Source organism: Verrucomicrobiota bacterium, assembly GCA_016871495.1.
Taxonomy (GTDB): domain Bacteria; phylum Verrucomicrobiota; class Verrucomicrobiia; order Limisphaerales; family VHDF01; genus VHDF01.
In genome coordinates, this window is the sequence record VHDF01000023.1 from 1 (window position 1) to 57,671 (window position 57,671).

37 protein-coding genes and 2 tRNA genes (1 of these 39 running past the window's edge) are annotated in these 57,671 nt (G+C 60.0%); 23 read left to right on the top strand and 16 right to left on the bottom strand.

The genetic code is table 11. From position 1 onward, the window contains the following. The first annotated feature begins 147 nt into the window (after window positions 1-147). Window positions 148-2,946 carry a tandem-95 repeat protein gene (locus FJ404_07230; GenBank protein MBM3822660.1) on the top strand — a complete coding sequence of 933 codons (2,799 nt, stop codon included), beginning with the start codon at window positions 148-150 and terminating at the stop codon, window positions 2,944-2,946. Window positions 2,947-2,953: 7 nt separating this feature from the next. On the opposite strand, the gene mutS is transcribed toward FJ404_07230, so the two are convergent. The 3 genes from mutS to fabD form a co-directional block, all read right to left on the bottom strand. Further along, complete coding sequence (gene mutS / locus FJ404_07235; GenBank protein MBM3822661.1) at window positions 2,954-5,509, bottom strand: DNA mismatch repair protein MutS; 2,556 nt, start codon at window positions 5,507-5,509, stop codon at window positions 2,954-2,956. Window positions 5,510-5,650: 141 nt separating this feature from the next. After that, window positions 5,651-6,727 (bottom strand): peptidase, encoded by a 1,077-nt coding sequence (locus tag FJ404_07240; protein MBM3822662.1) that lies wholly within the window; start codon window positions 6,725-6,727, stop codon window positions 5,651-5,653. Between the two features lie 261 nt (window positions 6,728-6,988). Beyond that, a complete protein-coding gene (fabD, locus tag FJ404_07245; protein MBM3822663.1) occupies window positions 6,989-7,834 on the bottom strand; it encodes an ACP S-malonyltransferase in 846 nt (281 codons plus the stop codon). 254 nt (window positions 7,835-8,088) lie between these two features. Between fabD and FJ404_07250 the strand changes: the two genes are divergently transcribed. The 9 genes from FJ404_07250 (at window position 8,089) to FJ404_07290 (ending at window position 16,736) form a co-directional block, all read left to right on the top strand. Further along, complete coding sequence (locus FJ404_07250) at window positions 8,089-8,793, top strand: zinc metallopeptidase (protein ID MBM3822664.1); 705 nt, start codon at window positions 8,089-8,091, stop codon at window positions 8,791-8,793. A gap of 126 nt (window positions 8,794-8,919) precedes the next feature. Then, window positions 8,920-10,386: an ABC transporter substrate-binding protein gene (locus tag FJ404_07255; GenBank protein ID MBM3822665.1), complete on the top strand. Its 1,467-nt coding sequence runs from the start codon at window positions 8,920-8,922 to the stop codon at window positions 10,384-10,386. 19 nt (window positions 10,387-10,405) lie between these two features. Next, window positions 10,406-11,458 carry an ABC transporter ATP-binding protein gene (locus FJ404_07260; protein MBM3822666.1) on the top strand — a complete coding sequence of 351 codons (1,053 nt, stop codon included), beginning with the start codon at window positions 10,406-10,408 and terminating at the stop codon, window positions 11,456-11,458. A gap of 291 nt (window positions 11,459-11,749) precedes the next feature. Then, on the top strand, window positions 11,750-12,556 hold the full coding sequence (locus FJ404_07265; GenBank protein MBM3822667.1) for a sigma-70 family RNA polymerase sigma factor: 807 nt from the start codon (window positions 11,750-11,752) through the stop codon (window positions 12,554-12,556). A gap of 23 nt (window positions 12,557-12,579) precedes the next feature. Continuing rightward, entirely contained in the window at window positions 12,580-13,128 is a 549-nt protein-coding gene (locus FJ404_07270; protein ID MBM3822668.1) for an adenine phosphoribosyltransferase, read from the top strand. After that, a complete protein-coding gene (locus FJ404_07275) occupies window positions 13,055-14,665 on the top strand; it encodes a glycosyltransferase family 39 protein (GenBank protein MBM3822669.1) in 1,611 nt (536 codons plus the stop codon). Before FJ404_07270 ends, FJ404_07275 begins: the two co-directional genes overlap by 74 nt. A 5-nt stretch (window positions 14,666-14,670) precedes the next feature. Continuing rightward, window positions 14,671-15,558, top strand: coding sequence for a hypothetical protein (locus FJ404_07280; protein MBM3822670.1), 888 nt, complete (start codon window positions 14,671-14,673; stop codon window positions 15,556-15,558). Further along, a complete protein-coding gene (locus tag FJ404_07285) occupies window positions 15,555-16,337 on the top strand; it encodes a 2-phosphosulfolactate phosphatase (GenBank protein ID MBM3822671.1) in 783 nt (260 codons plus the stop codon). The genes FJ404_07280 and FJ404_07285 overlap by 4 nt, the downstream gene beginning before the upstream one ends. A gap of 322 nt (window positions 16,338-16,659) precedes the next feature. Then, window positions 16,660-16,736, top strand: a tRNA-Pro gene (locus FJ404_07290). A 1,170-nt stretch (window positions 16,737-17,906) separates the two neighbouring features. Here the strand turns inward: FJ404_07290 and FJ404_07295 are convergent. Continuing rightward, window positions 17,907-17,980 (bottom strand) — tRNA-Gly (locus tag FJ404_07295). Between the two features lie 71 nt (window positions 17,981-18,051). Here FJ404_07295 and FJ404_07300 point away from each other — a divergent pair. Genes FJ404_07300 through FJ404_07310 form a run of 3 tightly spaced genes read left to right on the top strand, consistent with a single transcriptional unit; the run spans window position 18,052 to window position 20,464 of the window. Beyond that, the gene (locus FJ404_07300) at window positions 18,052-19,479 is read left to right on the top strand and encodes a dihydroorotase (GenBank protein MBM3822672.1); all 1,428 of its coding nucleotides are present in this window, start codon (window positions 18,052-18,054) and stop codon (window positions 19,477-19,479) included. Further along, entirely contained in the window at window positions 19,476-19,955 is a 480-nt protein-coding gene (locus tag FJ404_07305; protein ID MBM3822673.1) for a thioredoxin family protein, read from the top strand. The genes FJ404_07300 and FJ404_07305 overlap by 4 nt, the downstream gene beginning before the upstream one ends. Next, window positions 19,952-20,464 carry a tetratricopeptide repeat protein gene (locus FJ404_07310; GenBank protein MBM3822674.1) on the top strand — a complete coding sequence of 171 codons (513 nt, stop codon included), beginning with the start codon at window positions 19,952-19,954 and terminating at the stop codon, window positions 20,462-20,464. The genes FJ404_07305 and FJ404_07310 overlap by 4 nt, the downstream gene beginning before the upstream one ends. A gap of 33 nt (window positions 20,465-20,497) precedes the next feature. Here the strand turns inward: FJ404_07310 and FJ404_07315 are convergent, their stop codons facing one another. Together FJ404_07315 and FJ404_07320 are read right to left on the bottom strand one after the other, a co-directional pair. After that, complete coding sequence (locus FJ404_07315; protein MBM3822675.1) at window positions 20,498-21,472, bottom strand: endonuclease/exonuclease/phosphatase family protein; 975 nt, start codon at window positions 21,470-21,472, stop codon at window positions 20,498-20,500. A gap of 32 nt (window positions 21,473-21,504) precedes the next feature. Beyond that, window positions 21,505-21,942, bottom strand: coding sequence for a VOC family protein (locus FJ404_07320; GenBank protein ID MBM3822676.1), 438 nt, complete (start codon window positions 21,940-21,942; stop codon window positions 21,505-21,507). Between the two features lie 302 nt (window positions 21,943-22,244). Here FJ404_07320 and FJ404_07325 point away from each other — a divergent pair, with 302 nt between their 5' ends. The 6 genes from FJ404_07325 (at window position 22,245) to FJ404_07350 (ending at window position 28,363) form a co-directional block, all read left to right on the top strand. Further along, the gene (locus FJ404_07325) at window positions 22,245-23,120 is read left to right on the top strand and encodes a LysR family transcriptional regulator (GenBank protein MBM3822677.1); all 876 of its coding nucleotides are present in this window, start codon (window positions 22,245-22,247) and stop codon (window positions 23,118-23,120) included. A gap of 126 nt (window positions 23,121-23,246) precedes the next feature. Beyond that, on the top strand, window positions 23,247-23,960 hold the full coding sequence (locus FJ404_07330; GenBank protein MBM3822678.1) for a response regulator: 714 nt from the start codon (window positions 23,247-23,249) through the stop codon (window positions 23,958-23,960). A 44-nt stretch (window positions 23,961-24,004) separates the two neighbouring features. Further along, on the top strand, window positions 24,005-24,865 hold the full coding sequence (gene nadC / locus FJ404_07335; GenBank protein MBM3822679.1) for a carboxylating nicotinate-nucleotide diphosphorylase: 861 nt from the start codon (window positions 24,005-24,007) through the stop codon (window positions 24,863-24,865). Window positions 24,866-24,900: 35 nt separating this feature from the next. Then, window positions 24,901-25,875, top strand: a complete 975-nt coding sequence (locus tag FJ404_07340) for a biotin--[acetyl-CoA-carboxylase] ligase (protein ID MBM3822680.1) — start codon at window positions 24,901-24,903, stop codon at window positions 25,873-25,875. 15 nt (window positions 25,876-25,890) lie between these two features. After that, window positions 25,891-26,685: a type III pantothenate kinase gene (locus tag FJ404_07345; protein ID MBM3822681.1), complete on the top strand. Its 795-nt coding sequence runs from the start codon at window positions 25,891-25,893 to the stop codon at window positions 26,683-26,685. Window positions 26,686-26,851: 166 nt separating this feature from the next. Further along, window positions 26,852-28,363, top strand: a complete 1,512-nt coding sequence (locus FJ404_07350) for a DegQ family serine endoprotease (GenBank protein MBM3822682.1) — start codon at window positions 26,852-26,854, stop codon at window positions 28,361-28,363. 83 nt (window positions 28,364-28,446) lie between these two features. Here FJ404_07350 and FJ404_07355 read toward each other — a convergent pair whose 3' ends face one another. The 5 genes from FJ404_07355 to FJ404_07375 all read right to left on the bottom strand — a co-directional run bounded on the left by FJ404_07355 (window position 28,447) and on the right by FJ404_07375 (window position 37,513). Next, the gene (locus FJ404_07355) at window positions 28,447-31,899 is read right to left on the bottom strand and encodes a hypothetical protein (GenBank protein MBM3822683.1); all 3,453 of its coding nucleotides are present in this window, start codon (window positions 31,897-31,899) and stop codon (window positions 28,447-28,449) included. 107 nt (window positions 31,900-32,006) lie between these two features. Next, a complete protein-coding gene (locus FJ404_07360) occupies window positions 32,007-34,658 on the bottom strand; it encodes a hypothetical protein (GenBank protein ID MBM3822684.1) in 2,652 nt (883 codons plus the stop codon). 133 nt (window positions 34,659-34,791) lie between these two features. Then, the gene (locus FJ404_07365; GenBank protein MBM3822685.1) at window positions 34,792-36,183 is read right to left on the bottom strand and encodes an MFS transporter; all 1,392 of its coding nucleotides are present in this window, start codon (window positions 36,181-36,183) and stop codon (window positions 34,792-34,794) included. Next, entirely contained in the window at window positions 36,087-36,671 is a 585-nt protein-coding gene (locus tag FJ404_07370) for a peptidase (protein MBM3822686.1), read from the bottom strand. The genes FJ404_07365 and FJ404_07370 overlap by 97 nt, the downstream gene beginning before the upstream one ends. After that, window positions 36,668-37,513, bottom strand: coding sequence for a sugar phosphate isomerase/epimerase (locus FJ404_07375; protein MBM3822687.1), 846 nt, complete (start codon window positions 37,511-37,513; stop codon window positions 36,668-36,670). The genes FJ404_07370 and FJ404_07375 overlap by 4 nt, the downstream gene beginning before the upstream one ends. A gap of 80 nt (window positions 37,514-37,593) precedes the next feature. Between FJ404_07375 and FJ404_07380 the strand changes: the two genes are divergently transcribed. Then, entirely contained in the window at window positions 37,594-37,785 is a 192-nt protein-coding gene (locus tag FJ404_07380; protein ID MBM3822688.1) for a hypothetical protein, read from the top strand. A gap of 503 nt (window positions 37,786-38,288) precedes the next feature. Here FJ404_07380 and FJ404_07385 read toward each other — a convergent pair. Next, window positions 38,289-40,094, bottom strand: coding sequence for a CRTAC1 family protein (locus tag FJ404_07385; protein ID MBM3822689.1), 1,806 nt, complete (start codon window positions 40,092-40,094; stop codon window positions 38,289-38,291). Window positions 40,095-40,165: 71 nt separating this feature from the next. Further along, entirely contained in the window at window positions 40,166-43,024 is a 2,859-nt protein-coding gene (locus tag FJ404_07390; protein MBM3822690.1) for a hypothetical protein, read from the bottom strand. A gap of 389 nt (window positions 43,025-43,413) precedes the next feature. On the opposite strand from FJ404_07390, the gene FJ404_07395 reads away from it, so the two are divergent. Then, window positions 43,414-45,807 carry a DUF1592 domain-containing protein gene (locus tag FJ404_07395; GenBank protein ID MBM3822691.1) on the top strand — a complete coding sequence of 798 codons (2,394 nt, stop codon included), beginning with the start codon at window positions 43,414-43,416 and terminating at the stop codon, window positions 45,805-45,807. Window positions 45,808-46,873: 1,066 nt separating this feature from the next. Continuing rightward, window positions 46,874-49,372 carry a hypothetical protein gene (locus FJ404_07400; protein ID MBM3822692.1) on the top strand — a complete coding sequence of 833 codons (2,499 nt, stop codon included), beginning with the start codon at window positions 46,874-46,876 and terminating at the stop codon, window positions 49,370-49,372. 805 nt (window positions 49,373-50,177) lie between these two features. On the opposite strand, the gene FJ404_07405 is transcribed toward FJ404_07400, so the two are convergent. After that, window positions 50,178-50,843: a hypothetical protein gene (locus FJ404_07405; GenBank protein MBM3822693.1), complete on the bottom strand. Its 666-nt coding sequence runs from the start codon at window positions 50,841-50,843 to the stop codon at window positions 50,178-50,180. Window positions 50,844-51,507: 664 nt separating this feature from the next. Here FJ404_07405 and FJ404_07410 point away from each other — a divergent pair. Continuing rightward, window positions 51,508-54,789, top strand: coding sequence for a hypothetical protein (locus tag FJ404_07410; protein ID MBM3822694.1), 3,282 nt, complete (start codon window positions 51,508-51,510; stop codon window positions 54,787-54,789). 69 nt (window positions 54,790-54,858) lie between these two features. On the opposite strand, the gene FJ404_07415 is transcribed toward FJ404_07410, so the two are convergent. Continuing rightward, on the bottom strand, window positions 54,859-56,649 hold the full coding sequence (locus FJ404_07415) for an RluA family pseudouridine synthase (GenBank protein MBM3822695.1): 1,791 nt from the start codon (window positions 56,647-56,649) through the stop codon (window positions 54,859-54,861). Between the two features lie 484 nt (window positions 56,650-57,133). Further along, window positions 57,134-57,671: the 3' end of a tRNA guanosine(34) transglycosylase Tgt gene (gene tgt / locus FJ404_07420; GenBank protein ID MBM3822696.1), read on the bottom strand. Its footprint extends 608 nt past the window's final position; the window shows 538 of its 1,146 coding nt (coding positions 609-1,146); the start codon falls outside the window, past its right edge — the gene reads right to left on this strand; the stop codon is at window positions 57,134-57,136.

The following is a 57,671-nucleotide window of genomic DNA, read 5'->3' on the forward strand; positions in this document are numbered from 1 at the left end:
GGCGGCCTTTTGTCGTGAAGCGGTCCGACTGTGAGAACACGAAGCTTCTGCCCCGCGGGAGGACACTTCCGCGAGCTTGGGTGGCCGACCTAGCGTTTCCCTGGAGATTTCATGCAGTTTTCCTGACAGGAAAAATCAGAGATTTCCATGCACCCAGGCTTACCCGTGGATTTGGGGAGGGGAACGTTGACGGGCACAGCGCCCAATTACACGTATACGCCTTCCCTCAACACCAGTGGGGCGGATTCCTTCACCTTCAAAGTGACCAATGGCACCTTGGAATCCGATCCGGCCACCGTCTCGCTGACGGTGACTCCGGTCAACGATGCCCCCACGGTTACCGCCATTGGGCCGCAATCCGTACGGGTCGGCCAGTCGACCGCGGAGATCGCTTTCACCATCGGGGATGTGGATGATGCGGTATCGTCCCTCGACGTTCAGGTGCAATCCAGCAACGAAACCATTATGCCGCTCACTCAGATCACGCTGGGGGGCTCTGGAGCATCTCGTACCATTCGTCTGTCCGCCGCCGCGGCCAATCCCCTGGGGTCGGCCATCATCACCGTCCTTGCCGTCGACCCCCATCTGGCCGATTCCCCACAAACGTTCACCGTCACCGTGGTTCCCGATAATAACCCTCCCACCCTTTCGACCCCCGCGGCGCAAACGACTCCGGAGGATCAGGTGCTGGCAGTGCCGTTCAGTGTTGGAGATTCCGAGACACCCGTTGAGGCACTGACCACGGTGGCGCATGCTTCGGATACAACCCTGGTGGCCAATTCGGATCTGACCATTTCGGGAACCGGGGCAGATCGAACTCTGTCGATCAAGCCGCAACCGAACAAGAGCGGCACCCTCAGCATTACTTTGAGCGTGACTGACGGACAAGCCGCGACGGTCAGCGCGACTTTCTTGCTGACGATTACCCCTCAAAACGACCCGCCCATCCTGTTCGATCCTGGCGCACAGGCGGTCTTTGAGGACACGACCCTCACGGTTCCCCTGACGCTGCTGGACATCGATTCCCCCGAATCCAGTTTGACGTTGTCCGCAACCAGCCCGGTCGATTTTGGAATTCCTTCATTGGAGGTTTCAGTCCAAGGCTCCGGCCCCTTCCGCACGCTACAGATTACCCCGGCTCCAAACCGATTCGGGCACAATACGGTGACGCTCAAGGCCTCGGATGGCGCTGCGACCACGACGTTGATCATTCCGGTGCGGGTGGATGCGGTTTATGATCGCCCGGTCTTGCATCCGATTGGCGATCAACGCACACGTGAGAACACGCCGATCATTCTCCCGGTGAGCTTTTCCAGCTTGGACGCGCCCATCTCATCTTTGCGCATCGTTCCCACCACTTCGAACGAGGCATTGTTTCCCGCGGGCTCCATCACCGTTGCACCCCGCCTCGACCAAGCGGTGTTCACTCCCGCCGCCGGTCTCTCGGGTTCGGCTCTTGTCGATTTCACGCTGATGGACGAGGTGGGTGCGGCTTCCTCGGTTCATTTTACCGTCACCGTCTCGCCGATTAACGAGCCCCCGACCCTCACCAGTTTCGCGCCGCTCACGATTGCCGAGGGACAAGCCTCCGCGCCGATCCCCTTCACGGTCGGCGATACCGATCATCCTTTGGAAGTTCTGTTTGTTTCAGCAGGGACTGATAATTCCGCGCTCTTTCCGCCCGGATCGGTCAGGGTCGATGGTGCCGGGGCCAGTCGCAGCCTCACCTTGACGCCGGCGGTTCTGGGTGGAGGACGGGCTCGGGTGACCGTGGTGGTGGACGATGGTGTGGACCCGGTGAGTCAGTCTTTTGAGGTGGACGTGACCCGTGTCAATCAACCGCCTGAGGTATCTTCGCTGTCAGTCGGTCTGGTTCGTGTTTCTGGCCCGGCAGGGGGAGTGATCAGGCTCGACTCGACGTTCCTCATCTTCGACCGGGAGACTCCTTTGGATGACTTGTTCCTGCTTTCCTCCTCAGGCGACAGTTCGATTGTGAGCCAGGTGAGCGTTGCTCCCGGGCCGGATCCGTCTTCGCGCAAAATGGACCTGCGCTTGGGCAGTCGGAGCGGGCGGACCACGCTCTCGCTTCTGGTCCGCGACGAAGGGGGATTGACCGCGCGATTTTCCTTCGATGTGGAAGTGATTTTGAGCGGTGGCACAACCCTGGCGAATCCAGGTCGCGATTTCCAAGGCGACGGGAGTGCCAGTTTTTTGCTGCAAAGCGACACCGGCGAGCTCGCGGCTTGGTTTTTCCGCGGAGCGGTCCTGGCCGGGGGCGATTTCTTCCAACCTTCCCCTCTGGTGGATCCATCATGGAAACTGCTCAGCGCTGCGGGTTTCGATGCAGATGGCAAGCCGGACCTCCTTTTTCAACATCCTACCGGCAGTGGCGCGGTTTGGCACATGGAGGGCATGACGCTGCGGGAGGGGGGCGCTTCCCTGTTAACCCCGGCCTCGCCGCTGGCCGCGGAGTTTCGAGTTTCGGCCACGGGCGACTTTAATGGTGACGGTCACCCCGACTTGATCTTCCAGCATGCCGGGGATGGCTCGCTGCAAGTGGCTCACCTGAACGACACAACCTTGCTTTCCACCGCGGCGTTGGTGCCGGATCGCGCCGCCGAACCAGGCTGGTTGGTCAAGGGTGCGGCCGACTTTGATCGGGACGGAAAACCCGACTTGCTGCTCGCCCATCCTGACGGGCGGGCCGCGCTTTGGTACATGGACGGAAGGACGCTCGTGCGCGGTTCGTTGCTCTTTGCATCGCCGGGAACCTCACTCTTGCCGGTCGTCACGGATTATAATGGTGACGGAAGTCCCGATCTGGTTGAACAAGATGCCCTCGGCCAGCTCGCCGTGCGCCTCATGAACGGCGAATCCCTCCTGACCCGGCTTCCGGTGGCGGTCATGCTGCCTGGACCGTCCTGGTCAATCGTGGGGCCGCGCTGAGCGGCAATCAAAGACCGAAAAGATCCAATTGCGGAGGCGGGCTTAAATCCCTGAGCTTCTGCCGTTCGGCTCGGTGCTTGGCGGATTGACGCACGTTGCCTTCGGGTGTGAGTTCCGAGGCTTCGAGATTGGCCAGAATCTCCTTGGCTCTCTCGATCACCGGTTTCGGCACGCCCGCCAGGCGCGCCACATGAATGCCATAGCTCTTGTCCGCCCCTCCTTCGATGATCTTGCGTAAAAACACGATCTGATCATTCCATTCGCGCACCGCCACATTCAAGTTGCGGACCCTTGCCAGCTTTCCTGCCAATTCCGTGAGCTCGTGATAGTGCGTTGCGAACAAGCACTTCGCCCCCACTTGATTGTGAACGTGTTCGACAATCGACCAAGCCAGACTCAGTCCGTCGAAGGTGCTCGTTCCTCTCCCGATCTCGTCCAGGATGACCAGCGCGCTTGGAGATGCGCTGTTCAGGATCTGGGCGGTTTCGCTCATTTCCACCATGAACGTTGACTGACCTCGACCGAGGTCGTCGCTGGCACCGATGCGCGTGAAAATACGGTCCACCAGATCGATTCGCGCGGAGTCGGCCGGGACAAAGGACCCGGTGTGCGCCATGATCGCCAGCAGCGCCACTTGGCGGATGTAGGTGCTCTTGCCGGCCATGTTTGGACCGGTGATCAGCGCGATCTGGCGTTGCGCGGGATCGAGATCCGTGTCGTTCGGCACAAAACGATCCGCCACCACGGATTGCTCCAGAACCGGATGCCGCCCTTCTGCGATCAACAAGATGCCCTCCTCGCCCACCTTCGGACGGCAATACCGATGAAGTCTGGCATTCTCGGCGAAGGTCGCGAGCACGTCCAACTGCGCCAGGGAGGACGCGGTTCCTTGAATCGCCGAGAGCATTCCGAGCACTCGTTCCCGAAGCTGAAGGAAAAGCTCGTACTCCAGCTTGGTGGATCGCTCTTGAGCTCCCAGGATCTTTCCCTCCATCTCTTTCAGTTCCGGTGTGAAATAGCGCTCGCCGTTCGCGATGGTCTGCTTGCGAATATAGTGCGGAGGCACCTTGTCCAAGTGAGTTTTCGTCACTTCGAGGAAGTAGCCAAAAACGGAATTGAAGCGAATCTTCAGGGACGGAATCCCGGTCTTCTCGATTTCCTCCTGTTGCAAGCGGGCGATCCACTCCTTGCCGTCCCGTCCGGCCCGCCGCAATTCATCCAAATCGGAAGAGAAGCCATCCTTGATCATGCCGCCTTCTTTCACGGCCAGGGGGGGATCATCCACCAGGCCCCGGCGCAAGGCGTCCGCGAGTTCGGGCAAGTCGGCCACGCCTCCGGCGAGTTCCGCAAGAAGCGGTTCGAGCGGTTGGGGGGCGTCGGTGTCTTGGGGCGGGGGGAGGGGTAGCGCCAGGGCCCGGTTCGGGTCGGGCTGCGAGAGCAAGTCGCGGAGCAAGGCGGTCAACCGCGGCGCCTGCTCCAGCGCTCCCCGTAACGCCACCAGGTCGCGAGCGTTTCCGGTGCCCATGCTCAACCGATTGACCGTTCTTTCCAGATCCCGCACTTCCTTCAACGTCAGACGAAAATCTTCCAGAATGCGTGGTTGATTCATCCATGCCTCAACGGCGTCCTGACGGCGTTCGATGGGGATGCGGGATGACAACGGTTGCACGAGCCATTCCCGCAGTTTTCTGGCGCCCATCGGTGTCACGCACCGATTCATGGATTGAAACAACGAGGATCCGCGCGGGGAATCGGGATGGAGCGGATCGAGAATCTCCAGGTTCCGCAAGGAAACCGAATCCAGCACGAGGAAATCGCTGTTCACGTAAAACGTGAATCGCGTGAGATGCCGGATGTCCCGCCGCAGATGGTGGGTGAGGTAATGGAGCACCCCACCGGCGGCGCCGACGGCCGAAGGGCTGCTCCTCAAGCCAAAACCATCCAGGCTGCCCACTTTAAAATGATCCAGCATCGTGAACGATGCGTTCTCGGGGGCAAAAACCCAGTCGTCGTACGGCGTCAGACAGCGATACTCCGCCCGCAAGGTGTCGGCGAGTGAAGCGGCGGTCGATGGAACCACGATCTCCGAGGGTTTCAGCCTCTCCAGTTCCCCGAGCAAGGCTGGCGTGTCCGGGACGACCGTGGCGCGAAAATCGCCCGTGGTCAGATCCACCACCGCGAGGCCGATGCCTCCGCGCCCGGGGGAGACGGAGGCGAGAAAGTTGTTGCGCTCCGGTTGGAGCATTCTTTCGTCAAAATGAGTTCCCGGGCTCAGGATTTGAGTCACCTCACGCTTGACCAACTGGCCGGGCTTCGCCTCTTCCACTTGATCGCAGATCGCCACTTTGTGTCCCGCCTTGAGGATTTTGGCAATATAGCCTCCCGCGGCATGGTAGGGTATGCCGCACATGGGAGCGTCGCCCCGCTTGGTCAGGGCGACTCCCAAAATCGACGCGCCCAACACCGCGTCATCGAGGAACATCTCGTAAAAGTCTCCCAATCGAAAGAGCAGCAGGGCCTCTTTCGGCAGTTCCCCTTTGACCCGGCGGTACTGGGCCATCATGGGCGTGAGTTGAGGCTCGTCAGGCATGACCCTCCTTGACCGAATGCGTTTCTTCTCCCGTTCCCGGCAGGCAACTTTTGCGAAAGCGTCAGGCCGGTGCGCGGCTCGGACTTGCGCCGGGGAGCGGTGCTGGTTCAGGCATCAAGCCAGTTTCTTCAGCTTGGTCACCCGGCCCGTGGCCACCCACTCCACCACGAAAATGTTTCCTTGCGAGTCAAAACAAGCGTCGTGCGGGTGAATGAATTTGCCTGGCTGCCAGCGTCCGGGCTCCGAGCGGATTTTGAAACCATCGAGAACTTGCTTGCGCCACTCCGGGTCTTCGCCTAGGTGGGCGATCACCTGATTGTCTCGGTCGAACAAGGTCACCCGTGCGTGGAGATCGGGACACAGCAAAACGTCGCCCTTCGTGTCCAGATGAGCCGGAAAAAGCAGACCCTCAACCAGGCTGACGAACGTCCCATCCGGCTGAAAATACTGGAGCCGCGCGTTCGCCCGGTCGCACACGCAAAGCAGATTCTTGCGATCGTCCCACCACAATCCGTGAGGAGTCTTGAACTCGCCAGGCTTGGTGCCGGTTCCGCCCCAAGTCTGGAGCCATTTTCCTTTCGCGTCGAAACGATGGATGTAGTTCGAACCATAACCGTCACCGACGAAAAATCCACCATCCGGGGCGAATGCCACATTGGTGGGGACAAAATTCTTTCCTTCTTTATAAACTCCCGGCTCTCCCGGCGTGGCGCATGCCCAAACGATGTCGCCTTTCAGGGTTGTCTTGGTGACGAGCCGTTGGCGCGTCGAACACAGGTAGAGGAATTCCTCCGATCCCTCCTTGCGCAGATCGATACCATGCCCCCCGCCATGGTATTCCTCCCCAAAACTGCGCACGTATTGTCCTTCGGGATCGAACACGACGATCGAATCTTGCACGCGTTTGGTCGGACCCGTGTTGTGTTTGATGTACACGAAACCCTGCGAATCAACGGCGACTCCGTGCGTTTCGCCCCAGGTGAGATGAGAGGGAAGTTTGCCCCAGCCATGATGGCATTCGTAGGTGTGGGAGCCCGCTCCAATGACGACCGGACGACTTCCGGATTTGTCCGTGGCCCCGAAAAGGGAGGGGAACGTGATGGCGGCGCCCGCCGCACCGGCGGAAAGGCCAAGGAATCGGCGGCGAGACCACGAGGGCGAGGATGGAGAAATCGAGGATGGATGTTTCATACGATTGACCGCGTAGGATGAGTGCAAATCTGGCAGAATCTCCGCTCGCCAGCCAACGAATTCTGAGGCGAAGGACCTTCACCCGTGTATCCCGATGTTGTTGGTAGGGCGGGCCTGTCCCAGCCCTCCGCCCACTGGATGCAAAACATCATGCTCCGGCGGCGCGCCGGGTCGGGAGACCCGGCCTGCCTGCGTTGGGAACTGTCATGGACACCGCGTGCCCTCACGCGGCGCAGATTGACGACGCGGTCGACGCCTTGATCAGAGCTTGATCTTCCGGACCAATCCGGTCAGCACCTTGCCTGGCCCCATTTCGACGAATTCATTCACCCCGAGCTCGATCAAATGGCGGATGGATTCCACCCAGCGCACGGAATGAGTGAGTTGGTTGGCGAGCAGTTCCGCCGTGCGGTCTTCGTTGTAGGGCAGGGCCTCGACGTTGGAAATGACCGGCAGGGAAGGAGCCGCGAATGTGAATCCCGCCAAGAATTCCCGGAACTGCTCGCGGGAAGGCTGCATGTAACGAGAATGAAAAGCACCGCTGACCTTCAAGGGAACAAACATGGAAGCCCCGGACGTTTCGAAGATCGTTTGAGCGCGCGTGATGTCCGCCTGCGGGCCTGAAATGACGATTTGGGTTGGAGCATTCAAGTTGGCGAGGTCGATGGTGGTCAGGCCATGATCCTGGAGCAGAACCTTCACGCGATCCTGGTCAAGCCCCACCACCGCCGCCATGCCGCCGCCCGTGGCCTGGGACATCAATTCCCCGCGTCGCTGAACCAGTTTGAGTCCTGTGGCGAAATCGAACACCCCCGCGGCCAGGAGGGCGTTGTATTCGCCGAGACTGTGGCCAATGAGGCAATCGGGGCTCTTTCCCTGGATTTGCCTGGCCTGGTAGAAACTCAACGCGTTCACGGTGAAGAGTGCCGGCTGCGTAAATTGAGTCTGCCCGAGCTTTTGAGCCGGATCATGGAGGCAAAGGTCTTGAATGGAGTATCTAAGGATGGCGTCGGCCTCCCGGGTGAGTTCAGGGAATAATTCAAAAAGTCCGGATCCCATGCCTGGCTTTTGGGAGCCTTGACCGGGGAACATCCATGCCGTTTTCATGGAAACTATTCTTCAACAACCACCCCGCCTTGGCGATCAGGAATTCGCCCGGCGAAGGGACAATCTGGCACTGCTTGCGACTGGGTGACACTCGAGGTGGGAGGGTGAAGGGTTAGGTTCGCTGGATTTCCGGGCAATCCTCGAGTTGCGCAACGGTCCGGTTCATGGCATCTCTTAAGCTCATCGGGTATAGACTCCGGCTTGAGCCGGGGTTGAAATTGACAGCATTGGCAGACTCAAGTTCCAATACGACTATGACACTTGGCTTCTTATCCTTGGAATTCTGGTGGGTGATCATCCCCGGTGTGTTGCTGGGCATGTACGCTCAATTCAAGCTGATGCGTGTTTACGGTCGATACACCCAGGTAGGAAACGAGATGGGGTTGACCGGGGCCGAAGCCGCTCGCGAGATTCTCGATCGAGCGGGGATGAGGAGCATGCCTGTCCATGAGGTGGCGGGTCATTTGAGCGATCATTACGATCCGATGAAAAAGGCCCTGTTTCTGTCGTCGGAAAATTACCATGGACGCTCGCTTGCGGCCGTCGGGGTCGCCGCTCATGAAGCGGGGCACGCGTTGCAACACCAAGCGTCCTACTCCTTCTTGAATCTGCGCATGGCGATGGTTCCCATCACCAACTTCGCGTCGATGGCCTGGATGGGGATCACCGTGCTCGGATTGATTTTGGGCGGGGCGATGTTCCACAAGATGATTGGGATCGCCATCGGCATTTTCCTCGTGATCACGTTTTTTCAACTGATCACGCTTCCGGTGGAGTTCGATGCGAGCCGCCGGGCCAAAGAACAATTGATCCGGCTTGGGTTGATCTCGAATCGGGAGACCGCCGGAGTCAGCAAGGTGTTGAATGCGGCGGCCCTTACGTACGTTGCAGCTCTTGTCAGTTCCCTGCTTCAATTGCTGCAATTGGTCATGATTTCGCGGCGCAGTTCGGACCATTAATTTTTCTCGGCTGGCGGGATGGCAAGCGCCGGGGCATGATTGCCCCGGCGCTTTTCTCTTGGCACCGGTTTGGCCCAGCCTGCGGCCTGGCCCTGGAAGAATCCACGGTCTCAAGCGAGCGCGATCATGATCCGCTTCTCTCCCTTGCCATCTTCGAATCTGACTCCGGATCGGATGCGCCGGGTGTGGATCCTTCTCGGGCTGGAAATCTTGGGGGTTTTCTTGGGATGCCTGAGCAGCACGGCGGCAACGGGGGATCGCGTCTCGTTGCGTGTGCTTTCCCCCCATAATGAGGCGATTCGATGGGAATTCGGGCATGGGTTCGCACGTTGGCATGAGCAGCGGTTCGGATATGCGGTGGAGGTGGAATGGCGGGTCATGGGGGGATCCTCGGATTCCTTGCGTTTTGTCCTGTCCGAATTTGAAGGCAAGCCAAACGGAATCGGGATGGATGTTCTTTTCGGGGGAGGTTCGGAACCTTATCTCATTCTGGCCACCAGAGGGTTGTTGGAATCCGTGCGTCTGCCGGAGGCTGTGATGGCGGGGATTCCAAGGACGGCTCCTGGGCTCGAAGTGTATGATGCGGGTTTTCGGTGGTATGGGGCGGCGCTTTCGAGCTTTGGCATTCTGCAGAATCTGGAAGTGCAGCGATGGGCTAAACTCCCACCGGCCAGCCGCTGGCAGGACCTTGCCCACCCTCGATTGGAGGGTTGGGTGGCCGCGGGCGACCCTCGGAACAGTGGCACCATGAATAATATGTACGAGGCCTTTTTGCAGGCGGAGGGCTGGGATCAAGGATGGCGGACGCTGGCTCGGATTGCAGGCAATGTTCGTCAATTTGACCGGATTTCGACGATGACCGCGAAGGAGGTGACTTTAGGCGAGGTGGCCTATGGATTCGCGATCGACTTTTACGGGTTCACCCAGGTCGCGGCGGCGGGCAAAGACAAAGTCTCTTATGTTTTGCCGGCGGATTTTACGGCGGTCAGTCCTGACGGCATTGGGATCTTGAAAGGGACGACTCGCCGGGAATTGGCAGGGCGATTTCTCGAGTACGTCCTTGGCGAGGAAGGTCAGAAATTGTGGTTTCTCCCCAGGGGCCATCCGGAAGGCGCCCGGCGGTTTTCCATCGATCGGATGGTGGTTCGGCCCGATTTTTATGATCGTTATCGAGGGATGAGTTTGATTGAACACTCGCCGTTCAAATTAAAAGAGGGCTTCCGGTATGACACCCAGGTCGCCAAGGCAAGACGGGACGTCGTTGCCGCCTTGTTTGGATCAGTGTTTGTGGACGTGCACGACGAGTTGAAATCGGCCTGGCGCATCGTGATCCGAAAGGGGATGAAAGCGGAGGACCTTGAGGAATTTGGGCGGGTCCCGGTATCCGCATCGGAAGCCATGCGTTTGGCGCGGGAAGAATGGAAAGATGCGAGTTTGCGCAACCGATATCGCAATCAATGGCAGCGCTGGGCCTTGGACAAGTATCGCCGATTCACGGATCGAGGAGAAGGCCTGAAGCCGGGCGAAGTGGGCCGCCAGGGGCGGCAAGTCGGGCCGGATTCCCTCCCATCCACTCGTCCTGAGAACAAATGACCCAGGGGCTGCCACGGACATGGACATCACACTCGAGCGCATCACCAAACGATTCGGCGAACAACCCGTGGTCAAAGAAGTCACGTTGCATGTTCCTGCTGGATCGCTCTTTTTCCTGCTGGGTCCGTCGGGATGCGGCAAAACCACGCTCTTGCGCATGCTGGCAGGATTCGTGGAAGCCGATGAGGGGACGATTCGGTTTGGGGACCGAGAGATGTCGGGTGTTCCCGCGCATGAACGGAACACCGGCATGGTGTTTCAAAACTACGCCCTCTGGCCTCATCTCGACGTCCGAAGCAACGTGGGCTACGGGTTGGAGGTTCGAAAGGTTCCGCGCGAGGAGAAAGACCGCCGCGTTCAGGACGCGCTGAAACGGGTCCGGATGGAGGCGTACGGAGAGCGCCGGCCTACCCAACTTTCAGGAGGCCAGCAGCAACGCGTGGCCTTGGCGAGGGCGCTGGTGATTCAGCCTTCGCTTCTCTTGCTGGATGAACCTTTGTCCAATCTCGACGCGCGTCTGAGAGTGGAATTGAGGGAGGAAATCCGTCGCATTCATGCTGAAACCGGAATCACGACCGTGTACGTAACGCATGATCAGAAGGAGGCGCTCTCCTTGGCGACTTCGTTGGCGGTCATGAACCGTGGTGAAGTCGTGCAGGTGGGGCATCCCAAATCGATTTATCGAAGTCCCGCGACTCGTTTTGTCGCAGATTTTGTCGGTGAGACGAATTGGCTCGAGGGGCAGGTGGTGAAAGTTGAGGAGAGTCAGTTATGGGTGGCGACATCCTTGGGGGATTGGAGGACTACAGGGAAACGGCGGTGGGCGGTGGGGGAACGGGTTTGGCTTGGATTCAGGCCCGAGGCGGTTCGTTTTGGCCATGCGGAAGAGAATTGTTTCGAGGCGAAAGTTCAGCGCAGCTCGTATGGAGGCGAGATGGAGGAATACGTTCTCTTGGCAAAGGGAATGCTGAGTATCAGGGCCATTGAACAAAATCCAGACCACGCGCGTCAGATAGGCACGGCCACAGTGACGCACGTCCCGGCAGTGGATACGTTCGTGTTACCTTGTTAAGCCGCTCCGCTAAAGGAGCAGCGAAGATCTGATCTCAAGAATGACTTGGGTGGGCTCGTCTCCACTCCTCGACGCAGGCTGACCCCTTGCGCTTCCCGCACGGTCCGGACACGGGTGCCGATCCCCAAGATCCGCGCCAATTCCACGCATCTCGAGGCGTCCGCAACGGAATTGACGGTCACCGCGATTGATCCTCGGGTAGCGCTGGCGGCGCCCGCTCAGCCTTGTCCAGCACCAACCGCCGAGGTCAGTGTCAGAACCGAAAGGCACCCCTACGATGGAGAAACTTCGATGCGGCTCTACCTTCAGGAAATCGGCAAAGTGCCTTTGCTGACGCCCGAGGAAGAAATCGCGCTGGCCGCCCGCATCAAAAAAGGGGACAAGCAAGCGCGCGAACACATGATCCGAGCCAACCTGCGCTTGGTGGTGAAGATTGCGCATGACTACGAGGGGTTGGGCCTGCCGATGCTGAATCTCATCAATGAAGGCAACATCGGCTTGATGAAAGCCGTGGAGCGATTCGATCCCTCGAAGGGTGGCAAGCTTTCGACCTATGGCGCCTGGTGGATCAAGCAATCGATCAAGCGAGGCTTGGCCAATCAGTCGAAGACCATTCGTTTGCCCGTGCACTTGGTGGACAAGATTTCGCGCATGCGGAAAACGGCGATGAAGCTGCAGGAACTGACGGGCCGGGAACCGACGGATCATGAACTGGCGGAAGAAATGGGCATGACCGCATCCCGCGTGGCGCATTTGCGGTCGGCGGCGATTCGGCCGGCCTCTTTGGACGCCCCGATCGGGGACGATGAACAGAACACGTTTTCGGAAGTGGTTCCGGACGAGAACGCGGATACGCCTTATGAATCACTGGAGGAGAAGACGGTCCAGTTGATGCTGGCGGAGACGATGAAGACCTTGGACGCCCGGGAGGCAACCATCATTCGTTATCGGTTCGGTCTGGACGGAGGCCCGGAGCGGACGCTCGAGGAAGTGGGCGAGCGTTTTGGGGTCACCCGGGAGCGGGTTCGCCAGATTCAGAACATCGCGTTGCGGAAGATGCGCAAAGTGATTGAACGCGTCGAGGCGGTTCGAACATAGTCGGCGGCATTCGACCGCCGACCATGACCGCATCACCCGTTTCAACCGACGATCTGCGCAGCGCGATTCGGAACGTGCCTGACTTTCCGAAGCCCGGCATTCAGTTCAAGGACATCACGCCCTTGCTCCAGGATGCCCGGTTGCTGGCGGGCGCTGTGGAGATGCTGGCCGGCAGTCATGCCCGTGGGGGGGTGGACTTCGTGGCCGGGATCGACGCCCGGGGATTCATTTTTGCCTCCGCGGTCGCCACCCGGCTGCGTGCGGGTTTCGTGCCCATTCGTAAGAAAGGCAAACTGCCCTGGCGGACGCATGAGCAGAGCTATGCCCTCGAATACGGCGAGAATACCATCGCCTTGCACGAGGACGCAGTGCGCGCCGGTTCCCGCGTCTTCCTGGTGGATGATTTGCTTGCCACGGGGGGGACGGCGGGGGCGGCGGTGCAACTTCTGCAAAAGGTGGGCGCCTGCATCGTGGAGGTCGCATTCCTGATCGAGTTGGATTTTCTGGACGGACGCCAACGTCTTCCGGGAGTTCCTGTTCGTTCGATCCTTCACTACTCATCCCCGCACTGAGACCGGTGTGGATTCCTCGAAATCGGAACGTGAGCTAGGATATGGTCGGTGGGGCTACGCGTTGATTTGGGCAGTCTGTGTGGTGCGCTGGGTATATCTGGCGTCCGGGCGCATTGAGTTGAGTGAGGACGAGGCGTATCAATGGCTATGGTCCAAGCATTGGGCGCTTTCCTATTATAGCAAACCACCGTTGATCGCCTGGAGTCACGGGTTGGGAACCGCGCTTTGGGGAGACGTTGAATTCGGATTGCGATTCCTTTCCCCGTTGTTGACGGCTTTGGGGCTGACGGTCTTGTTGTGCTTTCTCTCGCGGGAGGCCTGTCCCAGAGCCGGATTCTGGCTGGTCATGGCGGCCACGGTCACGCCCTTGCTGGGGGTGGGTGCGATCCTGATGACGGTCGATCCACTGAATGTGTTTTTTTGGACCCTCGCGATGGTGGCCGGTTATTATGCGCTGCAGAGGGACTGCTGGAAGTGGTGGGGATTGGCCGGATTGGCGATGGGTTTTGGTTTCCTGAGCAAGTATACGGCCTTGTTCCAATGGCTTTCGTTTGCGATTTGTTTGGTTTCCTCGGCGGAAGCGAAGCGAGCCTGGCGGCGGCCGGGTTTGTATCTGGCTTTGGGCATTCAAGCATTGTTCTTTTTGCCCGTGCTCTGGTGGAACCATCACCATGGCTGGATCACCCTGACACATCTGCACGAGCGGGCGGGATTGGATCGCGCGTGGACGTTCACCACGCGTTTTCTGGTGGATTTCCTCGTGGTGGAGCCCCTGCTGCTCCATCCGCTCTTTTTTGCCGGCATGGTGGGCGCCGCCCTCTTCGTGATGCGCAAACCGCCGCGGAGAGCGCTCGAGACCTATCTCCTGATCATGGGAGCTCCGATTTTCTTGTTTTACCTGGTCTATACGCTTCGAGCACGGGTGCAGCCGAATTGGATTGCTCCCTCGATTCTCCCCTTGCTGGCATTGATGGCGGTTTATTGGGAGCGCCGGGATCGGGAAGGTGCGAAGTGGGTGGGCTTGGCGGGTAAGATTGGAGTAGCCGCGCTGATCCTTCCGCTCATGCTTGCCCACGATACGGACCTGATCGCAAAGTTCACGGGAATCGCATTGCCCGCGAAGGCGGATCCCTTGAGACGACTTCGTGGATGGTCGGAAATGGCGCGCCTGGTGGACACCGAGAAGCGCCGGCTTGAGGCGGACGGTGCTCCGTGGTTCGTCATCGGGGAACATTACGGTACGACGAGCCTGCTCTCATTCTACACGCCGGGAGCGCGCGGAAAAGAGTCATCGGAGCGCGGGATCTTTTTTCGGAGTTCGGATGTTCCACTGAACCAGTTCTATTTTTGGCCGGGCTATCGGGATCGGAAAGGCCAGAACGCCCTGTTTGTGCAGCAAGTCAAGGAACCGCATGAACCTCCGCCGAGTTTGGTGGCGGAATTTGAGGCCGTGACCGATCTAGGGGTGCGCGAGGTCTTGTATGGTGGAAGGGTTTTCCATCGGATCCAACTTTTTGCCTGCCGTCGGCTTCAGTAAGGAGGATGACCATGCGGCTTTGCCACGCCATCGTGCCGGTCCAGGACTATGACTTGGACGCCACGTTGGATTCAGGCCAGGTCTTTGGATTTCGGGCCACGCCTTCGGGATGGGAAGGTTCCGTGAGCTCCTGCTGGATGCGATTATGCGGACGCGACCAATCCATCGAAATCGAATGGATGGGAAACTCCACCGGGGAGGCGGTGCCGGCTGAGATTCTGGATTTTCTGGGTGCCGGCGTGTCCTTGGGTCCGATTCTTTCGAGTTTTCCGCAAGATGCGGTCATGCGCCGGGCGGTGGCGGCCTGCCGGGGATTGCGCCTCCTCAAGCAAGATCCATGGACGTGTTTGGCATCGTTCATCCTTTCCTCGACCAAGCAAATTACCCAGATCAAGCAGATCTACGCCGCCCTGTGCCTGCGCTTAGGAGACCGATTGAGAGCGCCGCCAGACGCGGAAGTGCGGCACGCGTTTCCGTTGCCCGAAGCGGTGGTGAGGGCGGGTGAGAAAGTGGTGCGCGAGTGCAAAGCCGGTTTCCGGGCGGCTTATTTGGTGGAGGCGGCAAGGCGCGTTTTGACGGGTGAGTTCCGGTTGGGCGAATTGGCGAATCTGCCGATCGCCGAAGCGCGGGCGGAATTGATGAACTTGCCTGGAGTGGGACCCAAAGTGGCGGACTGTGTCCTCCTGTTCACAGGAGCCCATGCGGAGGCCTTTCCGGTGGACGTTTGGATCGCCAGGGCGCTCCGAGAATTGTATTTCCAGGGAAAGCTCGTGTCCTTGGATCAACTGCGAGAATTTGCGGCCCGTCATTTCGGTCCGCACGGCGGTTATGCCCAGCAGTATCTGTTTCACTACGCCCGGGTGCATGGCATGCCGTGGGAGGCTCCGGCATGATGCCGGTGCCGCGTGAACCTATGAAATCGAAATGGGATGTTTTGTTCAGTCCGGCCGAGTTTCAGGCCCTTTCACCTGATGCTCTCGCAGGAGTTGTCTGCGTGGTGTTCGACGTGCTGAGGGCGACGTCGACGATGGTCACCGCCCTGGCTAACGGAGCGATGGAGGTTGTTCCGGTGCGGTCGATCGAGGAGGCCGTGGGCTGGCGGTTGCATGATCCGGAAGTTTTGCTGGGTGGGGAGCGGGGCGGCGTCAGGATTTCCGCCGCTCTGTCGGGCGGCGTCGAATTCGATTTAGGTAACTCTCCGCGTGAGTACACGCGGGAAAAGGTCGCGGACCGACGCGTCGTTATGACCACGACCAACGGGACCCGTGCGCTGCGTGCTTGCGCAGGCGCTCAGCGGACATTCGTAGGCGCCTTGCGGAACAGGGCGGCGCTGGCAGCGCGGTTGCGGGATCTGAAACCGGGTCGGCTCCTTCTGGTCTGCAGTGGGACGGGGGAGGAATCCGCAATGGAGGACGTTTTGAGTGCCGGGGCGTTGGCCGCGATGGTGGCCGACGTTGCGCGAGACGACGCCAGGTTGGGCGATGGCTGGCGGATGGCGCTGGCGTTGTACGAATCCGCGCGAAGCAACCTGGCGAAGGCTTTGGCGGAGACCAAGAACGGATTGCGTTTGGCGGCGATGGAGGAGTTGGCTCCGGATATCGAGGTGTGCGCGAGGCTGGACGACCTGGAGTTTGTGCCTTGGCTGGACGAAAGAGGACATGTTCGGATTTGACTGATCCGTGGGTGAGGGGAGGGATTTCGAGTATGCAGACTTGCTGCATGAAAGGGTTGGTTGGCGATTGAGCATGGGTGCGTGGTGGGCTTGCGGCCGTGCATCCCGATGTTGTTGGTAGGGCGGGCCTGTCCCAGCCCGCCGTCCACTGGATGCAAAACATCATGCTCCGGCGGCGCGCCGAGACGGACGCGCCCTACCTGCATCACCGGCAACATCGGGATGCATCGGGCTTGCGGGCGATTGTTGAAAAGGGGTTGAAATCGGGAGTGGGGTCCTTAGAATGAGCATTCCGCAGCCGGTTTACCGGAGGCGCAATGGCCGGGACGTAGCGTAGCTTGGTAGCGCGTCTGAATGGGGTTCAGAAGGTCGTGAGTTCAAATCTCACCGTCCCGACCATTTTCTTGCCGGGGAGGGCAGAAAGCTCACAAGGTCTGAACACTCCTTAAAACGTCAGAATCCCCCGGAAACCAACGACTTGCCCGCCTAGAATCCTGGAATGGAGGTTTGGGACGCCAACCGTCCACCAACCCCCAAACGGGCAAAGGTTTGGTACGATTGAGCCAAATGGGCAGAACGCTCGGTCCGGTCGAGGACCCTGGGGACAGAGCCATCATGTTTTCCTCGCGGGTTCATGATCCCAACCTTCGAATCGAATGATGAGACAGGAATGGAATGGTATCTCACGGAGTCACGAAAGCACGGAGATGGGGGAACATGCTTGAACCGGTGGCGGCGTGAGTGAGACAGGTCTCAGATGCTTTCTCTCGGTGCCTTCGTGAGAGCCGTCCGACCTCACGGTGCGACCCAGTAGAGTTTAACTTCATTTACAGGCCGCTGGCTCAGCACGGGCATCACACCGTTTTCCCTCTCGCCCCGCGAGGCACGAGTGGGGAGAGAGCCGGAGAGAGGGGCATTCTCAGCCTGCCCCTCTCCTCGGTCCTCTGCCCGCTCATGCTTCGCAGGAAGAGGAAGTAGTTCTTTGGGGACTGAGATCTCGAATCCTATCCCGAGATCACGATGGTGCCCATGGCGCCGTGTTACGGGTTGGGTGAGAGGATCTTGCTTTTCCTCACGCAAAGGACGCAAAGAAAACGTCGAGGGGAAAGTCCGATGGTGACAGCGATCTCGGAGATGATCCCAATCTTGCCCCATCTCCCTCGTCGCTGTCTTCATGAACTTCGGTGATTCCGCCGATGGTTTGAACCCGGCATGAAGCCGTGACCTTCGGAGCGCGCCGTTCACGGCGCCACATCGTGGACAGCGTGACGGCGTGGTTGGGCCGAGGAGTCTGGAACAGGGGAGGCGCTGGGGACAGGGGGCGAAGATCTCGGGTTCGATTCTTCGTGGCGGGCGTGCTGGACGGCGCGTCACTGTGTCGCGTCGTTCGGGCTAAACATTGATGAGCAACTCGCGCACCTCCGGCAGCTCGGTCGCGTGTTTCCTGGTCGAAACCGAGCGAGGGCGATTTCTTGATTCACATGGACGAAGCGGCGTGGCTGATGCCTTAGCGTTCGACGCGGTGTGGGCCACGAGCGCTGGGAAAGCGGTCTGAGAGGAGATGGAAAATGGAGCGGGTGGTGGGAATCGAACCCACGTAGCCAGCTTGGAAGGCTGGAACTCTACCATTGAGCTACACCCGCACCGTTAAGGTTTCGGCATGATACGTGCCGGACTTGAGTTGTCAATCAGGCTCCGTGTAGACTCGAGGCTCATGAAGTCCTGCCTCTTGGTCCAAGGAAGGTTGATCGATCCGAGCCAGAGCTTGGACACCACCGCTTCAATCCTCATTGAGGAGGGCAAGATCGCCGCGTTGGGAGGCGAGGCCGACGCGAGGGCCGAGGCCGACACCACGCGTTTGAACGCCGCCGGCTTGGTCATCACGCCGGGATTGATCGACTTGCACGTGCATTTGCGCGAGCCCGGCCAGAGTGCCAAGGAAACCATTGCCACAGGGACGGCTGCTGCGGCCCGGGGCGGGTTTACGACGGTCGTCTGCATGCCGAATACCAAGCCCGCGATTCACTCGGCTTCGGAAGTCGCGTTTGTTTTGGAACGTGCCGAGCGGCACGGCCATGTGCGAGTGCGGGTGGCCGGAGCGATCACCAAAGAAATCGCCGGGACGGAACTGGCGCCCATTGGATCTCTCAAGAGGGCCGGCGTCGTGGCGATCACCGACGATGGTCATTGTGTGCAGAACAACGAGCTGATGCGCCGGGCCTTGGAATACGCCGGCATGTTTGATCTGCCACTGATGGATCACTGCCAGGATTATTCCCTGGTTTCTGAAGGCAAGATGCATGAGGGCTACTGGAGCAGTGTGTTGGGGCTCCAAGGCTGGCCCTCCAGCGGGGAGGAGTTGATCGTGGCGCGGGACATCCTGCTGGCCGAGCTCACCGGCACACCCATTCACTGCCAGCATATCAGCGCCGCCGGCAGCGTTCGGCTGCTGCGCGAAGCCAAAGGCCGCGGGGTGCCGATTTCAGGTGAAGCTTGTCCGCATCATTTCGTGCTCACCGACGCGGCGGTTGCCGGAAGCGAGGCCTTTTGGAAAGCGGATGGCGATGGCGTCTGGGGAGCTGAGGCGATGCAACCCAAGCCTGCCTGGCCTGCCTACGACACGCGTTTCAAGATGAACCCCCCCCTTCGCTCCTCGGCGGATCGTCTCGCCATCCTGGAGGGACTGGTGGATGGCACTCTGGAAGTGCTGGCCAGCGACCACGCGCCGCACGTCGCCGACGAGAAGGACGTGGAATTCGATCATGCTCCTTTCGGGATCACGGGCCTCGAGACCGAACTGGCTCTTTCTTTGATGCAACTTTATCACGCGGGGCGACTTCCACTCGCTCGAGTGATTGAGAAGTTTACCTCCGTCCCGGCGAAGGTGCTGCGCTTGAGGGACAAGGGGACGCTGGCGGTGGGAGTGGAGGCGGACCTGACGGTGATGGATCCTGAGGCTTACTGGAGTTTGGGCGAGAATGAGACACTCAGCAAAGCCATCAATTGTCCGTTCTTCGACTGGAAGTTGCGCGGAAGAGCGCTGGCCACCATGGTGGGCGGTCGCTTCGTGTGGAACGACTGGCCCGAGTTGACTCGCGCTGGCGTGGCTGCCGGCTTGGCCCCCTTAACCGTGAACCCATGAGCCTCACCGGGTTTTCGCGAATGGGCGGTTTACTCTGCGCGGCCTGGCTGGCGGGTTGTGCGATGGACCCCCCCTTGCCTTGGATGACGGTGTTGGAACTGGCCCAAGCCCGAGAAAAGGCGATCGCCGAAAATCGCCGCGTGCTCATGCTTTTCACCGGATCGGACTGGTGTCCACCCTGCCAGCTATTGCAGCGGCGGGTTTTGCAAACCCCGGAGTTCAGGCGGTACGCCCAATCGAACTTGGTCTTGGTGGAAGTGGACTTTCCGCGACGCAAGGTACTCGCGCCGGAGCTTTCCGCCACCAATCATGCTCTGGCGAGGAATTACCAGGTAGAGGTTTTCCCCACTCTCGTCTTGCTCGACCGAGAGGGGAAGGAACTGCGCAAAGCTCAAGGTTATCTCGGGGGTGGGTGGGAGCGCCATCTTGCCTGGATTGAACCCCGTCCGGAACCGCCGGTTTCCCTCTCCCCATGAGCGTGACACCCTTCGAGCCCCCTGACAGCCACCACTTCAACTCGGCCAGTGGCTGGCTGGATTTGGGACTTCCTGCAGATGCGCTGCACGATTTGGAACGGTTGAGTCCGACGTATCGGGAGCATCCCGAGGCCCTCGAGTTGCGATGGTCGATTTATGCCAAGATGGAAAACTGGGACCTGGCTTTGCACGTCGCATTGGACCTGATGCGTATGGATCCCGGGCGGCCTTCGGGATATGTGCATCGATCCTATGCTCTGCGCCGAAGTCACGGGGGTGGATTGCATGCCGCTTGGTCCGCCCTCTGTCCCGCACGGGAACTTTTCCCGAAGGAACCGATCATCCCCTACAATCTCGCCTGCTACGCGGCTCAAATGGGCCGCTTGGAAGAATCCTGGGATCTCCTCCACGCGGCCATGGAAGCGGCTGGCGACATCAAATTCATCAAGGATCTCGCCCTCAAAGACCCGGATCTGGCGGCCTTGAAAGAGCGCGTGGCCGAACTTTGACGGCTGGGATCCGGTACTGGTTCCGGCGCCGGGTCAGGGCAAGACAAAGGTTCCCACCACGGCCCGATGATCCGAAGGATATGGAGTGACCACGATATCCGCGAATTTGCGATCCTCGCCGACAACCTCACATCGCCGCACGACGATGCCGGTCCCTCGATAGAAAACAAAATCGATGCGGTCATGACGGTCTTTGGGGTCATTCGGGAGGGTCGTGGGCGTCCATGTCCATCCCGTTCGCGCGGCTTCATCGGGCCAAACCACGCGGTAAGCGTCGCGGAAACCGGCCTTCTCAACAGCCAGAGTCGAAGGGTAGGGGACGGGCAGGGGGCAGAGTCCCGCGCGGTTGGCGCGGTCGGTCCAGTCTCGATGCGACGGTTCGTTGAAGTCCCCCGTCAAGAAAACGGGCCATCCGAGGCTCGCGGCGGTTCGGATATCCTCGAGTAATTCGCGGACTTGGTCTCCGCGCGACTTGATGGCTTCTTCCACCGCCTCGGCGCTCGTGCTGATGAATCGGCCATTCCCATAGGGAATTCTGAGGAGTTGATAAGGCTGATACGGGGCGGGTGCGAAATGCACGTTGAACATCCAGACTTCTTTGCCTGACGCGAGGCGGATTCGGGCGCCCCATTTTCGGGGTGAGCCTTCGACGATGGTATGGCGGGTGAGAAGGGCGCGGCCGTAGCCCTGTGCAAAATAATTCCATCCAAGCAGGGAAGCGATCTCACGTCCGCGGTCGGGCCGTTGCCCGCCGACTTCGGTGCCCAATGCCTCCTGAAGCCCTACGATGTCGGCCTTGGCTGCGGTGATCACTTTGGCGGATTGCGACAGCGGTTGCTTGCCGGATTCCCCTCCGACCCAAAGGTTGAAGGTCATGACTCGGAATTCCTCGGCCACGGTGGCGCAACCCCAGAAGGCCAGCGCGCACAGGCCAAACCCGATGGCGCGAAGGAACGATCGAGGGCCGAGGATTGTTGGTACTGGGAAGCGATCCGAAGCTGAATTCAAAGATTCGGGCCGGGAGGAGGGGATGAAAGGCTTCAAGGCCGGACCTCCTCCATGAGTCCGAAGGGATGGCCATCCGGATCGCGGAAGAAAGCCATCCACAATTCGTGGTCGGGCATTTGGGCCACGAGATGAGGAGGCTCCTCGAAGGTCGCACCGCGCTGGAGGAGTTCGGAATGGATTTTCTGCAACGGGGCCGCTTTGAAGTAAATCACCGTGGTTGACGGTGAGTTCGAACTTTGTTTTTCGCCCTCACTCAGCATGAGCCGGACCGAGTTGCAGCGAAAGAAGGCCAGCTTGGGTGGGGCTTCGAAGAGCAGAGGCAATCCAAGGCTGTCGCGATAAAAAGCAATCGAACGGGGCAGGCTCCGCACCACGAGAGCGATTTGGCCGATTTCTCCTGTGAGGAGGGGGGGGAGAGGGGGCGGGCATGGGAGGAGCCTAGGGTGGACGTTCTCCGAAGGCGATGGGATTTTTGTGTCCGGCGAGCGGAGCCGTGCATCCCGAAGTGGTCTGTCGTGTGGCGGAAGGCTGCCCAGCCTGCTGTATCGCCGAAGGCCCGTCGGTCCCGTGGGTGAAGAACGAGGCCCTTCCAGGCTCTCCACGCGCCGGGTTCCCTTCGTCGCCCCGCAGGCTGGGCAGCCTGCGTTACAGCAGACAGGGCTGTCGGCGTGACCACGACAACCCGGTCACTGACCCTCTCTGGATGCACCGCGTGCGGAGCGCGGGGTTCGTGGCATTTGACTCGGGTTATGTTTTCGCATGTAATTCGTGGATGCAAATCGAGAGTCTGAAAGTGTTCTGTGACCTGGCTGAAACCGAAAGTTTCACGAAGGCGGCCCAGATTAACCAGATCACGCAGTCGGCTGTCAGCCAGCAGATCAGCTCGCTGGAGCGCCAGTTTAAGTCCTTGCTCATCGAGCGGAGCAAAAAGAAGTTCAGGCTGACGCGGGAGGGCCAGGTGCTTTACGAGTATAGCAAGCAGATTATTCAGACTTACGACTCCCTTCACAGCAAACTTCAGGAGATCAAAGACATCATCTCCGGCACCATTAGGGTGGCGACGATTTACAGCATTGGGTTGCATGATCTGCCGCCTTACATGAAGAAGTTTCTAAGGTCGTATCCGACCGTGCACGTGCATGTCGAATACCGCCGTTCGAATCAGGTGTATGACGATGTCCTGAGCAACGTCGTGGATTTGGGTTTGGTGGCGTATCCGTCGCGGGACAGCAAGTTGGAGGTGGTGCCCTTGCGGAAGGATTCCATGGTTTTGATCTGCCATCCTCATCATCCTCTGGCCAAGCTGAAGTCGATCAAGTTGACGGCGATCGCGGGCCAGAAGTTCATCGGGTTCGAACCGGATATTCCGACGCGCAAAGCGATCGACAAGATCCTGAAGGATGCGAACGTGACGGTGAACCATGTCATGGAATTTGACAATATCGAGACGGTGAAGCGAGCGGTGGAGATTGAGGCGGGGATTGCGATCGTGCCTCAGGCCACGATTGCCCAAGAGGTGGCCAAGCAAACCCTGGCTCAGGTCCAATTCGAGGATGCCGAGTTCTTTCGCCCGCTGGCTGCAATTTACAAGAAAAACAAAGTGCTTTCCCCCGCGATGCGCCAGTTTCTCTCCATCATCAAAGAGTAAAGCGTGTTTTAACCTGCTCGGAGTCAAGGGTATGCGGAATGACCGGCGCACCGGGCGGGGGAAATTTCGGTTTGCAATGTGTTGCGGAAGGCGACAGGGTGCCGGGGCTCCGGTTCCTCGCCAGCCATGGTCGAACTGATTTCCAAACTCCAGGAACGCCTTCAGTCGGAGATGAAGGCGCTTTCATTCACCACCTTGACCCGGGTCGTCGTTCTTTCCGCCATCTACTTTTTGGGGGGAATCATCGGACGAGAAGCCTCGTTTGATTTGCGGCGGTTTGCCCCGCGGGTGAACGAAGTTGCCCCTCCTTCCGTGGTGACGCCGGTCTTCGAGCTGTACGAGGCCATCCATCCCCTGGCGGGCAGCGCTGGTGTTTCGGGTTTCGTCAAACTCGCGCATCTCGCGAGCGCGATGGAAGCGCTGCTGAAAGAGTTGATGGAGGATCCCTCCAACGTCAATTCCTCCACGCTCCGCACGATTACCGACGCGCTGAGTTTCATGATCCATCTCGTGCAGCAGGCCTCCGAATCGCCGCCTCTTCGCGAACTGCCTTCCCTGACCCTTGTGGTGGATGACGACGTGTTGTCGCTGCAAATGGTCACGTCGGCGCTGGAAACGGCCAATCTTCGTTCGGTCAATGTTTCAGAACCCGTCCTCGCATTGAAGATTGTGGAGCACAATCATTTCGATCTTATTTTCGCGGACGTGAACATGCCGGAGATGGATGGATTCGCATTCGCCACCCAAGTGAGGGCTTCGGTCCAGCACCGTTACACCCCCATTGTCATGGTGACGAGCCTCAAGTTGAGGGGTTGCTGGAGAAGCCTCCCAAGGGTGTGAGCGTCTTGCCGGAACCTCCGTGGCCTGCCCAAGCTGGAAACCAGATTGACCGCGTCGATGCCGAACTGATCCAGCGGGCGGTCCGGGAAGCGTTGCGAGAGGATGTGGGGCCGGGTGACGCCACGACCCTTGCCACCATTCCTTTCGATCGCATGGCCATCGGACGGATGGTTGCGCGGCAGGACTTGATCGTCTGCGGTTTGTTTTGGGCGTCGGAAGCATTTGGGCTCCTCGATCCCGATTGCCGGGTTTCCTTTCAGTCCCGGGATGGGGACCGGATCCAGTCCGGCGGCTGTGCCCTTGAGGTTCGAGGCCGGGCGGGCCCGATGCTGACAGCTGAGAGAACCGCCCTGAATTTTGTGCAGCGGCTTTCCGGCATCGCCACCTTCACCTCACGTTATGTTGAGGCGATTGCCGGGACGTCCTCACGTATTCTGGACACGCGAAAAACGACTCCGGGCTGGCGGGTCTTCGAAAAATATGCCGTGCGATGCGGAGGGGGAACGAATCATCGCCTCGGACTCTTTGACCGGATCCTGATCAAGGACAACCATCGGGTCGCGCTGGCGGATGAGGCGGGCGGATCGATTCGTGCGGCGGTGGAGCGAGCCCGGGCGGCCTATCCTCATCTGGAAATCGAGGTGGAAGCCGACACTCTTGCCGACGTTGAAGAAGCATTGTCGGCGGGAGCCCGGCTCATCCTGCTGGACAACATGTCTTTGGTCGACCTCCGTCGTGCGGTCGCGCTGTGCCGGGGGCGGGCGCGGACGGAAGCCAGCGGCGGCATCAACCTGCAAACCGTTCGTGAGGTGGCCTTGACTGGCGTCGATGAGATTTCGGTTGGGGCCTTGACCCATTCCGCTCCGGCGGCCGACTGGAGCCTGGATTTCGACGAACTGCGATGAAGCGTGTCGGGTCATTGCCTTCTCCTGCCTGGCCTATGGATGCGCGGATTCTGGCTGCGCTCAGAAATTCCGCGGAGGCTCCGCTGTCCGGCATGGATCTGGCTCAACTGCTGGGCATCAGCCGCGCCGCCGTGTGGGCTCGGATCGAGTCTTTACGTCAATCGGGGTTCGGCATCGAGGCGAGCCCGCACACGGGCTACCGGTTGGTTCAAACACCGGAAGCGCTCCATGCCGACGACTTGCGTTCGCGTCTCCCGGAATCCGCGGTGATCGGCGCCCGGATTCATGTGCTGGGCGAAACCTCCTCGACCAACGATATGCTTGAAGAACGGGCGCGCCAGGGCGCTCCCGAGGGAACCGTGGTATTCGCCGAGTCGCAGACGCGGGGTCGCGGAAGGCTCGGACGGGTTTGGCACAGCCCGCCGGGACAAGGCCTGTGGTTTTCGGTGTTGTTGCGCCCGAAGATTCAGCCCCAAGCGGTAACCCGCATCACCATCGCCACCGCCTCTGGCGCCGCCCGGGCGCTGACGCTCGAAGCCGGGATCCCAATCCGGATCAAGTGGCCCAACGATCTGATGATCGAGTCGCGCAAGGTCGGCGGCATCCTCACCGAATTGAGCGCCGAGACGGACGGGGTGAAGCATGTGATCGTGGGGATCGGCATCGATGTCAATCAATCCGCCGCGGACTTTCCCCCTGAGGTGCGAAAAATAGCGACTTCGCTGTCCTTGGCGACGGGCCAGAAAATTGACCGAGCCAGGCTCGCGTCCGTCCTCCTGCGCGAATTGGACGCGGATTACGCCCGGTTGCGAGAGGGGCGGTTTTCTGAAGTGGCTGAGGAATGGGAGGAGCAGTGCTCGACATTGGGAAGGTTGGTTCGGATTGAAACGGGCGGCCGCCGGCTGATCGGCGTCGCGGAATCCATCGACGCCGAAGGCGCGCTGCTTGTGCGGACGGAGCACGGCCATCTCGAGCGGGTGATCGGCGGGGATGTCGCCTTGGAGAAGTAAGCCGGGATCTGGACCATGCAGGCCTTGTTCGATATTGGCAACACTCACACCCACGTCGCGTTTGCGACGGGTGGACGGATTGGCAGGATGTTCGAGGTCCCGACGGCGGAATGGGAACTCGGGGGCGCGGCAGGACGGGTTTTGAAGCAAGCCGGAAGGCGGCGGGTCGAGTCTGCGGCGATCTGCAGCGTGGTGCCGATGGCGACCGGCAGTGTGGTCCGATTTCTCGAGGAAACATGGAAGGTGCGGCCCTTTCAACTCACGCATCGGGTGACGGGAGGCCTCAAGATCGATTATCCCCGGCCATCCTCGATTGGTCCTGACCGGCTTGCCAACGCCATCGCGGCGCTCTCCCTCCTGGCACCTCCGTTGGTGGTGGTGGACTTTGGAACGGCGGTGACCTTTGATGTGGTGGATCGCCGCGGGTGTTATGTCGGAGGCATCATCGCGCCTGGATTGGCCGCGATGACGGACTACTTGCATGAAAAGACTGCGTTGCTGCCGCGGATCCGCATTCGCCGGGAGCCTGCGGTGATTGGAAGGAGCACGCGGCAGGCCATGCGGATTGGTGCCATCCACGGCTACCGCGGTTTGGTGAGGGAATTGATTCGCGAGCTTGCTCGGGAGTTGGGCGTTCGCCGCCTGCCGGTGTTGGCGACGGGAGGGTATGCGTCGTTGATCGCGGATCAACTTTCAGAGATCGACCGGGTTGAGCCCAAGCTGACTTTGGCGGGATTGTTGAGAGCTTCCCGCTGCGGAACCATGGGGGCGTGGAGCGGCGCCGATCCGGGCGCTGGGCGCGATCCGTAGTCCCAAGGTGAAGAAATTAATTTTCTGTAATGATCGGGCAATTTACTGGCAATCGCTCTCGAGCTATTCTTGGGTCTATGAAACGGGGCGTTCTGGCTCAGATTCGCGCGCAGTGCCTGGGGAAGGCACCGCGTCGGAGGTCCGCGATCAAGTCGAAGGTTCCGGCATGCAAATCAACATTATGAAACCTCATCTCTTCAGTCGTTGGTATGGAGTTGTGGCGGCGGGTGCGGTCATGGCGGTTGGTGCCGTCGCCGGGTTCAGTTGGGCACGCGCGGCCGAGAATCGGCTGCCTCAGCTCAAATCAGACGATACGCCGATCTCGCGGGATATTCGCGCGGGTCACAGTTACAGCGCGGTGGTGAAGCGCGCGGCGCCCGGAGTCGTCAACATTTTCACAACCCGCAAGATCAAGCTGGACCGGCGGTCGTATCCGGGTATTCCGTTCTTCCCGTTTTTCGACAATCCGGAGGAGGAGGGCGGGCGCTCCACCCGGCCGCGAACCCATCGCGAACAGAGCCTGGGGTCCGGAGTCATCGTGTCTCGCGATGGCTATATTCTCAGCAACAATCACGTGATCGACGGGGCCGATGAAATCAGGATCGTTTTGAGCAAGGACAAGAAGGAATACATGGCCAAGGTCATCGGAAAAGATCCCAAGTCCGACCTGGCCGTGCTCAAAATGGACGCGGAAAGTCTGCCCTACGCCACGCTGGGGGACAGCGATAAACTCGAAGTGGGTGATGTGGTGTTGGCGATTGGCAATCCGTTCGGCCTTGGCCAGACAGTGACCAGCGGCATCATCAGCGCGCTCAACCGGGGTGACTTGCCCATCGACGTCGCCTATGAGGATTTCATCCAGACCGATGCCGCCATCAATCCCGGGAATTCGGGCGGCGCTCTGGTCGATGCCGAAGGACGCCTAATTGGCATCAACACGGCGATTTTGAGCCGGACCGGGGGAAATCAAGGGGTAGGATTTGCGATTCCCATCAACATGGCGAAGCATGTCATGATGCAGCTCATCGAGAAAGGCCGTGTTTCCCGAGGGTATTTGGGTCTGCTTCCGCAAGATCTCAGCTCTGATCTCGCGCGCGAGTTCAAAATTGAGGATGGCCAGGGAGCCTTGGTCGCGCAAATCACCGAGAACAGCGCGGCGGAAGAGGCCGGATTGAAGCCCGGCGATGTGATTACTCACCTGAACGGAAAGTCCGTCAAAGATGCCGGAGGATTCAGGCTCATGGTCAGCAAGAACGCGCCGGGAACCAAAGTGGAGCTGAAAGTCCTGCGCGATGGCCGGGAACGCACTTTGAAGGCGACGTTGCGTGAACTGCCCGAACAGCCGGAATCCGCTTCCGTGGACCGGGAGAAAAGCTCCGACAGCAGCGCGTTGGAGGGCGTGGAGGTGAGTGATGTCAACAGCCAGGCACGTAATCGCTTCCGCATACCCCAAGATGTCAAAGGCGCGGTCATTACGAACGTCGATCCTGAGTCCGCCTCTTACTTGGCGGGGTTGCGCGTCGGGGATGTGATCATGGAAATCAATCGCAAGAAGGTGCAGAACGCCGACGACGCGGTCGAGCTGAGCAAGAATGCCAAGGGCAGCCGTGTGCTGGTGTGGGTTTGGAGCCGCGGAGCGACCCGATTCATCACCGTGGACGAAGGCAAAGCGCGCTAGCCCGTGACCCGCACCCGCCTGACCATGGGTCCGGAGAAACGGGTCGATCTCGCACGAGCCCCGGCTTGGGCCGGGGCTCGTTGTTATTGCAGGATGGCCTCGGCAAGGTTGTATTTCAGGGTCAAGGTTTCCGCCGTCACCGTCGTGGACAGGATCTCCAGCCTGGCCTTGGGGCTGGAACCGCCGTAGCGCAGGCGGAAGAAGCGCCGCGAATCCCGTTTGGGAATGGAGATGGTCTGCGACGCGGTGTTCAACACGGCTGAAGCGTCCGCCGTAAAGGCCGCCCCCAACTCCGCCGCGCTTTCCAACACAACGGAAGGACTTGCCGCAACCTCCGTGTAAGCCTTGATCGCGCCCGGTCTGGAGTCGTTGATCAACACTCTTTCGCCGGAGGACGGATCGAGGGAGAACCACTCAACGTGGGCATTCCCGCCGCGTTCGTACCACACCATGCGGAACGGATAGAGCCCGGCCAACGGGACCACGATTTCGAACGTTTCGTTGGCCGGGCCGCCGTTGTGAAATTCCAAGGGCAAGGTCTGGCGGTCGGCGAAAGAGGAGCCGGAAACGATCTGATACCCATCGTCGCAGTGCGCCCCCATTCGGACGATGCCAGCGGGTAATTCCAGGTAAGTGAGAACCTCCATGGCGATGTCGTCGGTTCCATTCTCGTCGATGTTCACCCCAGGTATTGCTTGATCACCGGGGAAGGACCCGTCCGCGGTGTCCGGACCATTCTGGGAAAAGTTGATGGCAGGTGCCACGACGCTGGTGTCCAGGTGGGCGGCGATTTTGGAGCCCTGGACGAGTTGCTCCTCGGCTCGCAGCAGCGAATTCTCGAGCGAGGATCCTTGGGGCGCCTGAACGACGCGAACGCGGAATCCCGGATTCGAGCCACCGGACCGGACGTTCGCAGCACTCAGAGCGGCGTAGTGGACGAAGAAGCTCCAATCGTTGGTTTGCTCCACGCCCTCGGAATCGGCGAAGACCATGCGCACGCGAACGCGGCTGCCCGGCGCAGGCAGCGAGGTGAGGGTGTGAACGACATCGATGCCGCCGGCAACAGCATTGATCCGCGCGGAAACCGCAACGTCGTGGACAAACAGTCTCACCGAGTTGGCGCGGACTTGAGTGTCACGGTCTTTGAGGGACACCATGATCAAGGGCGCGGTGGTGTTGACCGTTGCACCGTCAGCCGGGCTGACTTGGGCGACCGCAGCGCGTTGCAGTCCGGCATCCGCGACCGGAACGAAGAGAAGGTAATTCTGAAAGATGTCGCCATCGGCGGGTTCCGAAGTTAACTGTCGCAACCGGAGCGTCACCTCACCGCTCAGCCGCACCACGACTTTCGATTGACCCAGGGCGTCCGTGAGCGGAACGGTGCGATGCTTGGTGCCTGAAGAGGTTCCCAGGAAGGATCCGAGGATGGTCGTGGCGGGATTTTCTTGGGAAGCGGGGCCCTGCACCCTTTCGAGGACAGCCTCGGCCAGAGAGACGTTAAACAGCGATTCGCGCAGATAGACTTCGTAGGTCCCCGTGGGGAATCTGCGGGTGTATTGGAGAAACTCGCCCCGCTCGATTTGGCCGATGTCGTAGTCAAAGACACCCGCGTCTGCGCCCCCCGCCGCGGCGAACTTGGCGCGGATCGCATCGAGGGAGACCTTGGTTCCCACCGGTTCCCCCTGGCGATAAGGAAAATTCCCGCTGGAGCGGGTGTCGAAGAAATCGATGTTCGGAACTCCGGTTGCGTCGCGGTAGCTGTTGGCCGCCCCGGGCACGACGCTGGGGTTGTCGTGATACTGGCCTCCGCCGAAGTTGTAATCCTCCACCTCGATCACCAGGTTCTCGGGGCTGAAGGTGTCGAAGTCGAGCGCCACGCGCTGCAACGCGCCATCGACATCCGTGGCGGCAATCTCTCCCCGGTAAAGTTGTCCGGGGCTGAGGCCCGAGAATTCAACCGTCCGGCTCGTGGCGGATCCAGAAAGAGTGAGCCCGTTGCCGACGGTGTGGCGGACGCCGTTCAACACCAAGGCGAATCCGCTTTCCGGCAGCGGCTTATCATCCGAAACACGGAAGCGGACTTTCCCTGCCGCCGAGACAAAGTTGGCAAACTCCTCGGGTTGAACGTCCGTGATGGTCGGCGGCGTGTTGCCCGAGGCGGGCGCGGTCCATGCCACGGCATTGTCGAACACCACGGAATAGGGATTGGGTCCGCCCGCAGCGAAGTCCGCGTATCCGATCAGGACAAAGCTGCCGGAGCCGAAGTAGGGTGCGGAAGGTGAATCCGTGCCGTTGGCGAAGACGTCCGCCGCCGGGGTGTCCGTGAAGGATTGCTCAAAAATCACCGCGTTGGCCGCGTCTTTGTCCAGAACGCGGGCGCGGAGATGGACGTTCTTGCCAGCGCCGATGAGGGAGAGTTCCAAGGTGACATTCTCGTTCTTCAGCGGCGGCAAAGGATTGACGTTGTAGAAGTATTTATTGAGACCCTTCACTACGAGGATGTCGGTTTCTGACTTCGCGAGGGAATAGCCCGCGAGGCTGGAAACGGGGTTCGCGGAGGGGATCCAGCTGAGCACCGCGAACGAATCCTTGCCGAGGCCGCTGACCATATCGACTTGAACCGTTAATCGTTCTCCGTCCACGACGTCGAAGGAGCGAGCGGTTTTGGTGCTGGCGGCGAAGAGCGGTTGCCCGATGGCCGGAACGTCGATGGTGAAACGGCCCTGGGCCTCGGTGACCATGCCGGCCCCCGGTTGGAACGTGAAATCCTTCCAGTCCGATTTGCGATTGTCGTCGAAGTCATCGACCAGGACACGGTCGTTGACGAAGGCCTCGAGATTGTCGAAGGTCACAGAATAGACGGAGGGGCCGCCGGCGGCATAATCGGCGTAGCCGATGAGCACCGCATGCCCTGTCCCGAGAAAGGGCGCGGCCGGCGAGTCTGTTCCGTTGGCGAAGACATCCGCAGCCGGTGTATCGATGAAGGACTTCTCAAAAATCACCGCTTCATTCCGATCCTTGTCGAGGACTCGGGCGGTGATGAGCACGTTGGCGCCCGCTCCGGTGAGCGTCAGCGACAACACCACGTTCTCGTTCTTCAGGGGCGGCGTGGGGTTGACGTTGTAGAAGTATTTGTTGAGTCCCTTGACGACCAGGATATCGGTTTCGGACTTGGCGATGGAGTATCCCGCGAGGCTGGAGACCGGATGGGTGTCCGGGATCCAGGACAGGACGGCAAAGGAGTCTTTGCCGTTGCCGGAGACCATGTCGGCCCGCAGCTCGATGGTGCGCGCGTCCTTGAGTTCCAGGGGGTTTTTCGTGAGCGTGCTGGCGGCAAATAAGGGCTGGCCGATGGCCGGCACGTCAATGCGGAATTGGCCGCCGGTTTCCGTGATCGTTCCCGCACCGGGCTGAAAGGTGAAATCTTTCCAGGCGGTCTTGGTATTGTCGTTGAAATCATCGAGGATGCGGCTGTGGACCGGCAGCGCGGCAAGGATCGCGGCGGTGAGAAGGCTCCAGGTCTGGGATGTTTTCATGCGGAATAAGGCGGTTGAAGCGGAGGAGCGTACTGCTGCATCCGCGGGTTGCTGGGCATCCCTTCTTGAACTGAAGCATCAAGGGAGGTCAACGGAAAAGCGCGTCATCAGGGCACAAGAATCTTCATGCGGAAGAAGACGCCTGAATAACTTGCGGGTAATTCTACCTCGACTCGTTCCGCCACGGCTCCGACGAATGGACGGTTGGCGGGATGCTCCACCGGGCGCCAGGTTTCCGGAGTGAGCGACGTGGAACTTTCGAGCACGAAACGCAGGCCGGGCAGCCGGTCGTAGCGGATGCGCACTCCGGCGGGTCCGGGGATGATCTCCATCCGCCACGACGAGTGGCCGTCGAAGGGATCGGTGCCCAATAGGAATTCGTGCTCGTTGATCCATCCATCTTGATCAAGGTCCCCGTCCCAATCCGTTTGGGGGGCGACGATCCCTCCAAATTGCTCTGTATGCCATGCGTCGTAGGAAGGGCGGGAGGGCAAGTCCTCGAGGATCCACTCCTCCAACAGCCGGATCGCCTCGCTGTTGAAGCGAAAGTGGCCAAGAGGTGGCATGTGGAATCCGTCCCATTCCGCGACCCGTCGATAGAGCACGGAGTGTTGCAGGCTGCCGGGAGCGACGATGCGGGTTTCTTCGGAGGCAATGCTTGCCACTGGAACGGCATTGATGAGGCCGGCGGTGGAGAGGGGGATATGAATGCGTGCGTCCCAACGGCTTCGACTCGGGGCACCAGGCTGGTGGCAGGAGGAGCAATTGGCGGCGAAATACGATCGCACGCGATGCTCCAAGCTCCAGGAGAGGTTGTTCGCGGCGGCCAGTTGCCACCAAGCATGCGGAGTGCCAGGATGAGCATCGAGATAACCGGATTCGGCCAGTTCGGTGATTTGGTTTTTCGCAACCCCATCGAAGGTTTGCCAAAGATTGAGTTGAGGAGTGTTGAAGCCAAGGGCGAATCCGCCCGCCCGGGTGTGGCATTGCTGGCATTCCAGCCGGGAGGGAAAGCGCCATCGCTCAAGGGCGCGGCGGGGCTGTCCTGGAGAGTAGAGGTTCTCCTCCAGACCTTCTTCAGCAACCAAGTAGGCTTCGCTACCTTCCAGGTTCCAGCGATAACTCGCCCCAGCCACGCCCTCGGCTTGTCGGATCAAAACCCGGGTTTCGAGCCTTCGTGAACGATTGGCGGCTGCCCAGTCCAAAGGCAGATCGAAATGTTTGACCCAAAGCGTGCCCACGGGGAAACTCCAGGATCCCTCGGTGGAGAACCCGAATCTTGAGGCGAGGTTGGTCAAAGCAAACCATCGTTGCTTCAAAGCTCCATCGGACCAGAAAGGCACGTTGATCTCGTAAGGAACGATTCCGGGCTGCGGTTGAAGTTCCTTCAGATCCATGAAGATCCCGGTCTCGGACAAGCGGGCAGGCAAGGGCGGACCCGATTCCACTTTGCGTTTGAGCACCATCAACTGGCCCTGCGTGCCGTCGAGCGCGAGGATTTCCCCGGTCGCTGGGTGACGCGCCAAGGAGAAGATTAATCCCGAGTGGAGAGCGATCCAGCGGATGTCAGGAGAGTTGGGATCGGCAACGCCCACGGCCCCATTGAGATCGCTGAACAGGATTCGGCCTTCGAATTCGGGGTAAGCGCCATCCCATAATTTCAATCCACCCGTGATCGCCATGCGACCGTTCTGATGCGTGTATTCGAGCAGGGGATCCATCATGCCATGCTCAGGGACGTTCCAAGGCCAATCCAACGTGCCTTCACGAAACGGCCAGCCGTAAAATCCGCCCGGCACGATGCGATTGAACTCCTCCCGGTCGTTTTCCCCCACGTCCAGACAGAACAGCGAACCGCTTCGCGAGTCGAAATGCATGCGCCAGGGATTCCTCAAACCGACCGCGAAAAACTCGGTTCGAAGTTTCTCGGGGTCCATCTGATCACGCAACACCAGGCCTCCGATTTCCAGTCGCGAGAGGCCGACGAACGGATTGTCTTTGGGAATGGAATAGGAGCCAGGATGAATCGCCGGGTGCGGCGAGGGATCCAAGTTGCCGGGACGGCGGTCCACGTCGATTCGGAGAATGCCACTAAAGAAATCGCCGTCGAGGACGGCGGCATTGCGAAAGGAATCGCGCGCACCGCCTTCGTCTCCCAAGGCCACGTACAGATAGCCGTCCGGGCCGAAGGCCAGATCTCCGCCATTGTGATTGGGATCTTCGTCGAATTGGGAAATCAGAATGAATTCGGATTCCGGAAGCGCCCGGCGGGGATTCCCCGGGTCCAATTGAAATCGCGAGAGCCGGTCATAGATTCCCGGTCCCTCGGAGCCATCCGCGAAAGTCGTGTAAAACACAAAGAACCAACCGTTCGTTCTGAAATCGGGATGGAAGGCCAGCCCGAGCAGTCCGCTTTCTTGGTGATGGTAAGTCTTGGCCGAGAGATCGAGGAATACCTCATGCCTGGGTTGGGTAAGGTTGGTTACGGAGAGGATCCATCCCGCCTGGTTGAGAAAGAACATCCGCTCGGTCTCCCCGGGAATGGAAGTGGCGGCAACACACCATAAGGGTGGCAGTCCCACCACGGGCTCGAAGACGTAATTCGTCGCTGCAAATCGAGAAGGGAAGTGGAGGGCCGAGGTTTCCTGGCGCGGACCTGACCCGATTCGGGCGGGGCTCGAAAATGCGATCAGGAAATAGCCAAACAGTGTGGTCCATCGAATGGCCGCATGTACAAGCCGATCATTCCGGTGTGCCACGAGCGAAGGGTCAGCAAGTTTGCTGCCGAATCCACGCGCGATGCCTCGGGAGTGAGTGGAGGGTCGGTTCCTTACACTTCGCCCTCGATTGTCCGAGATTGCGAGATCTCAACGCAACGGATTCAGCCTTGGCTCAAGGCTTCGAGGGACGGGCGTCCGCGTCGCCGCGTGGAATCCACCAAGCAAGTGAGATTCCCGCCAAATAGATCACGCTGGTCGCCGCCCCCATTTTCCCGACGTCTCCTTCGAACCAGGCGGCCAGAAAGGCCGAGGTGAACAAAACGATCGCTGAAAAGATGCGGCCTGAGTTGTAACAGACACCCATCCCGGTGGCGCGAATCGAAGTGGGGAACAGTCCCGGCAGGAAATAGGGCAGCCATCCGTAGAAACTCGTGGCCACGAAACCCAGACAAAAAACCGAAGGCAGAAATCCGCTCTGGCCGGGAGTGGCGTGGAAGAAAATCCACATGCTCAGCAAGAACGAACCTAAACTGATGAAAAAGTAACATCGACGGGGGCCAAGTTTCGCCGCCAGCCAGCCTCCGCTCAAGGAGCCGAGCACCGCGCCCATGGCTTGCACGATTTGGGTTTGGGCTTTGAGATCGGGGAGATTCATGGCTTCGCCCATTTGTGCCGCCCAAGGAATGAGGCGCTGGCCGGACGCCCAGCCTCCCAGGAGCGGAACAGTTCCAAGTCCGATGCCCAGAAGCGTTCGTTTCAGCCAGGGCGGCCCCAGAACGACTTTGACCGGGACGGTTTCCTGGCTGGTTTGGGCGCGACGCAATTCGAACCATTCCGGGGACTCCGGCACCCATCGCCACGCGATCCAGGCCAGGGGAAGCGCGGCGGCTCCCAGGGCGAGCACCCATCTCCACGAGGTGGCGGTGGCGGGGTATTTCAACATGATCAAACCCAGGAGCAGGAATCCCACATTGGCCGCGGATCCCATGATGCCGGACACGAAGCTTCGGCTGGACTGGGGCCAGTGCTCCGACAGCAAGGCCACACCGCACGGCCACATCCCCCCGACGCCGAGACAAGCAACAAAGCGAAGTGCCAGAAGGGCCATGGGTGTCGGTGCCCAGTAACTCAACGCCGTGACCAGGGAATAGCAGGCGATGCTGGCCGCCATGGCGGGGCCCCGTCCCCAACGGTCCGCCATCCATCCGAACAACCAACCGCCCGCCGCGGCGCCGAGCAGGAAGGCCGCCATCAAGTAGGAAAACCATTGATCCGTAAGAATATTCCGGATTTCCAGTTCTGTTGAGCCCGGGGCGACTGGGATGGGGATGGCGCCGGAATCGAGGAAGTCCTGAATGGCTGGACGGGCGGTGGGCACCATCAAGGCCATCACCACTCCGGCTCCCATCCAGCCCAGCGCCACCACCGTCAGGGTCACGCGACGGCGTGAGATGGAGGAGGTCCGATTCAACGTTCGGGTGTTTCTCCAGCTTGCTTCAGGAGCAACAGAAAACGTTTGAGAAGTTCGGTGTTGTCTTGATAACCGCGGGCGGTGACGAGCCATCCGTCCGACACCACGGGCTCATCCACGTAGCGGCCTCCCCCTTGTTTCACATCGAGCGCGCATTTGGGGACGGTCGTCGCGCGTTTGCCGCGCAGGCAGCCCGCCGCCGACAAGATTTCGATGCCATGGCACAAGCAGGCCACCGGTTTGCCGGCTTCCGCGATGCCCTGGACCAGACGAAGCAGATCCCCGTCGTACCGCAAGTATTCGGGCGCGCGTCCGCCGGAGATGAACATGCCCGCGAAGTCGGCGGCGTTCAGATCACGAAATGCCGCCGTGGCCCGCAGATGATAGCCCGGACGTTCTTGCGTGATGTCCCAGGGCACTTCGGGGTTGGGTGGCACTTCGTGCAAAACCGTGTGGTAAAGGCGGCATTCCTTCCCCGCCACCACCACCTCGTATCCATCTTCCGGCAATCGGTAGTAGGCGTAATAAGTGTCGAGGGTTTCCGAGGCATCCCCAACCGGCATGAAGATCTTTCCGCTCATTTCCAATGCACTCCGCTTTCTTCTCCCAGCCGGCGCAAAAAGCTCGCCGTTCGTTGCGCCGTTTTCGCGGGGGCCGTCCAGGCCTCTCCGGCTTGATGAACCGTGACGGGTCCGTGGTAACCTGCGTGAACCAGAGCCCGAAACACCCTTGCGAAGTCGATGCCTCGCGGGTCGTCCATCGGAATGAGATCGAAGCGGACCGGGCCGCGCGTCCAGGTGTTCAACGTGATGGCGCCTTTGTCATGGATGAACTGATTTTGGAAGTAGACGTTAAAGATCCACGGGGCAAGGCGCCTGAGCGTGGTTTCGCCGTAATCCTGTCCGCAGAGTTCGAGATTGGCGGGCTCGTAGATCAATCCGAAATTGGGACGGTCAATGGCGCGCAAGGTTTGTTCAATGCCTGCCACGGTCTCGAAGAGGCTCTCGGTATGGCATTGATGAGCCAGACGGATGTCGCGTTTCGCCGCTTCATCCGCGGCTTTGCGCGCCCATTCAATATCGTCCTGATGTTTGAGCGCGACGCGGATCAAGCTGCTGTCGAGGGCCTCGGCCAGATCCAGGTAGGGCTGGATCCTGCGAAGACAGCCGGGCGCGTCGGCGTTGTTGTAGACGATGGCGAAGTCTCCGGTCACCATGGTGGTCTCAAGCTGGCGGGCTTCCGTCAGGATACGGGCCAGTTCGACTTCGAGCTTGGAGGAGTGAGCGCCCACTTGCGAGGCGCGCATGCAAAGGCCGCGGTAACCGGCCTCCACGGCGAGATCCGCCAACTCGCGCAGGGGGATGCAAGCGCGTTCCTTGGAGGCGAATTCCTCGGCGATACGAACGGACAGAGAAAGCTTCATGGGAACGCACGATTCAACCGCCGCGGACTTCCGGGTGTCAATGGGGGATCCCGAGCCTCAATCCGCGCCGGTGCATCCCGATGTTGCCGGTGATGCAGGTAGGGCGCGTCCGTCCCGGCGCGCCGCCGGAGCATGATGTTTTGCATCCAGTGGGCGGCGGGCTGGGACAGGCCCGCCCTACCAACAACATCGGGATACACGGAATCCGCGCCTCAGAATTCCGACGGGCTCGCGAAAGGGGGCTGGCGCGGCTGAAGGAAGCGCGGATTTAGAACGGCCCGCTGTCGCGGGCGTGATCGATGGAATGTCGGTGGTGCGAACTTGTTCAGCGCACCTCCAGGTGTCGTGAAAACAGGCGTTGCTGCGTGTTACCCGTGGATCGGGGAGTCGTCTGCCCACGAATCACACGAATCACTCGGATCACTCGGATCACTCGGATCACTCGGATCACTCGGATCAAAACAAGCCCTCGGTCGGTTCAATCAGAATCAGGGTGATCGACAGTCTGTATGGAACATCAGGACAGAGAGGCATTCTCCATCCATCCGTGTGATCCGTGGTTGCCCCAGAAAAGGCTCAGCCGTTAGCCGTGGAACAATGTAGGCCCCAAATCCACGGATCGGGGAGTGATTTGCCCATTCAATCCCCTCGGGATTCATGGCGGGGCGAGTTTGAGTGGCGTGACGTCGGTTGCGGCCGAGGTGGCTCGCTCGACCGGACCCTGCTGACGCTCTGACCTCTTGGGCAAACCAAGGGCACCCTCAAAGCACAATCATCAAGGGCTTTCTTCCACGATGTTCAGTTGGCCAAGGCGGGGGGCGGTGAGGATTTGTTTTTTCCCGCCGGGCCATAGGATCTCCGCGGAATCCAGCTTGGATTCCCTGCCAAGGCCGAAGGTGAGGATGGTCTCGGATTGGGACAAGTAACCCCGGGTGGGCATGACTTGTTGGGAGAGCGTTTCCGTGCCGCGCTTGAGCGTGACCCACGCGCCGATGGCGCTTCGGGTGGACGACTTGCCCACCAGTTTGAATTTGACCCAGGACTGGCCGAGGCTCTGGTCGTTGCGCAGGAGCAGGGGAGGCCCGCTAACCTGGGTCAAAACCACGTCAGGGTCGCCGTCGCCATCGATATCGGCATAGGCGACACCGCGTCCGACGATGGGACGGAACAAATCGGAACCCACTTTGGAAGGGGGGACCGATTGGAAGCCGACGCCCGAATTCCAGAATAACTGGGCGGGCTGGCGGTATTGCTGGCTTTGTTGGACCTTGTTGATTTCTTCCTCGAGATGTCCATTGGCGGTGAGCAAATCGAGCCGTCCGTCGAGGTCATAGTCGAGGAAGACGAGGCCGAATTTGAGGAGCAGTCGGCTGGCGGGTCCGACGCCTTCCGGAATGGCTTCATCGGCGAAGGTCATGGGCATTTTTTGAGAGACGTAGAGCGCCGTCATTTCGTTGGCAAAGTTGCCGATGCCGATGCCGAGCGTGTCGTCGTTGCGGTGGCGGGCGGCGTCGATGCCCATGGCCCCGCGCGTCATGCCGTAGGCGTCGAACGCGATGCCGCACAACGCTCCGATCTCTTTGAAAGTCCCGTTCTTTTGATTGTGGAACACGAAGTTCTGCACGGTGTCATTGGCAATGACGAGATCGATCCATCCGTCGGAATCGAGGTCGATGGGAGCCACGCCGAGGGATTTGGCGGTGGGGACGCCGGTGGCGGGGTTCTTGATTTGCACTCCGGCCGAGGCGGAGACATCGGTGAATTTTCCGCCCCCCTCGTTGCGGAAGAGGGAGGGGAAAGTGCCGCCAAAATTCATGGGCGGGCCGTAAGCACGCCCCACCCCGACAAGCTTGTAGCCCACTTTGAAATCGATGTCTCTGGACCACTTCACGTAGTGGCAAACGAACAAGTCCAAGTCCCCGTCGTTGTCGAAGTCCAGGAAGGAGGTGCTGGAGGACCAATCGTCGCTTGATCCGGCGACCCCGGCGGACGCGGTCATGTCGGCGAAGCGGCCCTGGCCGAGATTGCGGAAGAGGCGGTTGCCGCCGACACCGCAGAAGAAGATATCGGTCCAGCCGTCATTATCATAATCGCCGACGGCGAGTCCGGTTCCGTAGAAGCTGGTGTTCAGTCCGGAGGTGGCGGTCACGTCATGGAAGCGGCCCTTGCCATCGTTGCGATAGAGCGCGGGGGTGGCGGTTTGGGATGGGGCGGCAGGATTCCAGGGCCAGGAGGTGCCGTTGGCGAAGAGCAGATCGGGGGCGTGGTCGTTGTCGAAGTCGAGGAAGGCCACGCCGGCGCCCATGGTTTCGGGGAGGAGTTTCTCGCCGGTGGCGCCACTCTGGTGAACGAAATGGATGCCGGCTTCACGGGTGATGTCCACAAAGCGCGCCTCGGGTATTTCCGGAGTTGAGGCGGGCGCAGCGGAAGGCGCGGAGAGGGGGGTGATTTGGACGATCGGGGCGGCTTTCTTGGGGGTGAGGAGGAACCAAGTGCCGGCGGCAATCAGCCCGATGACGATCAGAGCGATCAGGGACTTTTTGGTGGCGCGACCGATGACCGCGTCGTCTTGCTGGACCAGATCTTCCTGGTGGTCGGGTTGGGGGGGGGGGGGGGGTGAAGAACTCCTCGACAGGAGGGGACGAGGAACGGCTAGCGGGTGGATGCGTTTTGCGGAGAAGCGGGGGCGAGTTCGAAGGCGCCGGGACGCTGGAGGTCGTAAATGACGATGGCTTGTGCGGCGTGGTCGGCGGCTGGATCGCGTCGGCGGGCGTTTGCCACGGCTTTATCACGCGCGTTGTCATCGACACGGTAGCGTTCGTGGAGTCGGCGGTGTTCGGTGGCTTTGGCTTCCTGGTTCAACTGGCTATGGATGAGGGCGAGGTTGTAATGGGCGGTGACGTTTTCGGAATCGAGGGCGAGCGTTTTATCGAATTGATCGCGGGCGGCCTCGAGGAATTCCTTCTGCCGGGCGGGATTGGCACGTTCCGTTTTGGCGCGCTCGACCAAAGTCTGGCCGAGTTCGTTGATGACTTCGTAATCGCGGCTGAAGTCGAATCCGCGCTTGTCGAGTTCGGGATAGCGATCCTGGAGGATGCTCTTGAATTCCGCGATGGCTTTGTCGAGGAAACCGTTTTGTTTGTTCACGAGGCCGTTGAGCCAGGCAATGGTCCAGCGGGGGCCGGGAGGATTGAAGCGGTTGGTGTCATGGGCGCGCTGGAGTGCCAGCACGGCGTCGTCGAGGCGGCCTTCCTTGAAGAAGACGCGGGCGAGGTTGAGGGGGCCGTCGGCGCGTCCGAGCTTTTCGACTTCGGCGAAGGCCTGGGCGGCTTGAACGAGCTCGCCTTTCTCGCTTCCCTTGTCCCCTTGCAGGAGGAGTCCGATGCCGTAATCGTTCCATCGCTGCCAGAGCGGCGCGGCCGAGGGGGCGTTGGTGACGGAGGGACCCCCTTCGACGGCGAAGGTGATGTGATCCTCGCCGAGAACGGAGATGGGGAGATCGTTGGTTTTCTGGAAGGGTTGGCCATTGGTGTAGCCACTCCCAAAGACGTAATTGTAATAGATGGTGTCGAATTTTCGGTAAACGAGTTTGGCTGAGATGGTGAGCGGGCCGGTGGCGTTCTCGGGGACGGTAAAAGCGAAGTGGCCGACTTGGGCGGCGCCGGGAGGGATTTGGTGGTTGTAGAGCGGGGTGAAAATGTCTTGAGCGTTGCGCCGGTCGATGCGGTTGCCCTCGCGGTCGAGCATGTACACGTTGACGAAATGGGACCACGGATCGACTTCGAGATGGGGGCCGAGTCCGCCGCTGCGTCCGACGATGCGGTTGCCGCTTTCGATTTTGACGTCGGCCCAGAGTTCATTCGAATCGACGGTGCCTTGGGTGAGCGGGTGGCCGAGCTTGAGCGTGCGAAGCACCACTTCGAGCAGGTAGCGTTTGCCTGGTTTGAGGACGGGGACGGACGGGCGGAGTGGGGCGACGAGGGGGCCGTCGATGGCGCCGCCTTCTTTCAGGCCGAACAGATCGACGCGAACGGTCTCTTTGAGAAACGCTTGATGGGCTTTGACGATTTCCGGTTCGCCCCGAATATGCGCGATGCCGGTGTTGGCGGCGGGGAAGAGATGGTTATGGATGCTGAGCACGTTCGTGCCGTTGAAGTATTGGGCGCCGAAATCGGAGGAGGGCTGGAGAGGCATGTGGCAGTCGGCGCAGTTCGACCGTGCCTTTTCGGGATAGTAGAAGCTGCGGGCGTTGATGCCGGAGACGCCGCTGAGCAGGTAGGAGTCGTAGTGATTCTGGCCGCGCAGGAATTCCTTGTAGTTGTTAACCTCCTTGGGCAGGCCGACCTTGTGACAGACCGAGCAATACTCGGCCGTCTTCATGAAGGGTTTGAGGAACGTTTTCTTGTGGAATTCGGGTTTGGCTTTGACGAGTTGCTGATTGACGTATTGGAGGACGGCGTTGGAGCTGTAGGCAAAGGGGTAATGGATGGGTTCCTCGATCGTGTAATCGCCATTGCCACGGGTGCTGTTCACGTGGGTCATGGCGTGACAGGCGGTGCAGGTGATCCCGGCCTGGGAGGTGGGGTGTTTTTCCAGGTCGAAATGGGGGTCATCAAAAGCTCCGCTCAGGAAGGGAACAGGATCGTGACAACCCGCGCACCAACGGGAGGCTTTGACGTTGCCATCACGCTGGAGCGCGACAGCGCGGGTCTCGCGAATGCTGAACAGATAGGGTTTGTTGTTGAAGGAGCTGAAATGATGGGCGCTATGGAACCAACCGTGGTAGGCGTCCTCGTGGCATTTCATGCAATACTGGTCCATCATCAACGTTTCCGGTGGAATGAAGTGACCCGAGGCCGTGCGGGCCTGCGAGGGTTCGAAATACTTTTTGCCCTCGGCAGAGCCGATTTCGCTCCGTTTGGGATGTGTGCCATGCATCGCCACCATGCCGATCACGACGGCCGCGGTGGCTCCTCCAATGCGGATGCCAGTTTGCCAGCGGATCTTGGGTCCGGCCAGGCGGTGCAGAATGTAAAGCCAGACGGCGGCGAGGGGGAGCAGCACGTGGGCCCAGTAAGCCGCGGAGCGCGCGGCGGGGTCTTTCAGTCCAAGGTTCTTGAACTGGAAGACGTCCACCCGCATGAGGAGCACGCCGGAGATGATGACGGCGAGGCCGACTCCGAAAAGGGTATAGCCGACCATGACGGCGCGGCGGTTGGGCCGGTTCCAGGCATTCTTGATGTGGAGGGCCGAGAAGATCAGAAAGGGAATCACCAGGATCAGGCCAAGGATCAAATGACCCAGGAACATGATCTGATAGAAATAATTCTGGTAGGTGACGCCCTCGGCCCGGTGCAGCCACTCCATGAAGGTGATGGCGGAGAGGTAGAGCGAGTTGGCGGTGAGGATGGCGCAGAGGCCGAAGACGCTGAGCAGGACCCAGCGAAGGCGCGGGCCGACCGAGCGGACGTAACGCTTCTTCGGGGGTTCGGGTGGATTGGGTTGGCTCATGAACAGGCGCGACTGGGTCTGGCTCTAACCGATGGCGACGGACCGGGCAAGCCGAGGCGCCGATTTTTTGCGGGTTTGCCTGGGGTGGGAATGGAATTGACGCGAGCCGCTGGATGCGAGGGGTGAAATGTAGCCTGGATCGATCTGGTCATTGCGGATGCGGGGCGATGGGTGGTATATTGGAACGGGCTTGCAACCCTCGATTCGATCGAACCATGGTTGCGTTGTTCCTTTCCGAGGCATGTTTTGGACGAAACGCAACAAAGAAGAAAACAGGTATTATCTGCTCCCGGGCATGGCCCGGAGTAATCGGAAACATCATTATCAGACTTTGAGATGGGCCTTCTTGATTGGTTTGGTCTGCTCGGGGTTGATCGCTTGGTTTATTTATGCATCCAGTCGTCTGTAACCGCACGGGCCGACGCTTGAGTCCCCGCCGAGTGTGGGGCGGGGCGATCCGTTCGGCCGGGTGGGGAGTTTTCATTGCCGCCTGGACCGTTCTGGGAGCCGCCCCGAAGCCTGCCAAACCGGGTTCGTTGGACGCCGCGAGTGTGCAAACGCAGGCCTTCCTGAAAGATTACTGCTTTGCGTGCCACGGCAACGGAAAGAAAAAAGGAGGATTGAATCTGGATGACCTGGGGATGGCCCAAATCCCCGCCTCCGACCATCCGGTCTGGGAGAAAGTCCTTCGCCAGCTTCGTTCCCGGGAGATGCCGCCCGAGGATGAAAAGCAGCCTGGCTTGGAGGCCCGGGAGCAAGCCATTCATTGGATTCAAGCCCAGGTTTTTCAGGCAGACTGTGATCGTCCGGATCCCGGACGGGTGACGATCCGGCGATTGAACCGGACCGAGTACAACCACACGATTCGCGACTTGGTGGGCGTTGATTTTCGTCCCGCCGATGACTTTCCCTCCGACGACGTCGGCTATGGCTTTGACAACATCGGGGACGTTTTGTCGGTGCCGCCGATCTTGCTCGAGAAATACATGACGGCAGCGGAGAAGGTTTTGGACGCCGCGATCGTGACCGAGGATTGGACGGTCAAGAAGACGGTGCGCGTCGAGCCGCAGGATTTGGAATCGAGCGGGGGAGGGAATTTCACGGGTTCGGGTGGATTTCGACAGGGACGCGAGGGAGACGCGTTTGTGCGCCACCGTTTTCCGGCGGAGGGTGAATTTGTGATCAGGGTGCGAGCCTACGGGGAACAAGCGGGACCCGAGGTGGTGCGCATGGCGATCAAAGTGGGCGGGGAGGAAGTCCAGAGATTTGAAGTCGCGGCGGTGATGGCGAATCCCGAAACTTTCGAAGTCCGCGTCAAACGGCCGCCCGGGGACGCAAAGGTGGCGGCGGCGTATTTGAACAATTATGTCAACGAACGCGCCACGGATCCGAAGCAGAGGGACCGGAACCTGGTGGTGGAGTACGTTGAAATCGAAGGTCCTTATCATGCCAAGCCGGTGCCGCTGCCCGACTCACACCGGAGAATTTTCTTCAAACAACCCGGCAAGAAGAATCACGCGGGGGTGGCAAGGGAGATTGTGGGCTCGTTCGCCAAGCGGGCCTTTCGGCGGCCTGTGGCCAAGGCGGAGCTGGACCGGTTGATGAAGCTTTACGATCTGGGGCGTGCGCAAGGCGAGAACTTCGAGGCGGCCGTGCGGTTGAGCCTGCATGCCGTGCTTGTTTCTCCGCAGTTTCTGTTCCGAGGCGAAATGCAGCCCGAGCCGGACAATCCGGACCGCACCGCGCCGATCGACGAATTTGCGCTGGCTTCGCGGCTTTCTTATTTCCTGTGGGGAACCATGCCGGATGACGAACTCTCGGCGCTGGCCGAGCGCCGCAAATTGAGGAAGAACCTCCCCGCGCAGGTGGCCCGACTGCTGGCTTCGCCGCGATCGAGGGCGTTGGTCGATGGGTTTGCCACCCAGTGGTTGCAGATTCGCAATCTCAAAGTGGCAAGCCCGGATCCCGATCTTTTTTCCGAGTACGACGAGACGCTGGCGGAAGACATGCGCCGGGAAACGGAGCTCTTCTTCGAGCACGTGATGCGGGAGAACCGAAGCGTCCTGGAGTTTTTGGACGCGAATTACACCTTCGTCACTCCGCGGCTGGCGCGGCACTACGGATTACCGCCGGTGCCGGGCGAGGCATTTCAGAAAGTCTCGTTGGAAGGAACAGGGCGGGGCGGTTTGATGACGCAGGGCTCCATTCTGACCATCACTTCGAATCCGACGCGCACTTCGCCCGTGAAGCGCGGGAAGTGGATTCTGGAGAATTTGCTTGGAACCCCGCCGCCCCCACCGCCACCGAATGTGCCTGAGCTCAGTGAAGCGAACGAGAAAGTGCTGTCGGGGACCCTGCGGCAGCGGATGGAACAGCATCGGGAGGATCCGAACTGCGCGACGTGCCACGCCCGGATGGATCCCATTGGGTTTGGCTTTGAAAACTTTGACGCGATTGGCGCGTTCCGCCGGAAGGACGGCGCGTTCGCCATCGAAGCGGGTGGGAGATTGGTGACGGGCGAAGCGTTTGAAGGTCCCGCCGAACTTCGTAAAATTTTGCTCAGCACCAAGCGGGATGATTTTCTGCGCTGCCTGGCAGAGCGCATGCTGACCTTCGCCTTGGGCCGGGGGATGGAACACTACGATCGATGCGCCATCGATGAAATTGTCCGCAAATTGAACGGTCAGGAGTACAGGTTCAACGTCTTGGTCACCGCCATCGTGGAAAGTGTGCCTTTTCAGATGCGGCGAGGCGAGGCCAAGCGGCTGGCGAGTCAACCTTGAAACACCTCCGCCATCTTTTTCTGCGGATTGGGGAGTGCTTTGCCAGCATGGTCCTCGTGGCGATGGGAGCGGACCTGCAAGCCGCGCCATCGAAACCGGAGCTTGAATTGCGCGTGCCCGCCGGCGGCATTCAGCCGCAAGCAGTGGGCGATGCCTCGGGAGCGATCCACCTTCTCTACTTTACAGGCGATCCTCGAGGAGGCGACCTGCGTTACACCTTCAGGCGGTCCGACGACAGCGAATGGCGACCGTCGATCCGGGTGAACTCCGTGGAGGGATCCGCCATGGCAGTCGGGACGATCCGGGGCGGCCAGATCGCCATGGGCCGCGGGGGGCGGGTGCATGTGGCCTGGATGGGAAGCGGGAAAGCGGTGCCAGCCCAGGTGGGTGGCAAGCCGGAAAGTCCAATGCTTTACTCTCGTTTGAACTCGGATCGCACCGCCTTCGAACCCGAACGGAACCTGCTGAAAATCTCGGGTGTTCTCGATGGAGGAGGCTCGGTGGCGGCCGATGATCAGGGCCGCGTTTGGGTCGCGTGGCATGGGCAACGTCCGGGCGAGGCGCATCGCGAACAAGCTCGGGAACTGTTTGCAACGTTCTCACGGGACGACGGGACGAACTTTGAGGAGGAACAGTCCATCGGGCCGAAAGGAGCGGGGAGTTGCGCCTGCTGCGGGATGAAGGCTCTGGCGCTGCCGGATGGATCGTTGTTGGCGGCTTACCGGACCGCGAGGAACTCCATGGACCGCGACATGACGCTTGTCTGGCATGGAGGAAAGGAGCGGCCGTGGGGAACGCGTGATCTGGCGCCATGGCGCATCCCGGCCTGCCCAATGAGCTCTGCTTCATTGCAAACCAGTGCGAGCCATGTGTGGGCCGCTTGGGAGCAGGACGGTCGCATTCAAGCTCGAGGTTGGTGGATTCGATCGGGTCAAGCCACGCCACTCCTTGAGCCTGCTCGAGGAGATGGCAAGATGCGGCATCCGTCACTCGCGGTCGCGGAAGATGGTCAAATCTTGTTGGCGTGGACGGAAGGCACCGGGTGGAACAAAGGCGGACGCGCGGTATGGCAACGGTTTTCAAAAGAAGGAAAAGCGATTGGCCACCCATGGCATCGCGACGGTGTGCCGGCCTGGGGAACCGTGGCCGCGGGGGCCGCTCCGGGAGGGTTTTGGATCATCTACTGAACGCAGCGCGGCGCAGCGTGGCGCAGCGTGGCGATTCTTCGATGGACCCTGATTGTGGAATCTGTTGGGCTATCCCGCGCATGAATAAAAGTAACTGGACGGGGTGGCGTCACTTGGCCTATTTCCTGGTCGTTTTCGCCCTGGGATTGGATATCCATCGAGCGGCTGCTCAGCCCATTATTCTGGTCGAGCCACGAGACGTGAAGGTCACCGTGCGCGGAGGCGAGCCGCCTCCCGCCACCGGTTGGACGATCCTGGTGTACGGGCATGGGGATCATAATCTTTCCCAGTCTTTGATCGAAGACATCCAGGAGATGGAAGAGGCGGGGAGTGGTCCGGGATTCGAAATCATTGTGCAAGCGGACTTCGACGCCGTGGCGCCGAATCGAGGATTGCCGCCCAATCTGGCTGGCGGCGTGACCCGGTTTCGTGTGACCGCCGACACCGATCCGGGGCTGATTACGTCGCAAGTCTTGGAGCGGATGCCGGAATCGAAGAACATGGACGACCCGCAGGTTTTGGCTGAATTTCTGGCCTGGGGATTCGCGAAATATCCCGCGCAACGCTACGGCTTGGTGATGTGGAATCACGGCGGGCAGTGGATCGGCTTCGGTGGTGATTCACAGGACAGCACCCTGCAACAAAAGAGCATCCTTCGAACGGGGCAGATTCGAGATGCGGTGTCTCAAGCGATGGCCGCCGCGGGCGTCAAGAAGCTCGATTTCGTGGCCTTCGACACCTGCCTGATGGGCGGCATCGAAGTGCTTCCAGACATGGTTCCTTTGACGGACGTTTACATCGCCTGTCCAGAAATTGACTATGGCGACGGCTGGAACTACGGGCCGACGCTGAAGTATTTGAAGCAAAATCCGGCCGTTTCGGCGCTCGATTTCGCCCGGCGCGAGGTCGAATTGTGGCGGGAACAACACATGCAGCCGGGAAAAGCTTCGGATCTTGCCTTGGCGGCGCATGCCGTCTACGACCTGACTCAATACCCGAACCTGGCTCAGAAATTTCAAAGTTTTGGTTCCGCTTTGAGGTCCTCAGCGACCCTTGACAACACCTGGCTTCCCCGGCTGCGGTTGCAAGCGACCGAGTACAGCGTGGCGGATGTGAGAGAGATTGGCCGGCCGACGGATTTCGTGGATTTGGGAGAACTGGCGCGGTTGATCGAAACGGCGCCGACCGCTCCGGCGGCCTTGAAGGTGGCGGCGCGCGAACTGGCCGAAGCCGTGGACCGGACGGTGGTGGCGAAGATCATGGGCACTTCGAAGGAACGTGCCAGCGCCTTGTCCGTTTACTATCCGGTCGCAGGATCGAGTGTAGGGAGCCCTTACTTCGACATTTCGAGCTCGAAGTCGGATGGTGCCAGCTGGCCTGGTTTGCTGGATGACATCGCCAAGAACAAGCAACGGGACGCCACGGCACCCTCGGTTTCGTTGCTGGATTCGAATTCCGGTCAGCCTGTGCCGGACGTGATGGAGACCACGTTGACCGCATCAGCCAATTCCCCGGCTCACATTCGTTTTGCCATTACGCAAGGAACCGACGCCACCGAATTTACAGCTGCCCTGGTGGCGAGAGGGACTGGAGCGAATCAGGATGTGTTCATTCATTTTGGGGAAGTCGCGAGCCAGAGCATTGCCGGGGCGGGCACGTACGAGTTCTGGTGGGATACCCGGATTCCGCAATTGTCGGATGCGTCGGGGCGCAGAGCTCCGCTCGGAGCCTTTTTCGCCGATACGGGTGCGACCCTCCTGGTGAGCTTTGCGCTGTATTCGCCCAATGGAGATCCGAACGCGTCTCAATTCGTTGTGTTGCTCACGGAACGCGCAGCGGCGGGAAGTCTTCAGATCGTGGATGTTCTGGATGGGGAATCCGGTTCCTTGGCCCCGATCGGGATCGAGGTGGCCCCGGGCGGAACCTTGCAACCGGTTTACTACGTCGAGAAACGGGCGGGGGCTGACCCAAGCCAATGGCTGGCGGATTATCTCCCCTCGGGGGAGTCCATCACGATTCCTGCTTCGGGGTTGGCCGGGTTGAAGGCGCAGATGGATCCGGTCGATCCGGGCGAATTCGATATCGAAGTGCAAGTGGAAGACGCCTATCAGAATGAGAGCCGGGTGCTTACCTTCAATGTGCGGGTGGAAGGCGCGGGTGGAACCCCGGCCTTGACCCTCACCTCCGCGGACGGCCAGGTGACTTTGCATTGGTCTGAATCGGCCGGTGAAACTTGGGCATTGGAATCCACCAACGCTCTGGGCAGTGGAGCCTGGGAAAATGTGAATCTGAATGCCGCGATCCGGGAAGGGACCCAAGTGCGTTTCACCCAGCCAAGGGGTGTGGGCGCGCGCTTCTTCCGGTTGAGAAAGCAATGAACCTCCCGACTGACTTAAGCATCAAGTTAGTCGGGAGGGTCAAGCACCTAGCCTCAGACATCCTGACCCCAAGCAGGAGATGCGGGACGGATGAAGAAGGGATGTGAGACCAGAGTGACGTGAAGCGGCTCGGTCGCAAGCCGGAGGCTTGCCAGCCTTTGGCCGGTGGTGGAGGAGCCCAGCGACGATACCACCGGTCCACCGGGTCGCCCGAGCATGTTCATCCTGGAGGGATGGCAGCGCCGCTGGTGTCAATACCCGGAAAATACTCAAGGACAGACATATTGAGCACCTCAAGAATCCCAACGGGATTCCGTCCCGAAGCCCAAGGTTGCGAGGAACGAGCTACCTGGGGTCACAGTTCGCAAATGGAAAACAACCCCAACGGGGTTGTGACGAAATCGTATTTCCATTTTCAGGGGCAAAGCCACAACCGCGTTGCGGTTGAATTCATTTCCCATCGGCGACCCAAGGTAGCTCGTTCCTCGCAACCTTGGGCTGGAGGACACAATCCCTTTGGGATTGAAGGCCGGATTCCGTCGCCGTAGGCATCGCCGATTCCGTGGCGGATTCGCCCTGGAAACAATTATGACGGGAGAGCCATTTAGATGAAGAAGGCGGTGGCCAAAGGATTGAACCTCCCGACTGACTTGATGCTCAAGCTACTCACCATTGCGCACCCCGGCCCGGCGGAGTTTTTGGCTTACAATGGCAATTGCCGTTTTAAGCGTAAAACACCGTTCCGCCTCGTGGCGGAAATTCCGGGCTCGGGAACAGGCCGGAAGTTTTCGAGCTGGCGCCGCCTTCAACGTTCAACCGCCGCCGGTTGACGAGGGCGGGCTTTGATCGTGATGCGTCCGTCTTTCACCTCGATGCTTTGAAACTTTCGGATTTGCTCGACGTTGCGGGGATCTTTGTAGGCGTCTTTGGCCAGATTCTCCTTCTTCAGTTTCTCCATGAATTCGGCGGGAATGTTCATCCCTTTGACTTCCGCGGCCGTGAGCGTGGCGGAAAGGACACCATCTACGAGTGAGAGATTGATGCCGGCCGAACCATTGAAGTAACGGCCTTTGAGTCCGAGTTCATCGAGGGGCATGCTGAGCCGGGCTTTGATCTCGCTGCCGTCCAGATTGACGAAGACGCGGTCTTTGAGGAAGGCGAGTCCGTTTTCACGAGCGATGAGCGAGTTGATTTCCAGCGGGGTGAGCACGAGATCTTCACCGCCTGAGCCAGACTCCAGCGCCTGGTTGAATTGGGCCAGGCGCTGTTGGAGCGAGGTCCAATCCGTCTCGCTGATGGTGGCTTTGGGGATGCTGGCCGGGTGATCGTCGGTGAAACGGTTGACGAGGGATTTGACGGCATAACGGACTCCGAAGTAAGCACCGAGGCTTCCGAGCACGGCCAGGATGAGGAGCGTGAGGCAACCGTAGAAGACACATCCGCGGCCGGATTTCTGAGGGGCTTGGCTCATGATGATGAGGCGATGCTTCCCCAGATCCGCGCAGAAAGTGAAGTGGAAACTGGGAGGGTTCGATTGGAAGGAGGGACGTTGGCGGCGTTATTCGCTTGCGGGGGCAACGCGGGCACTTGGACGGCCATCCCGCAGGAATAGTCGGCGTCGATTTCGGTGTTCAGAACCAATTCGCCTGCGTTCGTGGAGTGTTCGCCCCGGGCGGGGATTCGTTCATGGTTGACGAGTTCGATCGGAGGTGAGGGAGACCAACCCTCCACTGAGGATTCCACGGAGATTTTTCAAACATGCAAATTTCGCTTGATTCGATATGAGAGTGGCCTATAACCGATGCCGTCCCGCAAATCTAGTTTCGATGGCCCGAGGTGTGTCTTTGCACGCCGAGGGTACTGGAGCAAGGATTGGCGCGCATTTTGGGAAACTTGGCATAGAACCTGTTCCTGAAAATGCGGCTGGCCGAATGGCTGGCGATGTTGGTCTGCCGGTGGGTGCCGGTGTGGACCTCCTTTAGAGCAAGGCCCTGGTCGCTTAAACCGTGTGTGCGACCGGGGCCTTCTCATTTTTTGAAGCTTGCCAAACGATCGATTCAAGGTTGTAGTCCAAGCACTCACCAGTTCTTCGGAGTTCCAGCTTTGTTGTGGAGACATGACTTGGGTCTCAGGGGATGAGTGTGTTCACAAACCATCAATCAACTATGAAGTGTTATCTGCAATCGCTGATGGCGGCTCGGGGTCTGGCGGCGCGCCGCCGAGTGCTGGGTGCTGCCGGAATCCTGGGCGTATGCCTGGCTCAAACCGCGACGGCGCAATTGATCTATCAGGAAGGTTTCAACGACGACGGGGAGAAAGCGACCCCCCCACGTTACACCATGACGGGCAGGGCCGTGTATGACGTGGACCGCATTCAATCCGAACTGAATAATTTCGATCAGAAGGGGCCCCTTTTTTGGGATCACAATTTCAACACCACCTTCGTGGGTAATCCCGATATTCCCGCGCGGCGCATGATTCTGTCGTGGCGCGGCAACGATGCCAGCGCGGTCACGGAAGAATTTTTGAAGGTGCTGGATTCGAGCGTGAACTGGCTGCTCAAGGGAAAGAAAGGCGCGCGGGTGTTGATTTTTCCGGCGGCGTCCAACGCTCAAGGATTGGCGGATCGTTTGACCGCGCTGGGTCACACGGTGGTCGATGACGACCTCGCCTCGACTCCGGACGAGCGTGATGTGGTGGGTGATTTGTTCATCCATGCGCAGGCCGCCGGCAATCCCAGCCGGTTTGTGCTGAGTCCCAAGCCGGTCATTGTGATCAACGCCCCTGACTTCGATGACATGCTCGTGGGGAGCATTGGATCGAGTGTCGCTTTCACTCCCGGCAAAGTGACCATTGGCGCGGCGGGGCATCCGGCGGCGGGTGGCAAGACCGGGTCCTTCGATGGTTTCACGGGCGAGCATACCTTTGAGCTCACCGGCTCATTTCTGCCTCCCGGTGTGACCAAGTTGGCCACCGTTTCCCGCACCGTTCCTCCCGCCATCAATCGTCTCTCGGACGTCGATAGTGTCATTGCGGGGACGAAGCAAAACGAGAAGACCGCGGGCAGTGTCGCGCAGATCGATTTCAGTGATGGCAGCGCCGGCAATTGGACTTGGGATAATCCGGTTCCGGGCGGATACGCCGGCAACTGGGGTTTGCAAATCACGGGCAAGATTAATGTGACTCGCGCGGGAACTTACCGCTTCGCCGTGGGGTCCGATGACGGTGCTCGATTCTATGTCGACAAGGACAAGAACGGTATCACGATTGCGGATCAGGTGTTGGAAGACACCGGGCCGCATGGCCATCAAATTGTTTACGCGGATGTGAACTTCAGCGCCACCGGTGTTTATGACATCGAATTGCGCTCCTATAACTCCAGTGGCGGCGGGGACGTGGAACTTTCGGTGGCCAACGTCGTGACCCCGGTTCCAGACGATGCGTTGGATTCTGGTTTCTGGGAAGTGTTGGGCGATCCTGCGGGCACCTCGCCGGTGAAACTCCAAGGTTCGGCTTCCGTAAATGCCTTCAAGGCGGCCGGTCCGAATGTGGAAGTGCAGGAACCACTTATCACGCTGCTGAACGGACCTGATGACACGCCGCGCGGGGAGTTCTACGACGGTGGCGCGTTCACCGGTTTCGAAGGCCGCGGCTTCATTGGCGCATCGGGCTTGAACAAGTGGCCTTATCCCGATGGCCAGGCCTATCGCTCGCTTCAACTCAAGCCCGTGAATGTGGCGGGCAAGTCGAATGTGAAAGTAACCGTCGCATTGGCGGCCACGCAAGTGGACTTCGAGACGAGCGATTTCATCCAGGTGTACGCCTATCCCAACGGGGCCAACAGCACGGCGGTGCAACTCGGAAATTTCCGGGGAGTTGCCAACGCGGTCCAGCCTTGGCTGGCCGATGAAAAGGAGAAATTCTCGCGAAAACTGACGAAACAGTTTGCGGATTTCACCTTTGACGTTCCGGCCGGGGCCACCGATCTGATTGTCGAAGTGCGGGCGGCCACCACGTGGTGGACCGAAATCGCGGCCGTGGACAACATCCGCATCCACAGCGGACCGTTGATTCCCGCCAGTTCCACGGAGTATGGCATCGGGTTGAACTTTGGCGCTGAAGAAGCCAACGGAAACAACAAAGGCACCCTCGCGGCGGCTGACGTCGCGGGCGTCGCCAGCGTGGCTCAAGCCAACTGGAATAACCTGAAGACCGCCACCGGCAGCGCCACCACCGGCATTGTCGCGGATGTCAAGGGAACTGCCCAACCCACCTCCGTCACCGTCACCTGGAGGTCCGGAAACACTTGGGCCTCCACCGGACGTGGTGAGGAAAACAACAAGTTCACCGAGAACAACCTCAAGCTGACCACCGGTTACCTTGACACCGGCAATGCCACCACCACCACCGTCAGCATCGCCAGCATCCCGGCTAAGCTCACCGAAGGCGGCTACGATGTCTATGTCTACGCCCTGGGCGGCGTCGGCGGTCGCGGCGGCGCTTACCGCGTCATGGACACTGAAAGCGGCAAAGCCCTGACCGGGTGGATCCGCGCTCAATCCCCCACCAACAGCTCCGACTTCGTCGAAGCCACGTTGATCGGCGGGACAGATCCCAATGGCGCCGCCCGCCACGCTGCGGGCAACTACATCGTGTTCAAAGGGCTCACCTCGGCCAACATCACCGTGCTCGGACGCACCGCTGGCTTCGGCTTCAGCGGGACACCGCGCGCCCCCATCAACGCGATCCAACTCGTGTCGCCTGGCGGTCTGCAAGAAGTCACCCTGCCCGGAGACAAGATCGAAAGCAGCCACGCCGCGAACAAATCACCTGGCGGCGAGCAAGTGGTCAACGCCATCGACAATGACTTCGGCACGAAGTACCTGAACTTCGGCGGTGACAACAGCACGGGGGCTCCGTTCGATCCGCCCGTGGGCCTGACGGTGACTCCGAGCGCCGGCCCCAGCATCGTCACGGCGCTGCGCCTGGTCTCGGCCAACGACGCGCCCGAGCGCGATCCGGCGGCCTACAAACTGGAAGGTTCGAATGACGGCACCACGTTCAGCCTCATTTCGGAAGGCGACGTTCCGGCTTTTGCCGGACGTTTCACTCCGGTGACGATTAGCTTCCCGAACACGGTGAAATACGCAGCCTATCGGCTCACCATTCCAAAGGTGAAGAACAACACCGCCGCCAACAGCATGCAGATCGCGGAAGTGGATCTGCTGGGCAAGGTGTTCCCGCTGCCGAAACTCGGCGTCAGCGCCGCAGCGGGCAAGGTCACGGTCACGTTCAGCGGGGGCAACCTCGAGCAAGCGGTCAACGTCGAAGGCCCGTACACTCCGGTGCAAAACGCGAAAAGTCCGTACGAAACCACCGCAGACGGACCTGCCAAGTTCTTCCGCTCCAAACAGTGATTTGAAGCGGATCAGCTAGATTCCAATCATTCGAAGAAGCCGGGTCGCAAGGCCCGGCTTCTCTTTTTATCACGGGTCCGCCCAGGCGGGGGTGGCCGCGGTGAATTCCACGACTTGTCGGGTTAAAGGATGCGTGAAGGAGATCGAACGAGCATGCAGGCAAAGCGGAGCATCTGAAAGGCCAAGCACGGCGGTCATTACTCCCGCCCGCTGAGGTCCATATAACGTGTCGCCGCACACGGGTAGTCCGAGGTGCCAGAGATGAAGCCTGATTTGGTTCGTGCGGCCCGTCAGCGGGCTGGCTTCAAGCAGGGTGGTGCCGTCGGGAAATCCGCGAAGAACTCGGAATTGGGTGCGGGAGGGAAGGCCGTTGCTCCAGTCGATCGTGCGCGAACCTGCCTCCCCGGGTTCGGCGCTGATGGGCGCGTCGCATTCGAACCAGTCTTGCGCGGGGACGCCCCTCACTTTGACCAGATAAAGTTTCCTGACCTGGCCCTTGGCGAACTGCGGTTGCAGTCGCGCCGCGAAATGACGGGTGCGCGTAAGGAGCACCAGTCCGGTCGTGTTGGCGTCGAGTCGATGGGCGGGCCGGGGGCGTTCAGGATCGTAAGCGGCGTGGAGCAAATACTGGAGCGTGTTGCGGTTGAATCGTCCGCCCGGGTGCATCGGGAGGGGGGCCGGCTTGTTCACCACGATCAAGGCCTCGTCCTCATGCAAGATCCGGATGTCGGCATTGACGGATGGTTCGGTGACTTTCGGAATGCGCCGGAAAAAGTATTCGCCGGCTCGCGGGGCGTGGTCCGCGGTAACCGGATCCTTGTCCGCGTTCAGGATGCGTCCGAGGTGGAACTCTGTCTTCCATTGCTCTCGCGAGAGGGAGCGAACGATGGCCGTGAACGTGTCGAGGAGTGGTTTGCCATCGGCCTCTTCCGGGATGGTCAGTGGAAGATCGTTGTCGTAGGGGATGCTGCCAGGCAGGGGGTTGGAAGCCTGGCGGATGCGCTCGTGCCTGCGGGCCAAAGTCTCCGCGAGTTGTTGGGCCGGAGTGCGGAAGCAATGCGGACAGGAATGACCCGGCCGATAGCGCGGATCCTGTTGTTCCTGCGCCGTGAGCGGGGTGAGACAGGTGAAGCACAGAGCGGAGTCGGTTTCACGCAGTTGGGGATCGACGCCGACGCGCTGATCGAAGACGAAGCATTCGCCTTCGTAATGACGGGCGCCGCATTCCTCGAAATATTTGAGGATGCCACCTTCGAGTTGGTAGATTTGCTTAAAGCCCTGGCTTTCCATGAAAGGGCCGGCCTTCTCACAGCGGATGCCCCCGGTGCAAAACATGACGATGGGTTGTTCCTTCAATGGGGGCGGTAGTTCGCGGACGGCCTTTGGAAAATCGCGAAAATGCTGAAGATTGAGCGTGAGCGCGTTGCGGAACGTTCCAAGTTTCACCTCATAATCGTTGCGAGTGTCGAGAAGCACCACAGGCTTGCCCTCGTCCAGCCACTCAAGGAGTTTGTGCGGCGGCAGCTTGGGAGAGGTATGCCTTCCCGGAGCGATCCCCTCAATGCCGAAGGCGATGATCTCCTTTTTGATTCGAACCAGCATGCGATGGAATGGATGGTCATCGCTTTCGCTGAATTTGGGATCGAGACTCTCCAGGCCGGGCCACGAACGGAGTTCCGCGAGAAAGGTATCAATGGCGGGGCGCTCTCCCGCGACGAAAAGATTGATGCCTTCAGAGCTGAGAAGAATGGTGCCGCGCAGTTTGAGGTTTCGACATAGTTCAAGTAGCCGCCCTCGTTTTGGGCCGAGATCCCGCAGCGGGGTGAATCGGTAGGCGGCGATATTGGTAAAACGGACCACGGAGAAGAACGTTAAGGGTCCAAGTGAATACTGCCAGGCGATTTCGCAGCCATTCTTATTTTGGGGAGTGCGGCTGTGTCGGAGACCCGCCGCAGCGCGCGGACAGATCGGAAAAGCGCCAGAGGACTGGCGCACTCCAAGACCTGGCGGAGCCTCCACCCGCCTCGCCGTCGCGAAGCGTCTTGGACTGCGGTAGCCCTCTACCGCTTTGGACCACGCACGTGAACAACCTGCGCGCGATGCATCGCCCGTCGCCTAAACCTCCTCAAGGACGGGAGCGCCCGGAGCGCGACCAGCGACCGGGAGCAGAAAGAAACGGTGAACGACATAAAAGTACCGCCGCCGCCGGAGGGAGAGGCGAGGTTCTATCCCTCGTCCCTACTCCTATCGGCACTGCCGCGCGTATCACCGGCAACCTGTGGATGCGCTGTTCCTTCCGGACTTCACCCCCTTGGGCTCGCCCCAACCCAGCGCTTCCGCGAACCTACTCCTCTGACACCGGCTCGCCGCGGGCGGCAAGGACCTTCCGGGTGGGCACGTATTGAGCCGCGAATTCGGCCCTGAATTCCTGGAACGTGCCGGCTTGGAGGTGGAGGCGGATTTCCTCCATGACCTGGAGGAAGAAGTGACTGTTATGGACGCTGAGCATGCGCAGTCCAAGGATCTCCTCGACGTTGAGCAAATGGCGCAGATAAGCGCGGGTGAAGTGGCGGCAGGCAAAGCATGGGCAGCCTTCCTGGATAGGACCGAAATCCGCTTTGTTGAATCCCCCTTTGATACTGACGCTGCCCCGGCGTGTGAACGCGGTCCCATTCCGCGCCACTCTCGTCGGAAGCACGCAATCAAACATGTCCACACCGCGTGCGACGAGTTCGATTAGTTGGGCGGGAGTTCCCAACCCCATGGCGTAGCGGGGTTTGTTCTCAGGCAGATGCGGCTCGGTGATTTCGACCGCGCGGTAAATTTCGGGTTCGGGTTCACCCACACTGACGCCGCCAATCGCGTATCCATTGAAATCCATG

What these genes read in the sequence shown, in the direction of transcription:
- FJ404_07305 (MBM3822673.1), top strand. Translation starts at nt 19,476, where the DNA reads ATGAGCCTCACCGGGTTTTCGCGAATGGGCGGTTTACTCTGCGCGGCC.
- FJ404_07400 (MBM3822692.1), top strand. Translation starts at nt 46,874, where the DNA reads ATGGCAACGGTTTTCAAAAGAAGGAAAAGCGATTGGCCACCCATGGCA.
- FJ404_07345 (MBM3822681.1), top strand. Translation starts at nt 25,891, where the DNA reads ATGCAGGCCTTGTTCGATATTGGCAACACTCACACCCACGTCGCGTTT.
- FJ404_07265 (MBM3822667.1), top strand. Translation starts at nt 11,750, where the DNA reads ATGCGGCTCTACCTTCAGGAAATCGGCAAAGTGCCTTTGCTGACGCCC.
- FJ404_07410 (MBM3822694.1), top strand. Translation starts at nt 51,508, where the DNA reads ATGAGTGTGTTCACAAACCATCAATCAACTATGAAGTGTTATCTGCAA.
- FJ404_07405 (MBM3822693.1), bottom strand. Translation starts at nt 50,843, where the DNA reads ATGAGCCAAGCCCCTCAGAAATCCGGCCGCGGATGTGTCTTCTACGGT.
- FJ404_07250 (MBM3822664.1), top strand. Translation starts at nt 8,089, where the DNA reads ATGACACTTGGCTTCTTATCCTTGGAATTCTGGTGGGTGATCATCCCC.
- FJ404_07280 (MBM3822670.1), top strand. Translation starts at nt 14,671, where the DNA reads ATGACCATGCGGCTTTGCCACGCCATCGTGCCGGTCCAGGACTATGAC.
- FJ404_07390 (MBM3822690.1), bottom strand. Translation starts at nt 43,024, where the DNA reads ATGAGCCAACCCAATCCACCCGAACCCCCGAAGAAGCGTTACGTCCGC.
- FJ404_07355 (MBM3822683.1), bottom strand. Translation starts at nt 31,899, where the DNA reads ATGAAAACATCCCAGACCTGGAGCCTTCTCACCGCCGCGATCCTTGCC.
- fabD (MBM3822663.1), bottom strand. Translation starts at nt 7,834, where the DNA reads ATGAAAACGGCATGGATGTTCCCCGGTCAAGGCTCCCAAAAGCCAGGC.
- FJ404_07240 (MBM3822662.1), bottom strand. Translation starts at nt 6,727, where the DNA reads ATGAAACATCCATCCTCGATTTCTCCATCCTCGCCCTCGTGGTCTCGC.
- FJ404_07365 (MBM3822685.1), bottom strand. Translation starts at nt 36,183, where the DNA reads ATGGCTCGTCACCGCCCGCGGTTATCAAGACAACACCGAACTTCTCAA.
- FJ404_07230 (MBM3822660.1), top strand. Translation starts at nt 148, where the DNA reads ATGCACCCAGGCTTACCCGTGGATTTGGGGAGGGGAACGTTGACGGGC.
- FJ404_07285 (MBM3822671.1), top strand. Translation starts at nt 15,555, where the DNA reads ATGATGCCGGTGCCGCGTGAACCTATGAAATCGAAATGGGATGTTTTG.
- FJ404_07310 (MBM3822674.1), top strand. Translation starts at nt 19,952, where the DNA reads ATGAGCGTGACACCCTTCGAGCCCCCTGACAGCCACCACTTCAACTCG.
- FJ404_07380 (MBM3822688.1), top strand. Translation starts at nt 37,594, where the DNA reads ATGTTGCCGGTGATGCAGGTAGGGCGCGTCCGTCCCGGCGCGCCGCCG.
- FJ404_07255 (MBM3822665.1), top strand. Translation starts at nt 8,920, where the DNA reads ATGATCCGCTTCTCTCCCTTGCCATCTTCGAATCTGACTCCGGATCGG.
- FJ404_07350 (MBM3822682.1), top strand. Translation starts at nt 26,852, where the DNA reads ATGCAAATCAACATTATGAAACCTCATCTCTTCAGTCGTTGGTATGGA.
- FJ404_07270 (MBM3822668.1), top strand. Translation starts at nt 12,580, where the DNA reads ATGACCGCATCACCCGTTTCAACCGACGATCTGCGCAGCGCGATTCGG.
- FJ404_07300 (MBM3822672.1), top strand. Translation starts at nt 18,052, where the DNA reads ATGAAGTCCTGCCTCTTGGTCCAAGGAAGGTTGATCGATCCGAGCCAG.
- FJ404_07375 (MBM3822687.1), bottom strand. Translation starts at nt 37,513, where the DNA reads ATGAAGCTTTCTCTGTCCGTTCGTATCGCCGAGGAATTCGCCTCCAAG.
- FJ404_07260 (MBM3822666.1), top strand. Translation starts at nt 10,406, where the DNA reads ATGGACATCACACTCGAGCGCATCACCAAACGATTCGGCGAACAACCC.
- FJ404_07325 (MBM3822677.1), top strand. Translation starts at nt 22,245, where the DNA reads ATGCAAATCGAGAGTCTGAAAGTGTTCTGTGACCTGGCTGAAACCGAA.
- FJ404_07340 (MBM3822680.1), top strand. Translation starts at nt 24,901, where the DNA reads ATGGATGCGCGGATTCTGGCTGCGCTCAGAAATTCCGCGGAGGCTCCG.
- FJ404_07330 (MBM3822678.1), top strand. Translation starts at nt 23,247, where the DNA reads ATGGTCGAACTGATTTCCAAACTCCAGGAACGCCTTCAGTCGGAGATG.
- FJ404_07370 (MBM3822686.1), bottom strand. Translation starts at nt 36,671, where the DNA reads ATGAGCGGAAAGATCTTCATGCCGGTTGGGGATGCCTCGGAAACCCTC.
- mutS (MBM3822661.1), bottom strand. Translation starts at nt 5,509, where the DNA reads ATGATGGCCCAGTACCGCCGGGTCAAAGGGGAACTGCCGAAAGAGGCC.
- FJ404_07395 (MBM3822691.1), top strand. Translation starts at nt 43,414, where the DNA reads ATGCATCCAGTCGTCTGTAACCGCACGGGCCGACGCTTGAGTCCCCGC.